The 57671-nt window shown below is 40.9% G+C and carries 58 protein-coding genes and 1 pseudogene (2 of these 59 only partly in view); 38 read left to right on the top strand and 21 right to left on the bottom strand.

Annotation, left to right across the window (positions count from 1 at the left end):
* From NAF01_RS11420 to NAF01_RS11410, 3 genes are all read left to right on the top strand, one after another.
* Positions 1-1400: the 3' portion of a transglycosylase domain-containing protein gene (locus NAF01_RS11420; RefSeq protein ID WP_048010031.1), read on the top strand. Its footprint begins 679 nt before the window's first position; 1400 of the gene's 2079 nt are visible here — the last part of the coding sequence; its start codon lies off the left edge, out of view; its stop codon occupies positions 1398-1400.
* Positions 1401-1578: 178 nt separating this feature from the next.
* Positions 1579-1773: a hypothetical protein gene (locus NAF01_RS11415; RefSeq protein ID WP_048010032.1), complete on the top strand. Its 195-nt coding sequence runs from the start codon at positions 1579-1581 to the stop codon at positions 1771-1773.
* A 22-nt stretch (positions 1774-1795) separates the two neighbouring features.
* Entirely contained in the window at positions 1796-2320 is a 525-nt protein-coding gene (locus tag NAF01_RS11410) for an HD domain-containing protein (RefSeq protein ID WP_163145052.1), read from the top strand.
* A 330-nt stretch (positions 2321-2650) separates the two neighbouring features.
* Here the strand turns inward: NAF01_RS11410 and NAF01_RS11405 are convergent, their stop codons facing one another.
* On the bottom strand, positions 2651-3307 hold the full coding sequence (locus NAF01_RS11405; RefSeq protein WP_048010034.1) for an MtnX-like HAD-IB family phosphatase: 657 nt from the start codon (positions 3305-3307) through the stop codon (positions 2651-2653).
* Positions 3308-3463: 156 nt separating this feature from the next.
* Between NAF01_RS11405 and NAF01_RS11400 the strand changes: the two genes are divergently transcribed.
* From NAF01_RS11400 to NAF01_RS11380, 5 genes are all read left to right on the top strand, one after another.
* The gene (locus NAF01_RS11400) at positions 3464-3901 is read left to right on the top strand and encodes a peptidylprolyl isomerase (RefSeq protein WP_048010035.1); all 438 of its coding nucleotides are present in this window, start codon (positions 3464-3466) and stop codon (positions 3899-3901) included.
* A gap of 97 nt (positions 3902-3998) precedes the next feature.
* Entirely contained in the window at positions 3999-4511 is a 513-nt protein-coding gene (locus tag NAF01_RS11395; protein WP_048010036.1) for a mismatch-specific DNA-glycosylase, read from the top strand.
* A 192-nt stretch (positions 4512-4703) separates the two neighbouring features.
* A complete protein-coding gene (locus tag NAF01_RS11390) occupies positions 4704-5669 on the top strand; it encodes a S8 family peptidase (protein WP_250802313.1) in 966 nt (321 codons plus the stop codon).
* Positions 5666-6475: an endonuclease I family protein gene (locus tag NAF01_RS11385; protein ID WP_048010038.1), complete on the top strand. Its 810-nt coding sequence runs from the start codon at positions 5666-5668 to the stop codon at positions 6473-6475. Before NAF01_RS11390 ends, NAF01_RS11385 begins: the two co-directional genes overlap by 4 nt.
* Before the next feature lie 352 nt (positions 6476-6827).
* Entirely contained in the window at positions 6828-7145 is a 318-nt protein-coding gene (locus tag NAF01_RS11380; protein WP_048010039.1) for an MGMT family protein, read from the top strand.
* Between the two features lie 49 nt (positions 7146-7194).
* Here NAF01_RS11380 and NAF01_RS11375 read toward each other — a convergent pair whose 3' ends face one another.
* Complete coding sequence (locus NAF01_RS11375) at positions 7195-7452, bottom strand: YpbS family protein (protein ID WP_250802312.1); 258 nt, start codon at positions 7450-7452, stop codon at positions 7195-7197.
* Positions 7453-7712: 260 nt separating this feature from the next.
* Between NAF01_RS11375 and dacB the strand changes: the two genes are divergently transcribed.
* Positions 7713-9197: a D-alanyl-D-alanine carboxypeptidase/D-alanyl-D-alanine endopeptidase gene (gene dacB / locus NAF01_RS11370; RefSeq protein ID WP_250802311.1), complete on the top strand. Its 1485-nt coding sequence runs from the start codon at positions 7713-7715 to the stop codon at positions 9195-9197.
* 50 nt (positions 9198-9247) lie between these two features.
* Here dacB and NAF01_RS11365 read toward each other — a convergent pair whose 3' ends face one another.
* Entirely contained in the window at positions 9248-9781 is a 534-nt protein-coding gene (locus tag NAF01_RS11365; RefSeq protein WP_048010042.1) for a YceI family protein, read from the bottom strand.
* A 197-nt stretch (positions 9782-9978) separates the two neighbouring features.
* On the opposite strand from NAF01_RS11365, the gene NAF01_RS11360 reads away from it, so the two are divergent.
* The 3 genes from NAF01_RS11360 to NAF01_RS11350 all read left to right on the top strand — a co-directional run bounded on the left by NAF01_RS11360 (position 9979) and on the right by NAF01_RS11350 (position 14623).
* The gene (locus tag NAF01_RS11360; RefSeq protein WP_250802310.1) at positions 9979-12555 is read left to right on the top strand and encodes a DEAD/DEAH box helicase; all 2577 of its coding nucleotides are present in this window, start codon (positions 9979-9981) and stop codon (positions 12553-12555) included.
* A gap of 192 nt (positions 12556-12747) precedes the next feature.
* Positions 12748-13059, top strand: coding sequence for a TIM barrel protein (locus tag NAF01_RS11355; protein ID WP_250802309.1), 312 nt, complete (start codon positions 12748-12750; stop codon positions 13057-13059).
* 205 nt (positions 13060-13264) lie between these two features.
* Positions 13265-14623, top strand: a complete 1359-nt coding sequence (locus tag NAF01_RS11350) for an IS1182 family transposase (protein ID WP_163140644.1) — start codon at positions 13265-13267, stop codon at positions 14621-14623.
* Positions 14624-14760: 137 nt separating this feature from the next.
* Here NAF01_RS11350 and NAF01_RS11345 read toward each other — a convergent pair whose 3' ends face one another.
* Positions 14761-15894 (bottom strand): zinc-dependent alcohol dehydrogenase, encoded by a 1134-nt coding sequence (locus NAF01_RS11345; RefSeq protein WP_250802308.1) that lies wholly within the window; start codon positions 15892-15894, stop codon positions 14761-14763.
* 190 nt (positions 15895-16084) lie between these two features.
* On the opposite strand from NAF01_RS11345, the gene NAF01_RS11340 reads away from it, so the two are divergent.
* Together NAF01_RS11340 and NAF01_RS11335 are read left to right on the top strand one after the other, a co-directional pair.
* Positions 16085-17077, top strand: coding sequence for an LLM class flavin-dependent oxidoreductase (locus tag NAF01_RS11340; protein WP_250802307.1), 993 nt, complete (start codon positions 16085-16087; stop codon positions 17075-17077).
* Positions 17078-17163: 86 nt separating this feature from the next.
* Positions 17164-17625 (top strand): SRPBCC family protein, encoded by a 462-nt coding sequence (locus tag NAF01_RS11335; RefSeq protein WP_048010180.1) that lies wholly within the window; start codon positions 17164-17166, stop codon positions 17623-17625.
* Between the two features lie 39 nt (positions 17626-17664).
* Here NAF01_RS11335 and NAF01_RS11330 read toward each other — a convergent pair whose 3' ends face one another.
* Entirely contained in the window at positions 17665-18147 is a 483-nt protein-coding gene (locus NAF01_RS11330) for a ribonuclease H-like YkuK family protein (RefSeq protein WP_227887064.1), read from the bottom strand.
* 251 nt (positions 18148-18398) lie between these two features.
* On the opposite strand from NAF01_RS11330, the gene NAF01_RS11325 reads away from it, so the two are divergent.
* The 6 genes from NAF01_RS11325 to NAF01_RS11300 all read left to right on the top strand — a co-directional run bounded on the left by NAF01_RS11325 (position 18399) and on the right by NAF01_RS11300 (position 23995).
* Complete coding sequence (locus NAF01_RS11325; protein ID WP_048010181.1) at positions 18399-18842, top strand: YndM family protein; 444 nt, start codon at positions 18399-18401, stop codon at positions 18840-18842.
* Between the two features lie 170 nt (positions 18843-19012).
* Positions 19013-20368, top strand: coding sequence for a DEAD/DEAH box helicase (locus NAF01_RS11320; RefSeq protein ID WP_250802306.1), 1356 nt, complete (start codon positions 19013-19015; stop codon positions 20366-20368).
* 23 nt (positions 20369-20391) lie between these two features.
* Positions 20392-20979: a branched-chain amino acid aminotransferase gene (locus tag NAF01_RS11315; RefSeq protein ID WP_222501077.1), complete on the top strand. Its 588-nt coding sequence runs from the start codon at positions 20392-20394 to the stop codon at positions 20977-20979.
* Positions 20980-21127: 148 nt separating this feature from the next.
* Positions 21128-22171, top strand: coding sequence for a Delta(5) desaturase DesA (locus NAF01_RS11310; RefSeq protein WP_222501079.1), 1044 nt, complete (start codon positions 21128-21130; stop codon positions 22169-22171).
* Positions 22172-22262: 91 nt separating this feature from the next.
* Entirely contained in the window at positions 22263-23399 is a 1137-nt protein-coding gene (locus NAF01_RS11305; protein WP_163145044.1) for a sensor histidine kinase, read from the top strand.
* Complete coding sequence (locus NAF01_RS11300) at positions 23396-23995, top strand: response regulator transcription factor (protein ID WP_048010051.1); 600 nt, start codon at positions 23396-23398, stop codon at positions 23993-23995. The genes NAF01_RS11305 and NAF01_RS11300 overlap by 4 nt, the downstream gene beginning before the upstream one ends.
* Positions 23996-24031: 36 nt before the next feature.
* Here NAF01_RS11300 and NAF01_RS11295 read toward each other — a convergent pair whose 3' ends face one another.
* A complete protein-coding gene (locus NAF01_RS11295; RefSeq protein WP_048010052.1) occupies positions 24032-24337 on the bottom strand; it encodes a hypothetical protein in 306 nt (101 codons plus the stop codon).
* A 430-nt stretch (positions 24338-24767) separates the two neighbouring features.
* Between NAF01_RS11295 and NAF01_RS11290 the strand changes: the two genes are divergently transcribed.
* From NAF01_RS11290 to NAF01_RS11280, 3 genes are all read left to right on the top strand, one after another.
* The gene (locus tag NAF01_RS11290; protein WP_222501081.1) at positions 24768-25865 is read left to right on the top strand and encodes a branched-chain amino acid aminotransferase; all 1098 of its coding nucleotides are present in this window, start codon (positions 24768-24770) and stop codon (positions 25863-25865) included.
* Positions 25866-25977: 112 nt separating this feature from the next.
* Positions 25978-26247 (top strand): DUF1292 domain-containing protein, encoded by a 270-nt coding sequence (locus tag NAF01_RS11285; protein ID WP_163145041.1) that lies wholly within the window; start codon positions 25978-25980, stop codon positions 26245-26247.
* A gap of 86 nt (positions 26248-26333) precedes the next feature.
* On the top strand, positions 26334-27245 hold the full coding sequence (locus tag NAF01_RS11280; RefSeq protein ID WP_048010055.1) for a CBASS cGAMP-activated phospholipase: 912 nt from the start codon (positions 26334-26336) through the stop codon (positions 27243-27245).
* A 30-nt stretch (positions 27246-27275) separates the two neighbouring features.
* On the opposite strand, the gene NAF01_RS11275 is transcribed toward NAF01_RS11280, so the two are convergent.
* Positions 27276-28439 (bottom strand): glycosyl hydrolase family 18 protein, encoded by a 1164-nt coding sequence (locus NAF01_RS11275; RefSeq protein WP_250802305.1) that lies wholly within the window; start codon positions 28437-28439, stop codon positions 27276-27278.
* Between the two features lie 270 nt (positions 28440-28709).
* Here NAF01_RS11275 and NAF01_RS11270 point away from each other — a divergent pair, with 270 nt between their 5' ends.
* On the top strand, positions 28710-29687 hold the full coding sequence (locus tag NAF01_RS11270; RefSeq protein ID WP_227888059.1) for a DUF438 domain-containing protein: 978 nt from the start codon (positions 28710-28712) through the stop codon (positions 29685-29687).
* 28 nt (positions 29688-29715) lie between these two features.
* On the opposite strand, the gene NAF01_RS11265 is transcribed toward NAF01_RS11270, so the two are convergent.
* A complete protein-coding gene (locus NAF01_RS11265) occupies positions 29716-30534 on the bottom strand; it encodes a hypothetical protein (protein WP_250802304.1) in 819 nt (272 codons plus the stop codon).
* 351 nt (positions 30535-30885) lie between these two features.
* Here NAF01_RS11265 and pepF point away from each other — a divergent pair, with 351 nt between their 5' ends.
* The 9 genes from pepF to htpG all read left to right on the top strand — a co-directional run bounded on the left by pepF (position 30886) and on the right by htpG (position 41136).
* Positions 30886-32673, top strand: coding sequence for an oligoendopeptidase F (gene pepF, locus NAF01_RS11260; RefSeq protein WP_250802303.1), 1788 nt, complete (start codon positions 30886-30888; stop codon positions 32671-32673).
* Positions 32674-32840: 167 nt separating this feature from the next.
* Positions 32841-33854, top strand: a complete 1014-nt coding sequence (locus NAF01_RS11255) for a glycosyltransferase (protein ID WP_250802302.1) — start codon at positions 32841-32843, stop codon at positions 33852-33854.
* Between the two features lie 20 nt (positions 33855-33874).
* The gene (gene selD, locus NAF01_RS11250; protein ID WP_204260566.1) at positions 33875-34924 is read left to right on the top strand and encodes a selenide, water dikinase SelD; all 1050 of its coding nucleotides are present in this window, start codon (positions 33875-33877) and stop codon (positions 34922-34924) included.
* A 63-nt stretch (positions 34925-34987) separates the two neighbouring features.
* A complete protein-coding gene (gene phnD / locus NAF01_RS11245) occupies positions 34988-35896 on the top strand; it encodes a phosphate/phosphite/phosphonate ABC transporter substrate-binding protein (RefSeq protein WP_250802301.1) in 909 nt (302 codons plus the stop codon).
* Positions 35897-35907: 11 nt separating this feature from the next.
* Entirely contained in the window at positions 35908-36663 is a 756-nt protein-coding gene (phnE, locus tag NAF01_RS11240) for a phosphonate ABC transporter, permease protein PhnE (protein WP_250802300.1), read from the top strand.
* A 12-nt stretch (positions 36664-36675) separates the two neighbouring features.
* The gene (gene phnC, locus NAF01_RS11235; RefSeq protein WP_250802299.1) at positions 36676-37449 is read left to right on the top strand and encodes a phosphonate ABC transporter ATP-binding protein; all 774 of its coding nucleotides are present in this window, start codon (positions 36676-36678) and stop codon (positions 37447-37449) included.
* 107 nt (positions 37450-37556) lie between these two features.
* Positions 37557-38099 (top strand): polysaccharide deacetylase family protein, encoded by a 543-nt coding sequence (locus tag NAF01_RS11230; protein WP_250802298.1) that lies wholly within the window; start codon positions 37557-37559, stop codon positions 38097-38099.
* A gap of 105 nt (positions 38100-38204) precedes the next feature.
* Entirely contained in the window at positions 38205-39140 is a 936-nt protein-coding gene (locus NAF01_RS11225; protein WP_250802297.1) for a phosphotransferase family protein, read from the top strand.
* 118 nt (positions 39141-39258) lie between these two features.
* Complete coding sequence (htpG, locus tag NAF01_RS11220; protein ID WP_250802296.1) at positions 39259-41136, top strand: molecular chaperone HtpG; 1878 nt, start codon at positions 39259-39261, stop codon at positions 41134-41136.
* Positions 41137-41174: 38 nt separating this feature from the next.
* Here the strand turns inward: htpG and NAF01_RS11215 are convergent.
* Positions 41175-41533: pseudogene (locus NAF01_RS11215) on the bottom strand (hypothetical protein).
* Between the two features lie 302 nt (positions 41534-41835).
* On the opposite strand from NAF01_RS11215, the gene NAF01_RS11210 reads away from it, so the two are divergent.
* Both NAF01_RS11210 and NAF01_RS11205 read left to right on the top strand, forming a co-directional pair.
* Positions 41836-42177 (top strand): hypothetical protein, encoded by a 342-nt coding sequence (locus tag NAF01_RS11210; protein WP_048010067.1) that lies wholly within the window; start codon positions 41836-41838, stop codon positions 42175-42177.
* A gap of 102 nt (positions 42178-42279) precedes the next feature.
* Positions 42280-43644 (top strand): amino acid permease, encoded by a 1365-nt coding sequence (locus NAF01_RS11205; protein WP_250802295.1) that lies wholly within the window; start codon positions 42280-42282, stop codon positions 43642-43644.
* Between the two features lie 68 nt (positions 43645-43712).
* Here the strand turns inward: NAF01_RS11205 and NAF01_RS11200 are convergent, their stop codons facing one another.
* The 3 genes from NAF01_RS11200 to NAF01_RS11190 all read right to left on the bottom strand — a co-directional run bounded on the left by NAF01_RS11200 (position 43713) and on the right by NAF01_RS11190 (position 45067).
* On the bottom strand, positions 43713-44570 hold the full coding sequence (locus tag NAF01_RS11200) for a DUF421 domain-containing protein (protein ID WP_250802294.1): 858 nt from the start codon (positions 44568-44570) through the stop codon (positions 43713-43715).
* Between the two features lie 20 nt (positions 44571-44590).
* Positions 44591-44797: a DUF1657 domain-containing protein gene (locus NAF01_RS11195; protein ID WP_222501103.1), complete on the bottom strand. Its 207-nt coding sequence runs from the start codon at positions 44795-44797 to the stop codon at positions 44591-44593.
* Between the two features lie 66 nt (positions 44798-44863).
* A complete protein-coding gene (locus NAF01_RS11190) occupies positions 44864-45067 on the bottom strand; it encodes a DUF1657 domain-containing protein (protein ID WP_048010071.1) in 204 nt (67 codons plus the stop codon).
* A 238-nt stretch (positions 45068-45305) separates the two neighbouring features.
* On the opposite strand from NAF01_RS11190, the gene NAF01_RS11185 reads away from it, so the two are divergent.
* Genes NAF01_RS11185 through NAF01_RS11175 form a run of 3 tightly spaced genes read left to right on the top strand, consistent with a single transcriptional unit; the run spans position 45306 to position 46885 of the window.
* Positions 45306-45602 (top strand): hypothetical protein, encoded by a 297-nt coding sequence (locus NAF01_RS11185; RefSeq protein ID WP_053071363.1) that lies wholly within the window; start codon positions 45306-45308, stop codon positions 45600-45602.
* Entirely contained in the window at positions 45603-46487 is an 885-nt protein-coding gene (locus tag NAF01_RS11180; protein WP_222501104.1) for an LAGLIDADG family homing endonuclease, read from the top strand.
* A gap of 26 nt (positions 46488-46513) precedes the next feature.
* On the top strand, positions 46514-46885 hold the full coding sequence (locus NAF01_RS11175) for an rRNA methyltransferase (RefSeq protein ID WP_163145032.1): 372 nt from the start codon (positions 46514-46516) through the stop codon (positions 46883-46885).
* A 376-nt stretch (positions 46886-47261) separates the two neighbouring features.
* Here the strand turns inward: NAF01_RS11175 and NAF01_RS11170 are convergent, their stop codons facing one another.
* The 9 genes from NAF01_RS11170 to NAF01_RS11130 all read right to left on the bottom strand — a co-directional run.
* Positions 47262-47399 (bottom strand): hypothetical protein, encoded by a 138-nt coding sequence (locus NAF01_RS11170; protein WP_200870074.1) that lies wholly within the window; start codon positions 47397-47399, stop codon positions 47262-47264.
* A gap of 93 nt (positions 47400-47492) precedes the next feature.
* On the bottom strand, positions 47493-47966 hold the full coding sequence (locus tag NAF01_RS11165; protein WP_250802293.1) for a staygreen family protein: 474 nt from the start codon (positions 47964-47966) through the stop codon (positions 47493-47495).
* Between the two features lie 75 nt (positions 47967-48041).
* Positions 48042-48803: a hypothetical protein gene (locus tag NAF01_RS11160; protein WP_197245988.1), complete on the bottom strand. Its 762-nt coding sequence runs from the start codon at positions 48801-48803 to the stop codon at positions 48042-48044.
* A 105-nt stretch (positions 48804-48908) separates the two neighbouring features.
* Positions 48909-50339, bottom strand: a complete 1431-nt coding sequence (locus NAF01_RS11155) for an alanine/glycine:cation symporter family protein (protein WP_250802292.1) — start codon at positions 50337-50339, stop codon at positions 48909-48911.
* Between the two features lie 344 nt (positions 50340-50683).
* A complete protein-coding gene (parC, locus tag NAF01_RS11150) occupies positions 50684-53128 on the bottom strand; it encodes a DNA topoisomerase IV subunit A (RefSeq protein WP_048010075.1) in 2445 nt (814 codons plus the stop codon).
* A complete protein-coding gene (gene parE / locus NAF01_RS11145) occupies positions 53125-55107 on the bottom strand; it encodes a DNA topoisomerase IV subunit B (protein ID WP_284709507.1) in 1983 nt (660 codons plus the stop codon). The genes parC and parE overlap by 4 nt, the downstream gene beginning before the upstream one ends.
* Before the next feature lie 314 nt (positions 55108-55421).
* Positions 55422-55835: a CoA-binding protein gene (locus NAF01_RS11140; RefSeq protein WP_048010077.1), complete on the bottom strand. Its 414-nt coding sequence runs from the start codon at positions 55833-55835 to the stop codon at positions 55422-55424.
* A gap of 72 nt (positions 55836-55907) precedes the next feature.
* Positions 55908-56768: a GNAT family N-acetyltransferase gene (locus NAF01_RS11135; protein ID WP_250802290.1), complete on the bottom strand. Its 861-nt coding sequence runs from the start codon at positions 56766-56768 to the stop codon at positions 55908-55910.
* A gap of 70 nt (positions 56769-56838) precedes the next feature.
* On the bottom strand, positions 56839-57671 hold the 3' portion of the coding sequence (locus NAF01_RS11130) for a 5'-deoxyadenosine deaminase (RefSeq protein ID WP_250802289.1). The gene runs 505 nt beyond the window's last position; the window shows 833 of its 1338 coding nt (coding positions 506-1338); its start codon lies off the right edge, out of view; it ends in the stop codon at positions 56839-56841.

Genomic DNA, 57671 nt, shown 5'->3' with positions numbered 1-57671 from the left:
AACGTGCAATCAAAAGAAGAAATGTTGTCCTTGGGAAGATGAAAGAGCATAAGATGATTTCAGCAGAAGAGTATGAGAACGCAATAAATGAAAAGATTCACTTACAGGAAGGAACACGAAGCAAGAAGGAAAGGAAATACCCTTACTATGTTGATGCCGTCCTTGATGAAGCAATAAATACGTACGGATTAACACAGGAAGAGATATTTACAAGAGGATATAAAATATACACAGAAATGGATCAAAATCTGCAATCAAGCCTGGAAAATGTATATCAAAAGGACTCAATCTTCCCGGCTGGCATGAATGGAGAAATCGTTCAAAGCGGAGCTGTCCTTCTTGATCCGGCGACAGGGGGAGTCAGAGGCCTTGTCGGCGGCAGAGGTGAACATGTTTTCAGAGGATTCAACAGGGCCACACACATCAAAGCCCAGCCTGGATCAACACTAAAGCCTCTAGCCGTTTACACACCGGCCCTTGAAGAGGGATACTCACCCACATCGATGCTGAAGGATGAACCCGTAACATACGGAGATTACACACCGGCTAACGCTTCAGGACAATATGCAGGGGAAGTGTCCATGTATAAAGCTTTGGAAGACTCCATCAATGTCCCAGCCGTCTGGCTGCTTAATGAAATTGGACTGGATAAAGGTTTGGATGCTCTTGAAAGGTTCGGCATCCCTCTGGAAAAAGAAGATGAATATCTCGGAATTGCATTAGGCGGGATGAGAAAGGGAATTTCACCTTTAAAGCTCGCCGAAGCATATGCAGCTTTTCCAAATGGCGGCAAGCGTAATGATGCGCATTTAATTACGAAAATCGTGGGCCCGACCGGAAGCATCATTGCGGAACGTGACAAAGAAACCGTTAAAGTTACGACGAAAACCGTTTCTAACCAAATGACTTCCATGCTTTTAAATGTAGTAGAAACCGGCACAGGAAGCGCTACGAAGATAGAAGGAGTTCCAATCGCCGGGAAAACGGGTTCGACCCAGCTCCCATATAAAGACATTAACGGAACAAAGGATCAATGGTTTGTAGGCTATACACCGAATTTGGTTGGTGCTGTCTGGCTCGGGTATGACCAGACCGACAGGGAACATTATCTGTCAAAAAGCAGTTCTGAAACAGCAGTCCCTGTTTTCAGATCAATAATGGAGTCAAGCCTGCCATACATGCAGGAAGGGGAATTTGCTACTAAATCGGTGAATGAAAAGCTCGAGAAAAAGGAATTAACAGAAGAAATTGGACAAACCATTAAAGAACAAGCTGAAAAATTCGAAGGTAAACTGAGAGAGGATCTTCCAATCTGGAAGGAAAAATTGAGAGAAGGAAAGCAGGAGCTTGAAGATTTCGGACGATTCCTGAAGGACAAATGGGATCAATTCAGCAATTGAATAAGCGTTAAAGAGAGAATGGCTTACATAGCTGTTCTCTTTTTTCTCTCAGGAAACTTTATACTGGAATAATTCAGGAAAACAGTGTAATCTAAATATTTATAGCGCCCACTAACAAAACGACAGCGTTTGCTATCAAGTTGATAGCAGAAAGATATTAATAGCCAGGAGGATTACAATGAGTGGAGAAACCCGTATTCAGCTAAATGTCCGCATATCAAAAGAAACTTCAAATAAGCTTGATGAAATTGTTGATTATTATCAGGAAAACACGAAACTCGGCAGGATTTATAAAGGCGATGTGTTAACAGATATTATTGAAAAATCATATGAAGTAATGAATAAGCAAAAAAATCTCAATAAGAAATTTTAATTATTAACTGGAGGAGAATTACATGAGGGATGTTAAACTGACCGATATCTATCAGCATCGGATCGCACAAAAATATATTACACGCTCCGGCATCGCTCATGCTATTGCAGTCGCCTATCACGCATTCCAGATTGCCAAAGAAATGGAAGAAGATGTTGATTCAGCAGCCAAAGCTGGCTTTATGCATGACATTGGCCATTATACCTGGTACAAAAATGGAAAATGGGATTACGACCTATACAGGCAGAATGACATTCATGCCATTAAGGGTGCTGAGCGGGCACATAAACTCCTGATCAGACTTGGCGAGAACCCGATAAAAGCAAAAGAAATTGCCTTGGCCATCCTTTTTCACACGGATTCATTTCTGCCTGGAGGCGAAGTGGTCAGAACACCGCTGCAATCCCTGGTAAAACTGGCAGATGAAAAAGATGAAGAACCTGGTGGAGCCCATCACTATCGTGAACTTGATTTTGAGCGGGCAATGAAAAGCCTTGAAATTCTCGATAATAAGATTGATCAATATCTTGAAAAAAAAGAAGAATAACCTAAATATCTGTCATGTTATGCGCTTCCCCAGGAAATTCAGTTTTTATTTTTGAAGGGAAGCGCATGTTTCATGAAGAATTATAATTCATGAGGATGATCAGATAATCTAATTATTATGTGCAGGGATGGTGTTGCGGCAGTGAGGGCAAGGACTCGAAGACAACAGTCATTAAATGTGGAAGAAATCAAATTTAGATTAACAACTGTATTTCTGCATCTATCATTTTATGCAATGATCATATTTATCTTAATCTTATTTTTGGAGTTATTTGGTTAACGTACATAGAAAAATCCCGCGTAAAGCCAGCTGCTTTACCGGGATCCTGCTCTAGGATTTTGGCAAAATGCCTTTTTCAGTTAAATACTCTTTCACTTCTGTAAATTCTTTTACTGGAACAAACCTTATGCCCCTTTCCCGAAGAAGGTCCTGGAGGCCATTTTTGGCAAAAGTGATATCAGCATGCTCTGCAGGGTGGGAATCCGGTTCACTGTCCCCCATAAAAAACACAGTTTCATATTCCTTCTGCAGGTCCTGAATGACCTTTGATTTATCAATGCCATATTGTTCATGATAATGCTGATGATTTTTATCAATATTCATATGGACATTCTTCTCATGGTAATATCCTTCATTTGAAAAAACCTTAACATCTTTAACACCATACTTTTTTAAGATGTGGTGGATATAATAGTCTGTGCCTGCACTTAAAATATAAAAATCTCCGCCATTCTGCTGAATATTTTCAATAAAATCTGGTACATATTCATCTATTTCAATAGAATAAATATCACTGATAATTTGTTCTTCTTCCTGATTAATGGAAGTGAAGACTTTATTCAAGAAGTCGATATCCTTTATCTCTCCAGCCTTCCATTTGGGCATTAGCTTTCGACCCTCCGGAAAATATTTATCCATCATTATTAGATAAAAGTCTCTTTTTGAAATTGTTCCGTCAAAATCCGAGACAAAAGCCCATTTTTTCATTCTTAAAACCTCCAATAAGACATTTCTGCTTTTAAATCTATCTTATCTTTACCCTTTGTTTTTTATATTCAATCAGTGAAAAAACGTCTTTTGATTTTATTCCTGATGAGATTAATGGTATTATTAATTTGATTTTTACATAAGGAGATGATTAGTATGGCAGAAAAAGGATACATATTAATGAAAAACGGGGAAAAGGTTGAATTTGAACTTTATCCTGAAGCAGCACCAGGGACAGTTGAAAATTTCAAAAAACTTGTTAATGAAGGATTTTATAATGGCTTGAATTTCCATCGTGTAATTCCCGGGTTTGTAAGTCAGGGAGGGTGCCCGAATGGAACAGGGACTGGTGGTCCAGGGTATACAATCAAGTGTGAAACAGAAGGAAACCCTCATAAGCATGTAGAAGGCTCTCTTTCTATGGCTCACGCAGGCCGCGATACAGGCGGAAGCCAGTTCTTTATCGTTCATGAGCCACAGCCTCACTTAAACGGTGTTCACACTGTTTTCGGAAAAGTTACTTCCGGGATGGAAGCAGTTAAAGCAATGAGAAATGGCGATGTTATGGAGAAAGTTGAAATTCTTGAAGGATAATCAGTTTTAAAAGAGCCTTAAGGGGCTCTTTTTGTTTTGTTTACCAGACGTTTTAGGTAAAATTAACATTAGCTTGCAATAGCGAAAGGATGATTATATGGAGCCTATTAAAGACCACTTGATAAAAAATCTTGATTTGCTTTTTGTCGGCTTCAATCCAAGCATTCGATCAGGAGAGACAGGCCACCATTTTGCAAACCCAAACAATCGCTTTTGGAAAATTCTTCATGAATCAGGTATTACTCCCCGTAAATATGCCGCAACGGAAGATTATAAATTACTGGAATTGGGCTATGGAATGACAAATATTGTACCAAGGCCTACTAAAGCAGCAGATGAAATAACGAAGGAAGAATATAAAGAGGGAAGAGCAGAGCTGATAAAGAAAATAGCTGAGCTCAAGCCAAAGGTTATTTGCTTTGTTGGAAAAGGTGTATACCAGGAATACAGCCGCAAAAAAAAACTGCCATGGGGAACTCAGGAAGAGCCTGTAGTTCCCGGTACTATCGACTTCGTTGCTCCTTCATCTTCCGGTCTTGTCAGGATGAAGATCGATGAAATCATTCAAATTTATGCGGAGATTCCCGAGCTTTTAAAAACTCTGAGATAAATCCGTTTCATGTATGCTTTGAAATAGGAATAATGCCACTTTATAGTTCAAATATCACAAATCCTTCCTTTTCACTCTCGTAATTCTATTAATTTTCGCTACCAACGATACTGTTATTAAATATTCAGAATTGTTAAAATGAAGGTATCATCAAGAACCAGCTTCTATTTAATCTCTTAAGGAGGGAAAGAAATGGAGCAATATGTTCGTGTCATTCCTTATAAGGTGATTCAGCAGGAAGAGGATGTAAAGGAAGTTCCAAAGGGCGTAGAATTGATTCAGGCGCCAAAGGTTTGGAGCGAAACAAAAGGAAAAGGAATTAAAATTGCTGTTTTGGATACCGGCTGCGACATTAGCCATCCTGATCTCAAGGACCGCGTTAAGGGCGGGCGGAACTTTACAGACGATGATAACAACGATCCAAATAGTTTCAAGGACTATAATGGCCACGGAACACATGTGGCAGGGACTATTGCTGCACATGAAAATGATGCTGGTGTTATTGGGGTAGCTCCTGAAGCTGATCTCCTTATTGTAAAGGTCTTAAATAAAAATGGGTCCGGACAATACGAATGGATTATTAAGGGCATCCATTATGCCATCGAGCAAAATGCAGATATCATCTCCATGTCGCTTGGCGGGCCAGCTGATGTTCCTGAACTGCATGATGCGATTAAAGCCGCAGTAAATAAGAACATCCTTGTAGTATGCGCAGCAGGAAATGAAGGGGATGGGGACGACTCGACCGATGAGTTTGCTTATCCAGGCTGCTATAATGAGGTGATTAGTGTAGGTGCTATTAACCTTGAAAGGGATTCTTCCGAGTTTACAAACTCTCATAATGAAATAGATTTAGTGGCGCCAGGGGAAGGGATATTATCCACCTTTCTGAACGGAAAGTATGCAACCCTCAGCGGTACTTCAATGGCTGCTCCACATGTTTCCGGAGCTCTGGCCCTGATCAAGGACTTTGCAAACAGGCAATTTGAAAGAAAGCTTTCAGAACCTGAACTTTATGCCCAATTAATCAGAAGAACGGTTCCACTTGGCAATTCTCCCAAACTTGAAGGAAACGGACTCGTTTATTTAACCGTTCCAGATCATTTAGCCGGAATCTTTGACCAGGAGTTTAAATCGACGGTTCTTAATGCCATATGATTAAAGTAACTAGTATAGCAGCGGAATGGGCAGAAGCTCAGTCAAAGTATATTGAAAGTGTTCAGAACGAACCTTATTATAACGCTGAGGAAGATATCTTAAATCAAGAGGATTACTATGGAACCATTGATTTTGGGAAAGAGGATCTCCCGAAACAGGTTCATGATCTGCTGGTTCGTACTCATAACCGGCAATTGGATTACTCACCTCACCGATATGTATATCCATGGGTGGATCTGCAGGAAAACCTCAAGCTTAAAAGTTTATATTCGGGGAAAGGCATTGATCCGCTTAAAGCCATTGACCAGGATCTCAAGCTCCTTCAGACCATTCATGAAGGCGGATTCCACAGCAATGAAAGAGTAATATTTAATACCGAGCATGTAGTCCCGCAATCATGGTTTGAAGGAAGACAGCCAATGAAAGGGGATCTCCATCATCTTTTTGCCTGTGAGCCGGCATGCAATAGTATGAGAAGCAACTTCCCCTACTATGATTTTGAAGCCTATGTCCCGGAAATGGAGGCGGCGGGTGTCAGGAATGGCTGCGGAATGGCAGAACAGGAGAAATTTGAACCGGAATACGGAAAAGGGATTGCCGCAAGAGCTGTATTTTATTTTGCTGTCAGATATAAAAACGTACTTATGATTGACGAGAAGATGGATATGCAGATTTTGCTTAGATGGCATGAAGAAAATCCAGTGACTGTATATGAAAAGCATAGAAACGCTTCCATTCAAACACTCCAGGGGAACCGGAACCCATTTATTGATTTTCCTGAGCATGCAAAGAAAATGCTGGACTAATAAGGGAGCCCGCCTGAAACTCAGGCGGGCATGTTTAATATATAGGCTGATTTTGCAAGGTTTGTTGCTTTTTGTATAATATTTAATGAGTTGATTGTAGCGGAAGGTGCGAGATCCTCGAAAATGCTATCGCATTTTCTTCGTGCGGTGTTTCTCGGGGAGCTTATTCAACGTCCTGCGGGAGTAGCGGGACAGGTGAGACCCCGCAGACGCGCAGCGTCGAGGAGGCTCACCGCCCGCCCCGCGGTTCGCTGAGCATCATGGAGCGGAAATCAACGGACAACATTGAAAGGCGAAAAATAACAATTTATACAAAAAGAGCCTTAATACAAGAAAAAAAGGGAGCAATCACGTGCAGCCATTTACAGAAAAAGTGATAAAAATCATTCAAAAAATCCCAAGAGGAAAAGTCATGACCTACGGACAAATCGCAAGGCTTGCCGGGAGCCCCCGGGGAGCAAGACAGGTGGTCCGGATTCTTCATACCCAAAGTGAAAAGCATCAGCTTCCCTGGCATCGGGTTGTGAATGGGAAAGGGGAAATTGGGTTTAAAGACGGAGATTCGCATGACATTCAAAGAGAACTATTAGAAAATGAAGGGATACAATTTAATATAAATAAAAGAATAGATTTGCAGGAATTTGCTCATGAATCATCACAGCCAATATAAAGAAGCGTACATCCAATCGGAAGTCACGCTTCTTTATAATCATATATACCTATTTTGTCTTTGATGCATATTCCTCAATCATCTCAATTGTTACATACTTTCTTGCAGGTATAATTCCCTGTTTAGAAAGTTCATTGATTTCAGCAGTTACTTCATTTATCTTATCTGCAGAAAATGGAAGTCCCCGCCTGCATAGATCCAATGCTTGTTCAATATAATACTCACGCTGCTGGTCCAAGGCTGCAAACCTCGTGATTATCTTATTCTGCTTACTCACATGTTCTGATATGGCTTTATGTACACTCATTCTTTCCACCCCTTATAAAATTACCTGTTTTTATCATACCATTTTCTAATAGCTTTTTAAGAATAAATCTTCTTATTAGCATAATATTTATTCAGATTATAAATAGGAAATAATAGCCAGTCCTCATAACTTTTTTAGTTGAGAATAAAATAGTTAAGTAAATTAAAAATTGATTCTTTTTCCTCATTATGGAAATAAAGGGAACTCACCTTTCTAAGAAGAAATGGTAATGAAACAAATTGGAAGGTGGCTTAATACATATGAAAAAGAGTGTAAAAATGCATATCAGTTTATTGCTGGTATTTATGCTGGCACTTGTTCCTTTAGCCCAGCCCGAATCTCCTCATGTCAAGGCAACAGAAGAAGGCAATGAGCTCGTCCAGCAGCTGAACCAAATGCTTAATAATGATCCAATCCTAAGGGGAGGACTTGCAGGAGTCAGTATCCGCAATGCAGAAACCGGTGAGCTTGTATATGACCATATCGGGGATGTGCGTTTGCGGCCGGCTTCTAATATGAAGCTCCTTACCGCAGCTGCCGCTCTTGAAACGCTGGGCGAAAATTATCAGTTCACCACAGAACTTCTTCACACAGGCTCAATAAAGGGGAAGACACTGCAGGGTGACTTGATCTTAAAAGGGAAAGGAGATCCAACTCTTTTAAAGGAAGATTTTGATGCATTTGCTGCTAAAGTAAAGGAAGCAGGCATCAAAGTTATTCAGGGCAGCCTGATCGGTGATGACACCTGGTATGATGATGTGCGTTATTCAACCGATCTGTCATGGAGCGACGAGTCCTGGTATTATGGCGGACAAGTCTCAGCACTTACTGCCTCCCCTAATGAGGATTATGATGCGGGTACAGTCATTGTAGAGGTTTATCCCGCCGAAAAAGAAGGGCAGGAACCGATTGTAAAGATGGTGCCGGAAACAGACTACATAAAAATCGTTAATAATGCGAAAACCGTCACTAAAGGTGAGAAGAAGGATATCCATATTGAAAGGGATCACGGCACGAACACCGTTACAATAGAAGGCGAAATTCCAGTTGAAGGAAGCCGTTCAAGGGAATGGATCGCTGTATGGGAGCCGACTGGCTATGCCTTGGATTTATTAAAGCGTTCTCTCGCTGAACAAGGCATTCAATTGAAAGGGACGACAAAAGCAGGCACTTCCCCTCAAGGAGCAAAGCTGTTTGCTGATCATAAATCCATGCCTATTAAAGACCTGCTTATTCCATTTATGAAATTAAGCAATAATGGCCATGCAGAAACGTTAATCAAGGAAATGGGCAAGGTTGTCAAAGGGGAAGGCAGCTGGGAAAAAGGGCTTGAAGTATTAGAAGAACAGGTAAAAGCTTTTGGAATGGATGAAAAAACTCTCGTGCTCCGGGACGGTTCCGGAATTTCACATGTAAACTTAATTCCGGCCAATGAAATCTCTCAACTTCTTTTTGAAGTCCAGGACGAAGAATGGTTCTCTTCTTATTTGAACTCATTGCCGATTGCCGGCGACACAGACAGGATGGTAGGAGGTACTCTAAGAAATCGCATGAAAAACTCCAATGCAGCCGGGAATGTCAAAGCAAAAACAGGTTCAATCTCGACTGTCAGTTCGTTATCAGGTTATGTTAAGACATCCAGCGGGGATGAGCTCATCTTTTCCATTATTTTGAACAACTTGACCGATGGCGGTGAAGGTAAAGTTATTGAAGATAAGATTGCCACTCTGCTAGCCGATCAATAACAAAAAAAAGGCAGGATACCGCTTCGACGGTATACCTGCCTTTTTCTGCTTTACTCTGCTTTTGCTGCCTGTATTTGAAGGTCGATTTTTACTTTATCTCCTACAAGAACTCCGCCAGTTTCAAGTGCTGAATTCCATGTTAAGCCATAATCGCTTCGTTTGATAGCCCCTGCAGCTGTAAAGCCGACTTTTTCATTGCCCCATGGATCTTTGCCTGATCCTTCATATGTGACAGCAAAGGTTTCTGTTTTTGTTACACCATGAATCGTAAGATTGCCTGTAACATCATATTCATCGTCACCCTTGCTTACAATGCCTGTTGAAGTAAATGTCATTTGCGGATGGTTCTCAACATCAAAGAAGTCTGCAGAACGCAAGTGATTATCACGATCTTCATTTCGTGTATCCACACTTGAAAGTGCAATATTGAATGTAATATCAGCTGTTGTTAAATCTGCGGGATCTGCTGTAATTTCAGCATCAAAGCTGTTAAAGCTGCCTTTCACGTTTGCGATCATCATATGTTTGATAGAAAAGTCCACACTGCTGTGTGCTGGATCAACTGCCCATTTAGTTTTTGCCATTTTTTTCTCCTCCAATATTTTATCTTTAATTCAAGATGTTTTAATTCTAAATAAATTATATTCCGGTTCAAGTTTTATGTCAATGATATTTTTTGAAAAGATGGTAAAATGAAGACTACTTAAATTTTCAACATCATACATAACCTAAGTCATAATGATTACATCGCCCATTGGCGATGTTTAAAGGGGAACGGATCATGAATCAGCTTGAACAGATATACAATAATGCTGAAGAGCATACAAAAATAAAAATTCTGGAGGATGCCGACCGTTATCTGGGCGGCCAGGAATCGATGCCCTCCTATAAGGAATATCTTTCTGAAAGATTTCATTATATCGATCAAATCTGGGTAAATGTGTGGCTGAATAAAATCACCGCCAAAATATCCAAGCAGGAAAAAAAGAAGTATTTAAGTGAGAAAGGATACGACACCGAAAATGTTGACAGGAAAATAATCAATCACCTGTTTCGGACTGAAATGAGGGAATATCAGCCTTTTAACAGTTTGGACTGGCTTAATGAACTATTTGAAAGCAATAATGAAGCTTGGGCTGAGCGCTATGAGAAGGCAAGGGCATATTATCTGCAGAAAGCAGAAGAGGAGCAGCTCCAGCGAAGAAAATATCGAATCCGTGAAAATATTGAAAAGAACATAGAGGAAATTATTGAACAAGATTATAGCCTTCTTTATCTCCATGTAAGACATATGGCTTCAAAGCAGCTGGTTTCAGATTTTAAAAATAAGACAAGGTATCAGAAGGTGGATACCTTCGCACTCGAAGAAAAGCTTGAGGAAACAGGCAGTCTCAATGCCAAAGATTATACTGTTATGGGAGAATTCTTCGAGGAGCTGACAGGGAATATTCATAAAGCATTGTATTGGGGAAAAGGCTATTTCGAATATGAAACGTATTACTATGTATATAAAAACCATATATCAGGATTTCTTTCCGATACTCTGCAAACACTCATCCTGCAGAACCTTCCGCAGCACCTATTCGAGGAATATGAAGATGCATATGATAAACCGCTGACCGGAAAGTCTGTTAAGAAGCTTATTTCCCATACTCTTCAAAACCTTTACGAAAGCTTTTTTGAAACCATTCAGGAGGAATATGTTGAAGATTTGGTCAAGCTTGCGGATATCCCATTTGACCCTGAAGCCCATCAAGAACAACTGGAGAAGGACATTGAAGACAGGGAAAGAAAAATAGCAGAAGAACTGGCTGAGCAGCAGCGGAAGAAAGAGGAAGAAGAACGAATGCTCGAATATATTTTCGGGCAGGAATACAGTCCTTCAGTGGAACGGGCTAAAAAATATGTACTTCATATTGGAGAAACCAATACCGGGAAAACCCATCATGCGCTTGAAGGTATGAAATCAGCAAACAGCGGTATGTATCTGGCGCCATTGAGGCTTTTGGCACTCGAGGTATATGATAAATTGAACCGAGATGGGGTACCATGCTCTTTGAAAACCGGTGAAGAAGAGAAGACAGTTGCCGGTTCCCAGCATCTATCCAGCACGGTAGAGATGTTCTATGAAAAGGATTTTTATGACGTCATTGTGATCGATGAATCTCAGATGATTACGGATAAAGACAGAGGCTTTTCCTGGTATAAAGCCATTACCAAGGCAAATGCCAATGAAGTCCATATTATTGGAAGCCGCAGTGCTAAAAGCATGATGCTGCAGCTGCTTGGCGAGGCAGATATTGAACTGAATGAATACAGCCGGGATATTCCCCTTGAAGTGGAAGCTAAAGAATTTAAATTCAGTCATGTCCGAAAAGGAGATGCACTAATCTGTTTTTCAAGAAAGAGAGTGCTTGAAACGGCCTCAAGACTTCAGCAGGAAGGGCACTCAGTAAGCATGATTTATGGAGCGATGCCTCCAGAAACCAGAAAAAAACAAGTCCAGCGTTTTATAAATGGTGAAACTTCTGTCATGGTATCCACCGATGCCATTGGGATGGGACTTAATCTGCCTATCCGGAGAATTGTATTCCTCGAAAATGATAAATTTGACGGAACGAAAAGAAGAACCCTTACTTCCCAGGAAGTGAAGCAAATTGCCGGAAGAGCAGGCCGAAAAGGACTTTACAATATTGGGAAGGTTGCTTTTACAAAAGATATCAAAAGAATGAAAGCTTTGCTTGAAATGGAAGATGCACCGGTACACAGCTTTGCCATCGCCCCGACCAATACAGTATTTGAAAGGTTTCAAAGGTATTACCGCGATCTCGGGTCATTCTTTGAGCTTTGGGATAAGTTTGAAAGCCCAAGAGGAACCAAAAAAGCGGCATTAACAGAGGAGAGAGACCTATATGAAAGGATTCGCGGCTCAGAAATTGAAGCAAAGCTCGGCCTGATGGATCTATATGGTTTTCTCCATCTTCCTTTTTCAAAAAAAGAAGCCGATCTTGTCCGTCAATGGGAAGAAACCATGTATGCGATCATTGATGGCGAGGAACTTCCTGAGCCCCGCATCAAGAACCGCAATTTGGAAGAGCTGGAGCTGACTTATAAAGCAATCGGCCTGCATTTGCTGTTCCTGTATCGACTTGAGCAGAGAACCGAGGCGTTATACTGGGAAAGATTAAGGGAAGAAATCAGTGACCATGTTCATGAAAGACTGAAAACGGACATTAAGGAGCTCTCAAGAAAGTGCAGAAAATGCGGCAAAAAACTGCCTTGGGAACACGAATATCAAATCTGTGATGAATGTCATTCTTCTCGTTCAAGAAGAAGATATAATTATTATAGAAGGTAATGAATGGATGGGATCAGGATGTTATTCGGCTGCCACGTAAGCATAAGGGAAGGATATTTAGGAGCTGCAAAAGCAGCAAGGATCCGCTTGCAGGATATCAGTTAATGATTGGGATGCTTAATAAAATCCTCTCCCGCAGTAAAGAACATTGCTTAATCCTCCTAGAACAACACTGCTGGGTATCCTGGGTCAATGGGTACAACAATGGAGGAGCTTGTTCAGGTTCGGAGCCTGTGTGAACACCGGGATCAGATTGGTTTTTGCCTGGATACTTGCCATGCCTTTGCCAGCAATCTCTGGAATGGAGAAAATCTAAATGAATTTCGAAAAAAAGGGGAAGAGCTGGGCTATTTCAATCATCTTAAAGCGATTCACTTTAATAACTCCAAATATCCGGCGGCTCAGGCAAGGATAGACACGCCAATATATTTAACAAAGGTCACATTACTGAGAATCAATTTGATCAGCTTGTCAAAGCCGATCCATTTCGAAGATTGCCATTAATTCTGGAAACACCTTCTGATGAAGGAATTGAACATCATGAAGAAGTTAAACTTCTAATTAAAAGATGGGGAAATATAGCCATAAATTAAAAAGCCTGCTGTTTAACAGCAGGCTTCAGACTGTCGACAAACTCGGTGAAAATCGTGCTTGTCTGCAGTCTTTTTTGTTTTAAAATAGAAGTAATACAATGCTTGAGGTGATTTAAATGCTTTCAAAACATAATCCAATTCAACGGGATCAAATTGAAATGGTTGCTTTAGACGAACTTGTACCAGCGGACCATTTGGTTCGCAAAATTGAAGCAGCGATTAATTTCTCATTCATCTATGACTTGGTAAAAGATAAGTATTCAGAAAAAGGGCGCCCAAGTATTGACCCTGTAATATTAATTAAACTCACATTCATTCAGTATACCTTCGGTATTCGCTCCATGCGTCAAACCATTGAAGAATTGAAAACGAATATGGCTTATCGATGGTTTTTAGGTTATGGCTTTCACGATAAAGTTCCTCACTTCTCAACTTTCGGTAAAAATTATGAGCGTCGATTTAAAGACACCGATCTCTTTGAACAAATATTTTATCGAATCTTAAAAACCGCAGCTGAAAAGAATTTAATTAGTGTCGAACACGTTTTTGTAGATTCTACGCATGTAAAAGCGAGTGCAAATAAACGCAAATTTGAAAAGAAAGTGGTTCGAAAAGAAACCCGTGCCTATCAAGAACGCCTTCAAGAGGAGATTAACCAAGACCGTGAGGATCATGGAAAAAAGCCGTTTCCACCAGATAAGTTTGATAAGGAAGAATACAAAGAAATCAAGGAAAGTACAACGGACCCAGAGAGTGGTTACTATGTAAAAGATGAGCGTACCAAACAGTTCGCCTATTCTTTCCATGCGGCCGCAGACCGCAACGGCTTTGTTCTTGGGACAATTGTAACTCCTGGTAACACGCATGATAGTCATATTCTAGAGCCATTAGTAGAACAGGTCATTGATAAAGTTAGTAAACCAAAAGCTGTTGCGGCAGATGCAGCCTATAAAACACCTGCCATCACGAGCTACTTATTGAAAAACGACATCACTCCTGCCTTACCTTACACACGACCTCGCACAAAAGAGGGTTTCTTCAGAAAACATGAGTATGTTTATGATGAGCATTTTGACTGTTACATTTGCCCGGATGGTGAGATATTAAAATATACAACAACTACAAAGGAAGGGTATCGCCAATATAAATCAGATCCTCGAATTTGTGCTGGATGCTCTTTCTTGTCTCAATGCACACAGAGTCAAGCACATCAAAAACTGATTCAACGTCATGTGTGGGAGGAGCATGTGGAAGAAGCAGATCATCTTCGCCATCATCGAGACGTCAAATCGATCTATGAAAAACGCAAAGAAACAATTGAACGAGTATTCGCAGATGCAAAAGAAAAGCATGGCATGCGTTGGACAACCCTCAGGGGACTTAAAAAATTGTCGATGCAGGCGATGCTTACTTTCGCTGCCATGAATTTGAAGAAAATGGCCAACTGGACTTGGCAAGGTCCAGAAATGGCCTAAATGATAACCTCGGAGAGGTCTGTAATTGCTTAAAAAACCATAAAAAATCAAAAAAGGGTTCGGAATGAGACTAATCCGAACCCTTTTTGTCTACAAACTGAAGCCTGCTGTTTAACAGCAGGCTTTACTGAAGTCCATTAAGGCTTTAATACTACCTTGATGCAATCATCTTCATGTCCATTGAAAATTTTATAGCCATGGCTTGCCTCTTCCAGTTTAATCTGATGGGTAATAATGTCTTTCGGATCAAATTCTTTATTAACAATTTTCTCATAGAGCATTGGCATAAATGGGATGACAGGTGCCTGTCCCATCTTAAGTGTAATGTTTCTGGAGAAGAAGGCACCGAGAGGGAACATATTATAGTTTGCTCCATAGACACCGGTTAATTGAACTGTTCCTGTTTTTCTTACAGCCTTTGTCGCAATCTGAATGGGCCCCAGGGTGCCGCCTTGCAGTTTTAATTTTTGCTCAATAAACTCAAGGGGCGACTTTTTCCCGTCCATCCCTACACAATCGATTACAACGTCAGCGCCTCCATGAGTAATTTCCTTTAAATGCTCTCCCATATCTGGATATTTCGTGAACTCACAGACTTCCACTTTGTTTGCTGCTTTTGCATGATTGATCCGATAATCCAGGTAATCAACTGCAATGACACGCTCTGCGCCTTCCATCCATGCAAATTTCTGCGCCATTAATCCAACCGGGCCACAGCCAAGAACAATTACTGTATCACCCTTTTTAACACCGGCATTCACAACACTCCAATAGGCAGTCGGTAGTACATCTGACAAAAATAATAGTGACTCATCTTCCAATTCACAGGATTCCGCAACCAGAAACGGCGTATAATTGCCAAAAGGGACTTTTAAGTATTCAGCCTGTCCGCCAGGATGATTTCCGAATTTTTCTGTGTATCCAAAGTATCCCCCTGAATCATAATGCGGATTGGAATTATCACATTGGCTGGTTTGATCCTGCTGGCAATAAACGCACTGGCCGCAGGATACATTGAAAGGAATTACAACTCTATCCCCTTTTTTTACTTTTGTTACATCTGGACCTGTTTCTTCCACAATGCCCATTGGCTCATGACCAATAATATACCCCTCTGGAAGAGGCATGTTTCCCTGATATAAGTGCAAGTCAGAACCACAGATCGCTGTGGAGGTAATTTTAACGATAATATCATCTTTCTTTTCTAGCTTGGGATCATCCACATCTGTAACCTCTACACGATTAGGCCCCTGATAGGTTACCGCCTTCATATTCAACACTCCACAAAATTAGATTTTTAGCAGTAAAAATATCATTTAAACGAAAAACAACATTTGATTTGATATACTTTTTAAAGACCAAGATTCATTATAAACAAAGAGGCAATAATATAAGTTTCGCTTCTCAGCATTATATTATTCGCTTCGCTTTAGGATTAAGTTTTGAAAGAGGAGATACACCTTGAAAATAAGCATTTTAGATCAGGCACCCATTTCATCGGGATATTCACCCAAAGAAGCACTGGAAGCTTCTGTACAGCTGGCACTGTCAGCAGAGAGGCTGGGCTTCACAAGATATTGGATTGCAGAACATCATGATTTATCCGGCTTTGCCTGTTCAGCTCCTGAAATCATGTTGAGTTATATCGGTGCAAAAACAAAAAAAATACGGATTGGTGCAGGTGCCATATTGCTGCCGTATTACAAGCCATACAAAATTGCGGAATCGTTCAATACGCTTGCTACATTATTTCCTGGCAGGGTGGACCTCGGAATCGGAAGGGCACCAGGAGGATCAGCAGAAGCGTCCATGGCGCTCTCAGATAATTTTTTGGAAGGTGTCCGCCAAATGCCTGAAAAGGTGATGGAGCTTCTTCACTTTTTACATAATGACTTTTCTCAGGATCACATGTTTGCAAAACTATCAGCTTCACCTCTGCCGGAAACTAGCCCGGAACCCTGGTTATTAGGAACAAGCAGAAAAAGTGCTTTAATGGCTGCTGAATCTGGATCTGCTTATGCATTTGGTCAATTTATGAGTGAACAAGATGGGAAAGACATCATAAAACAATATAGGAAGAATTTCATTGCAAGGGGAACTTTACAGAAACCAAAAGTTATATTAACAGTCTCGGCAATATGTGCTGAGACAACACAGAAAGCTGAAGAACTGGCACTCAGCAGCATGCTTTGGAAGATAAAAGCAGAAAACAATGAAGGCACTGATGGGATTCCTTCAATTGAGGAGGCAAAACACTATTTTCGCAGGCTGAATGTGGAGCCATTTAACAATAGAAACCGCGAAATTATAGGAAGCCCTAAAGAAGTTGCCGAGCAGCTGATGGACATGAAGCACCAGTACCAAGCAGATGAGATCATGATTGTTACCCTTGTTCACCAATTTGAGGATCGTTTACGTTCATATGAGCTGATCTCCAATGAATTGATCAAATAAAATAAAAATTTATGAATCTCGCCCTGTTAGTTTGAATACATATTCATGGAAACCAACTTATGAAATATTTAAAAGGGGCGGTAAAAATGGCAAGCTGCACACATCAGGCTGAAGTAAACATTCCAATAGGGGCAATATGGAGCTTTGTCAGTGATATTGGGAACTGGGCACCATTAGTGCCCGGATATATTGCACATGAGGTACTGAGTGACAAAGAGTCAACCTGGAGCTTCAAAAGCGATATGGGGATTATTAAGAAAAAAATCGAATTAAAAGTGGATATAACGAGCTGGCAGGAGCCAACAAAGGTTACGTTTCATTTAACAGGACTTAATGAGAAGTTTACTGGACATGGATACTTTCTTGCGGAGAAAGGAAAGAATAAGAAAAATATCATGACAGGATCACTTGACATTTCAGCAGAGGGAATGATGGCTAAAGTAGCGAATTCCTTGCTTAATACAGCTCTTCCTGAAATTACTGCAGAACTGACCGAGGCTGTGGCATTAAAGGCAGAACAGGAATACAGGGAGCATGCAGGTGTATAATTTGCTCCAATGAAAAGAACTCATATACCCTGAGTTCTTTTATTTCGTATATCGATTAGCGTAGCTGGAGGCCACGAATGCTTCCGGCTTTATTTTTGGCTCAAGGCCGATTGATTCGATCCTGGTCACCATTTCTTTCACAAATTCTCTGGTTTTATTTCTTTTGCCTGATCCGATGTCCATATGCCCTTCCATTGAGAATGATCCGCCTTTATAAAGGAATGGCAGAACGATTTCAAACATTTTGTCTTTGTAATCCTCTGTAAACAAAGAGACCACTTCTTCAGTCAGCGAGGTTTCATAGGAGATTCGCTCATGAAGATGCAGCATTTTCCTAGGTATAACAGTTTTCCGAATACATGCCCAGGCGCCTTTTCGCTCATTTTGAATCACAATCCCGGTTATAAACACAGTGCGATTGCAATGAACCTGTGAATCTGTTCCAATCATCAGCCTAAAGTTCCCATCAGGATTTCGCTTTATAAAAAGTAAGATCCGGTTGAATACCTGCTCAAAAGTCATATTCCTCTCCTGAAGATTTTGAAATTTATATTCAGCATTCACCTATTATCACCACATTAAGTATTTTGTCTCGGAGTATCACTCTTCCACAACCTTTAACTTAAAATGTAATCCCTATTACTGCCATTATATTGAGGGACACTGAACAAGTTGTTTATTTTTTTGAAAAAATTGCTTGTGAGGCAGAGGAACACAAAATGAATGGGAATCTTCATATTGATAAAAGCTATGGTAAAAGAGGAGGTATTCTTTTGAACAAAACACTTATCTTAATACTTAAATTAGCATCAGCTATGATTGCTTTTGCCTTTGCGCTTGATTTATTCTTTGATGCGACATTCGCAGATATTCTTTCTTTCAGTATTCTGGTAACAGCCATGTCTTATCTGCTCGGAGACCGCATCATCCTTCCGCGGCTTGGAAACCGGAATGCCCTTATTGCTGACTTTTTCTTAGTTTATGCATCTGTTTGGGTGTTTGGAAGTGTGCTGCTTAACAGTTATCTGCAAATCGCTTGGGGAAGTGTCATTGCGGCAGGAATTATCACTCTATCCGAAGTCTTTGTCCACAGATTCCTTGTAAATACCAGGGAATCCAGCCAAGAGAAGGAGAGCAGCCAATCTGCTCTGAATCCGCGGCTTGCCTATGGGATGGAAATGGCTGAAGAAAGAGAGCCAACAAAGGATTGGGAATAAATTTATCTATTGTGTTAGAAGCCCATTGAAGGCCATTTGGTCTAAACCTGGGCTTTTTATTTTGAACCAACCATTTTTTTCACGTTTTTATCCAATAGAATGCTTGCTATTTTGCCGCTAAACACACAATATAAATAAGGACATATTGAATAAAGAAAGTAGGGTTTTATTTGCAGGAATTTTTAAAACTTGGCATTTCGGAAGAGCTATCTGAAATTCTGCTGCAGCATGGCATCGCTAAGCCAACACCTATTCAGGCGCAGGCAATTCCAGCTGTTATGGAAGGAAAAGATGTCATAGCACAGGCGCAGACAGGAACCGGAAAAACATTGGCCTTTATTTTGCCGATTCTGGAGAAAATGGACCCGGATGCCGTTCAGATCCAGGCTCTGATTGTAACGCCGACAAGGGAACTGGCATTACAGATAACAGACGAAGTACTGAAGCTTACGAAAGACAGTGATATAGATGTCTTAGCTGTATATGGAGGGCAGGATGTGGACAAGCAGCTCAAAAAGCTGAAAAAGAATGTCCAGATGGTAGTGGGGACACCTGGCCGGCTGCTGGACCACATCAGACGAAATACCATTGATTTATCAAAAGTGGATTTTTTAGTATTGGATGAAGCCGATCAAATGCTGCATATTGGCTTTCTTGATGAGGTTGAGAGAATTATTAAAGAAACGCCTGCCAAAAGGCAGACGATGCTTTTTTCTGCAACTATGCCGGCAGAAATAAGAAAACTGGCAAACAAACACATGAAAGAGCCGCAGTATATCCAGGTTGAAAAAACACAGGGACCAGCCCATTCAGTTAAACAAATAGCAATACATACCGTCGACCGTGCCAAGCAGGGTACGCTGATAGAGCTGATTCAAACCCATAGACCATTTTTGGCCGTGATCTTCTGCCGTACAAAACGCAGAGTAACCAAATTATATGAAGTACTGAGATCGAACGGTTTTGATTGCGATCAGCTTCATGGGGATTTATCACAATCGAAACGTGAACAAGTAATGAAGAGATTCAGGGACGCAGAGATACAGCTGTTAGTTGCGACGGATGTAGCCGCTAGAGGGCTTGATGTCGAAGGGGTAACACATGTTTTTAATTATGATATCCCACTCGATCCCGAAAGCTATGTGCACCGCATCGGGAGAACCGGCCGGGCGGGCATGAAAGGACTGGCCATTACGTTTTATTCGTCTGCAGACAAGCCGCTCCTTGAAGCAATTGAAAAAGGGCTGAAAATTACTATTCCTAAGCAAAACCTTGGCAATAGCGATATCAAGCCTGAAGCAGCATCTGAAAAAAAGAGGCCGGATTCCAAGCGCCAAACCTCCGCTGGAAAGAAAAATGACAGCAGAAAAGGAGGCCAGCCAAAATCAAAAGAAGACAGGTTTTCCCATGAAAAAGGCAGAAAAGGCAAAAGCAGTTCACCTCGAACAGGCCGCGCCAAAACTCAAGGGAAAAAGAAGCCTTCTCCCACAGCTTCAAGAAATTCATCCAAAAGACGGGGAAGGTAAAGATTTTTGAGGAGGAAAGTAACTTGTTAAAAGAACGGATGGAAAAGCACTTGAAAGAACAGCCCGCTGAACTTTATGAAAAAGAAAAGGAATATGCCCTTAAGCACGGACTCTTGAATGATGGTCATGAAGCTGGAATCAAGAATCCCGAAGACCGATATAATGATGCTTATATAGAAAGAGGAGATAAGGAAACAGAGGAAGTTCTCGGACAGGAGCCTGCCGGTTTTTTAAATCAGCCAATAGAATACTTCAAAAATCATAAAAATGAATTTATGTATCTGGAGTCGAAATGGTTTGATCTGATTGGAGCGGATGCCGTTTCCTTTGAAACAGATGATGTTTTTGGCAACTATGAAGTAATGCTTGGACTGAAGCTGCCAAAAAAAGCAGAATCAGCTATAAGAGCATTTATAGACGAAAATACTCTTACAGGCACACCAAAATACAGCCTGATGTTCAGCCAGCAGGATGGGCTTTGGGATTTTAATTTTTCATTGAACGACCTTGAAGGCTTTAAAGAGGAACTTTCAATAAAAGATGCATATCAGTTAGTGTACAAATTTCTTTTTAACCTTGTGTCAGAAGTGGAAGAAACCCGTAATAAGTAAATATTTATAGCCAGATATTAGGATGAACTCTTAATTTTTTGTTCAAACCATGATAAATGTCATGGTTTGGACATGACACCTATGTCTACAAAGCAGTTTGCAAACCCTTTATTATTAAAATTAACGTCATGATGAAGGGAATTAACAAATGACTTCTAAACAAAAACAACTCAACTTAAAAAAACAAATGGCACCTTATGAAAAATCAGATTTAACAAAAAGCATTATGCAGCTTGTCAATACGCTGGGACCTTTTTTCCTGCTGTGGTTCCTTGCTTATAAGAGCCTGAGCATTTCTTACTTGCTGACGCTTGGCATATCTGTCGTTGCAGCAGGCTTTCTTGTCAGGATCTTCATTATTTTCCATGATTGCTGCCACCATTCCTTTTTCAAAAACCGCAAAGCAAACAAAATCATTGGCACAATCACAGGGATCCTGACCGTCTTTCCTTATCACCAATGGCAGCATGACCACAATGTGCACCATGCAACCAGCGGGAATCTGGACAAGCGCGGTACAGGAGATATCTGGACACTGACAGTGAAAGAATATCAGGATGCGTCATGGTCCACTCGTGCAGCATACCGCATCTACCGCAATCCGTTCGTTATGTTAGGTTTAGGCCCTATTTATGTATTTTTGTTAAAAAACCGTTTTAACAGAAAAGGGGCAAGAAAGAATGAACGCATCAATACGTATCTTATAAATGCGGCCATCGCCGGTTTGTATGCGTTCATTTGCTGGACTATCGGGTGGGAAGCGTTCCTGATGGTGCAGGGGCCGATCTTTATGATTTCAGGAGCAGCCGGGATTTGGCTTTTCTATGTACAGCATACATTTGAAGACTCGTATTTTGAAGAGGATGATAAGTGGGAGTATGTAAAAGCTGCTGTAGAAGGAAGCTCCTTTTACAAGCTGCCGAAAGTGCTTCAGTGGCTTACAGGGAACATCGGGTTCCATCATATTCATCACTTAAGCCCGCGCGTTCCTAACTACAACCTTGAAAGCGCTCATTATAATACAGCTGAACTTCAGAACGTGCCGACGATTACTCTTTCTACCAGCCTGAAGTCACTCAAATTCCGTTTATGGGATGAAGAAGCCCAGGACTTCACCGGTTATGGAGCAGCAAAGAAATCTGCCGTCAGCCAAAAACAGAGCAGAACTAAAACGGCATCTGTGAAGCCGTAAACTGAATGTATAAGCTGAAGAACAGCTCCTTTGTGATATGATAGCAAAGGAGCTGTTTCATTATTTCATGAATAAAAAGAGGGTACCTCATATGTTTAAAAAATATTTAACTGCATTGAAAAGTTCGGGCATTTCTCCATATATATGGAGTGTATTCAGCATTCTGCCGTTTTATTTCATCTTCAGATCCACATCTAAAATCACCATAGCCGTCGGAATTATCCTGACTATACTCTTTTTTATATCGCTGCGTTTTGCCTTTATATCACGGAAATGGCCTGTCTATTTATGGACTGGCATCTTAATCAGCATATCGATCACAATGACCATTCTCTTTTCATTTATTTATTTTGCATTTTATATTGCTTATTACAATGGCCATATCAAAAACAGGATTGCCTTTTTAACGCTGTATGTCATCCACCTGATCGCAACCACCATCTCCATTAACATTAATTTTGTCACCCAGAAGCCATTATTTCTCGAGCAGATCCCTTTTATTATTATCATTTGGATCAGTGTGATTTTGCTTCCTTTTAACATTCACAATAAGAAAAAGCAGGAAAAGCTTGAGGAACAGCTCGAGGATGCCAACAAAAGGATTGCGGACCTTGTCAAACAGGAAGAAAGACAGCGGATTGCCCGAGATCTTCATGATACTCTCGGACAAAAATTGTCTCTTATCGGGTTAAAAAGCGATCTGGCCAGGAAGCTCATCAGCAAAGATCCGGACCAGGCAAAGGAAGAGCTTATAGACGTTCAGCAAACCGCCAGAACAGCATTAAACGAAGTAAGAAAAATGGTTTCCCAGATGAGGGGAATCAGGCTGAAGGAAGAAATTATCCTAGTTAAGCAAATTTTAAAGGCGGCTTCTATCGAATTCATTGGGGATGAAGATATCAAATTAAAAAATGTGTCACTCTTCCTTGAGAATATTCTAAGCATGTGCATGAAAGAGGCTGTAACTAACGTAGTAAAACACAGTAAGGCGACAGAATGCCGCATCCGCATAGAACAAACCTGGAATGAAGTCAGCATTACTGTCCGGGATAACGGTGTCGGCATGAATCCCTCAACAGATGTCGGCAAGGGATCCGGACTGCTTGGCTTAGGGGAGCGGCTCGACTTTGTCAACGGAAGTCTTGAAATTGTATCTGAGAATGGAACAACGATTATAATGAAAGTACCAACTGTCGTGAAGGAACCAAACAAGGAGGAGAGGGCATGATAAAAATCGTCATAGCTGAAGATCAGCGGATGGTGCTTGGTGCGTTAGGATCTCTGCTAAATCTTGAAGACGATATGGAGGTCATTGGGAAAGCTTCGAATGGAAAAGAAGCCATATCCCTTGTCAAAACTCTTAAACCGGATGTATGCATCATGGATATTGAGATGCCTGAAAAAAGCGGGCTGGAAGCGGCGGAAGAATTAAAAGACAGCGGCTGCAAAGTTATTATTCTGACAACCTTCGCGAGGTCAGGCTATTTCCAGCGTGCCCTTAAGGCCGGTGTAAGAGGGTACCTATTAAAAGACAGCCCAAGTGAGGAGCTGGCAAGCTCTATCAGAAACGTCCTGGAAGGAAGGCGCATCTATGCACCTGAATTAATGGATGATGTCTATGGCGAAGAAAACCCGCTGACAGACCGGGAAAAAGAGGTGCTGGAACTGATAGCGGACGGCAAGAACACGAAAGAAATTGCCGACCAGCTCAGCATTAAGACAGGAACCGTACGCAACTATATTTCGGCTATTCTTGACAAGCTCGAAGTTACGAACAGGATTGAAGCCATTACCCAATCCAAAGAGAAGGGCTGGTTTAAATAGAATCTTCAATGAAAAAGGACAGCGGCCTATTAAGGCTTAGCTGTCCTTTTTCATTTTCTTTATTTCTTCCATCACGATGAAGGCAAGATCATCATTTCCGAACAAGGATAGAACACCAAGCAGAGTCTGATCAGGTACATCGCCTGCTTCTTCTTTTGGAACGGTCAGCTCCAGCGCTTCCTTTAGTGAACTGTTTTCCCCCTGATCCGGATATGCCTTTAAATAGATTTCCTCCGGATTTAAATCGTGATTGATGCACCACTGGGCAAATACGAGGATCATCATTTTCTCTTCGCCCTGATAGTTTTGAATAATTTTTTCTTCAAGCTCTTTACTGTTCATTATCATAAATCCCCTTTTGTATTTATATATTGATTATAAATTTAAAAACATGATTTTTCACCTTTATTTCTTTTTCTTTTGCATATGGAATTTTCAGTAATCCAAATTAATTCTAAATTTATTGTCAATTCGTATTGACAATTAAATAGTAGAATATCATAATATTAGAAAAACTTATAAAAACTTTAACAAATAACTGCACTACTGCCTTGATGTAGAAAAGAGCGAAAGGCAACCCTTTCAAAAACAGCATACGAGTCTTTTTCTATGACTTCAGCTGTTGAGCATCCATATTGGTTGTTGCCGGGAAGCAAGCCCTTTCGTCCACGCTCGGAGGATGACTGGGCGTTTTTATTTACACTCTTTTAAGAGCAGCACGAAGAGCAGGCATTAGGTTTTTAAATCATCTACAGATAGGGAGTTTTGACAAATGACAGAATTTAAAATTGAAATCAACCACACACCTGAGAAAAAACAAAAACCTGCATTTGATAACCTGGTGTTTGGCAAGAATTTTACGGATCATATGTTTGAAATGGATTATACTGCCGGACGGGGCTGGCATGACCCAAGAATTGTACCTTACCAGCCGCTTTCTCTTGATCCCGCTGCAATGATTTTCCATTATGGCCAGAGTGTTTTCGAAGGGTTAAAAGCCTACCTGACCATTGATAATGAGGTGTTGCTCTTCCGTCCCGAAAAAAATATGGAGAGACTGAATAAATCCAACTCCAGGTTATGTATTCCTGAAATTGATGAAGAGCTTGCTCTTTATGCCTTAAAAGAATTAATTTCAGTTGACCGGGACTGGATTCCGAATATTGAAGGAACTTCACTTTACATCCGGCCGTTTGTCATTTCAACTGAGCCATATCTGGGAGTGGCTCCATCAACGAGATACAAATTTATCATTATTCTTTCGCCGGTAGGCGCTTACTATAAGGAAGGCATCAATCCTGTTAAAATTGCTGTTCAAAACGAATACGTGCGGGCAGTAAAAGGGGGAACAGGCACAGCTAAAACCGGAGGGAACTATGCAGCAAGTCTGAAAGCTCAGGAGCTTGCAAGCTTAACAGGATACTCACAGGTCCTATGGCTTGACGGAAAAGAAAATAAATATATTGAAGAAGTGGGAAGCATGAACATTTTCTTCAAAATTAACGGAGAAGTTGTAACACCAGAACTTAATGGCAGCATCCTGGAAGGAATCACTCGAAATTCTGTACTGGAGTTACTGAAATACTGGAATGTTCCGGTGTCCGAAAGAAGAATCTCCATTGAAGAAATCTATCAGGCACATGCCGATGGCCAGCTTGAAGAAGCATTTGGAACAGGCACGGCTGCTGTTATTTCTCCAATTGGCAAATTCTTCTGGGACAACAAGATTATTGAAATCAATGAAGGGAAAACCGGCGATTTGTCCAAGAAAATCTATGATACACTGACTGGCATCCAAAAAGGAACCGAACCGGATCCATTTGGATGGAGTGTAAAAGTGGAAAAGAAAGAGACAGCAGGAGTTAAATAATTCTTGATGATTGGATCGGCACCTAAAGCCGATCCTTTTTCTATTTTAGGCATGAAATCCCTCTAAAACGGGAAAATATAGTAAGAACCTATTAAGGAGAGGAGATTAAAAAATGGACAAGATAGAAGTCGGAGAAGTTTTTACAATCAGTGATGAAAATGATCAGGAAATGGAAGTGGAGGTCCTCGCATCTGCGGAGCTTGATGGCAGCCAATATGCTGCTGTCAGCTTTGTCGAAGATCTTGAGGAGGATACAGAAGAAGATATTGATGTGTTCTTCTTAAAACTGGATGAAGATGGCGACTTTACACCCATTGAAAGCGATGAGGAATTTAATAAAGTCTCTGCTGTATTCGAAGAAATGATAAACAAAGAGGAATAGAAGAGAAGGAATCTTCCTTCTCTTTTTTTACATAGGAAAATGCTTCGATCTTCTGGAGAACGATTACGGAAACAGCAGGTGATCCAATGAAAATATTATGCATCGATGGCGGCGGAATACGCGGTGTTTTTGCCGTAAGCATCCTGAAAGCTCTCGAAGAGGAACTGAAACAGCCTGCAGGCGACTATTTTGATATAATCGCAGGCACAAGCACCGGGTCGATCATTGCCTCTTCACTGATCCTGAAAAAAGGTATGAGCGAGGTCCTGAATGGATACGAATCATTCGGGAAAAAAATTTTTGTCAAACAGGCTAAGGTCGGCCTTTTTAAAAGTGTATACAGTGATAAGTATATGCGGCGCTTTTTCCGGAAAGCCTTTGGCGAAACGGAGCTGTCCGATATAAAAAAACCGCTTTTGATTCCAGCTGTCGATGTGACACATGGCAAACCGTTCGTCCACCGTTCAAATTACGGAAGTCCCGGAAACGATAGCCTATCCATGAAGCTTTGGGATGCAGTGCTTTCCTCCTGTTCTGCACCTGTCTATTTCCCGCCGAACAACATCAGCAACAGTTATTTATCCATAGACGGAGGGCTGTGGGCGAATAACCCATCTCTCGTTTGTATTACGGAGGCTATGCATCACTTCAAGATGGAGCTGCAAAACATAAAAATCCTTTCACTTGGAACCGGTCTTCAAAAAATTGATTTTACGATTGATCATGATAAATATTGGGGTGTAAAGCATTGGCTGCCATTCCAGCTCCCGTCGATGAAAGTGACGCCCAAGCTATTGGACCTGGCTCTTCATTTATCCTCCGAGTCGGTTACCTACCATTGCAAACATCTTCTCGGAGAAAATTACCTGCGCATTAATGAAGAGCTGGGAGAAGAAATGCCTTTTGACGAAATAAAGTTTGTGGAAGAATTGATTATGCTTGGGGAGAAGGTCTATAAGGACCGGCGGGAGGAAATTAAGAAGTTTTTACTTTCTTGAAAAAGAGCAGGGAATTTTCCTGCTCTTCTCTCATTTTGTATGAATCACAGAATAATACTTTACAGGCTCTGCTGTGTTTTGAAGAACTTCAGCAATCGTTCCAGTGAGGCTGTAGGCCCCCTTTGCGTCATGGCCAGCTTCCCAGATCATCATTCCGCCGAATCCGTGGTTTAGAGCCAGGATGGTTTTCTTTTTCATGGTGGCGGACCCATTATAGTAATAGCTGATGCCATTCATGCTGGTTCTATCTTTTGCTGCATTTTCAGGATTGTTGTTTATGACGGCCTGAAAGGATACCGGCTTAACGGCAGGATCCTCCGGCTGAGCATAAAGAGGAACACCCAGAACCAGTTTATTTTTGGAAATCCCTTCTGAATCAAAGAGATTGCCCCAATAATTGACGATATTCTCTGTAAAGGAATAGGGAGAAAGATTTGCGGCATTGTATCCCCCATCCCACTGGCCGTCATATGCCATGATATTCACATAATCAACCTTCCTGAACATGTCGGGCTCATACACAATATATCCGCTCTCTGTACCTGTTACACTATGAACCTTGGCATGAACCGCAACAGACAGCTCCTTGCCGTCTGCATGGAGCACTCCGCTCAAATGATTGATAAAAACAGCCAGGAATCTTGCATCCTCCTTTGAACGCGGATGCTCAAAATCAATATCAATTCCGTCAAGGTTTTCCTTTTTAACCAGCCCCGAGAGTTCTGTTACCAGCCTGTTTCTCGAGGAGTCTTCCGCTATTGCCTGTTTAAAATAATCATAGGATTCCCCGCCATTGATATGAAACCATCCCCCCACAGCTAGGAATGCCTTCACATCTTGCTTGTGAGCATTCGACACCACTCTCTGCAGATTACTCCGCGCAGTCTCACCATTAAAAGAAATGCTTCCGTCTTTCTCAGGATGAGCAAAAGAAAAAATGACATGAGACAGATTTGAATAATCGATCGAAGCGGGATCGCGATAATCCTGGACATAACTCATCAGCACTTTTTCCGGGATCTTTGAAAACTCCGGAACCTTTTTTGGAACAGGAAGTTTGTCCGATTGGGAAGCAGGGGCAGGCTGTTTAATAGACTGGAGCCCGCTTGTGTTTTTTGTATAGTAAATGCCGGCAGCGAATCCGCCTGAAAAAATAATAGCAATCATGATCAAAACTTGATATTTTCTCTTCACTGCTAGAAAACCTCCATCTTTCAATCCTTTAAAAGTGTAACAAAAAAGGGAAGAAGAAGGGGGTGGTAATTTATTGCTGACATTCCATTCCGGCATAAAAACAATAAACTTTTATTTTTATATGATCCTCATCACAATAAGAACTTTTTCTACATGGTACATTCCTTATAAGCACTAATAACAGCCTTGAAAAAGGATTGATATAGGAGGAATTGTACAGTGAGCGAACTAATTAATAACCGTGAGCATCCGGATCATCACAGCCATTCTATTCATAGCAATGAAACAGCTGCTCATCCTAAACCGGAAGAACAGCCCGGGCATCCCATCCATACTTTCACCCGGGAGAACAAGGCAATTGATAAGCATCTGAGAGAAAATGTTAAGGTCCATCTCGAGTCGTTCATCCAGGAAGATCATGAGGACAATGTTTATGCACTATTAGAAGACTGCATTCTGCTCCTTGATCTTGATAAGCATTACAGCCGAAAGGAAAATCTGCTTTTTCCTTACCTGGAGAGGTACGGAATTTATGGTCCAACAAATAATATGTGGAGCATAGATGACTTTATCAGGGATGGCATCAAGGAAGCCAGGAACCTCCTCACCCATTACGAGGGGGACAAGCAAAAGGTCATCAATGCAGTCCGTTTCGTTTTCAATGAAGTCAGTGCCATGATTTACAGGGAGGAAAATATCCTTTTCCCAATGGCTTTAAAAAACCTTACAGAAGATGAGTGGGTAAAGATCGCCCATGAAAGCGATGAGATTGGGTTCTGTCTGACCGGCCCTGAAAAGGAATGGGAGCCCGAACGGAAAGGGATTGACGGGAATGCCATATCAGAAGGCTACATCAAAATGGAAACGGGCATTTTGTCCTTAAAGCAGCTGGAGCTGTTATTCAATCACTTGCCTGTCGATATCACCTTTATTGATCATGATGACGTTGTCCGCTATTTCTCTCATGGCAAGGAAAGAATCTTTGCCAGAACGAAAGCCGTGATTGGACGAACCGTTCAGAATTGCCATCCGCCCCGCAGTGTACATGTAGTGGAGGAATTGCTGAAGGATTTCAAGGAAGGACGAAAAGACTCTGAAGATTTCTGGATTAAATTCAGGGATAAATATGTTTATATCCGTTATTTTGCTGTACGGGATGATAACGGGCTTTATATGGGAACCCTTGAATTCACACAAAACATCAGTCCCATACAGGAAATCAAGGGAGAGAAAAGGATTCTTTCTTAATCAAAAAAAGCTAAGAGCTTAATGCTCTTTAGCTTTTTTTGATTTTTGATGGATTATTAATTTTGTATAAAACAGATTCTTCGATAATGAATTCTTCGTCACAGTCTTTCCCTTTAGGCAATTTCTTTTTAACTATTTTCCCATCGAATTCGAGTCTTTCACCCGGCTGAAGTTCAAATTTCTTTAACGTTTTCGAATGGGAACACCAGCCAAGCCCAACTTCAATCGGTTCGTCCTCCTGAATGATAAGATCTTCAAGTATGATGACTTCATCATTGGCTTCATTGAAATGGTTCCAGCTAAGGGCAAGCTGCTTAACTTTAGCTGTAAAGTGAACCTTATCTGCCGGAAGCTCAAACGCAGGCTGTTTTTCCTTTTTGGCTTTTTTGGCAGCCGGTTTATCACTTTTGCTGTTATCAGCAGATTTTTTTGTTTCATCAACAGACTTCTCTGCGGCTTTTTTTGGTGCTTCTTTTTCAGAAGGAGCTGAGGAGATATCCCCAAAATCAGCAGCCAGGGCTTTCCCAAAGCTAGGGGACTGCATCTCCTTAAGATAAGCCGGATGTATGCAGCTCAGATTTCCATCCTGAAACTCGATTATAATCGTATAATAATCTCCAGACTCGCCGTACGTCTGATACCCTTCAACCGTTACAAGACGCTGCTGTGTTTTTTCTTTATACCAGAATTCCTTTTTAACTTCTCTAGTAGTTGATAATCCCCATTCCCTGACTTTCTCTTCATAATGCGCATCGTCCTGAAACGTTTCAAAATGACCCGCCGGAGGAAAATACACAGTATTGTTTTTGTCTTCTATATGAGGCAGAGTAATCGCCAAACCGTCCACATCCTTTCAACATTATTTTAATAGCCATTAGTGATAAAATCAAAAATGTGGAAGGGTTTTTGCGATAACTTTTGAATATAGTTAATTAATAGTGGCTGTTTTTCGAAGATTGTTGTTTGCTTATGGATTACGCCCGTTGATTTCCGCTGCAGGCACTTGCTTTCCGCGGGGCGGGCGCTGAGCCTCCTCGACGCTACGCGTCAGCGGGGTCTCACCTGTCCCGCTACTCCCGCAGGAGTCAAGTGCCCTCCGCTCTAATCAACTCAGCAAATTATACTCAGTTATGTACAAGCAACAAATTTTACGAAAACAGCCTAATAAAACAACAGTTTGCTGCAAAGGAGTAATAACATGAAAACATACAAAGACAGAAATGATGTTCCGCTGGATGAAAAATGGAATCTGGAAGACATATACCCAAGCATGGAGACATGGGAAGAAGATTACAAACATATTGAACAACTGGCCGATAAGCTGAAAACCTTCGACGGACAGATTCACGATGGCAACTCCCTTTATCAATACCTTGAAAAAAAAGAAAAACTCTCTTACATATTTAATAAGCTGTATGCTTATGCGATGCTGAAAACCGATGAAGACACACGTGTGACATATTCTCAGGCCTATGTAGACAGGGCAAAGCAATTAAGCGTTAATGTCAGTTCTTCCACTTCTTTTTTTATGCCTTTTCTCTTAAGCCTTGATGAGGAAACACTGAAGGGCTATATTGCTGAAGAAAAGGGCTTGAAATACTTTGAGGAGGACCTGCTTGAATCCTTCCGCTATAAGCCGCATGTCCTTAATAAGGACAAGGAGGAAGTCCTGTCCCATCTTGGCGAAGCACTTTCGGTTCCCAGCCATACTTTCGGAATGATGAATAATGCAGATATAAAATTTGGCGATGTAACAACTGAGGATGGCGAGAAGGTTGAACTGACACGGGGCATGTATGCGAAAATCATGGAAGAAGAAGACCGGGAAAAGAGGAAAGAAGCCTATAAGGCCTATTACCAGCCATATGTGCAGCTGAAGAACTCCATTGCTTCCACGCTTTCTGCTGCGATAAAAAACAATGTTACTATGGCTAAAATCCGCAATTATCCTTCAGCACTTGAAAAAGGATTGTTCGGTGATCAGGTGCCAAAGGAGGTGTATGTCAATCTAATTGAGACGACTAAAAAGAATATCGGGGCAATGCATCAGTATACTGCGATCCGCAAGGAAAAGTTAGGCGTTGACGAGCTGAGGCAATATGATCTAAGTGTTCCTTTAGTAAAGGGAGTTAAACCTGAAATATCCTATGAAGAAGCTTATGACACAATGTGTAAAGCGCTCGAGCCTCTTGGGGATGATTATATTTCTATTCTGAAGGAGTTTAAGTCAGGCCGCTATATTGATGTGCGTGAAACTCCAGGGAAGCGGTCAGGCGCCTATAATCTGGGCATTTATGGTGTTCATCCTTATATCCTTCTGAATCACCGTGATGATCTGGACAGCCTTTTTACACTTGCTCATGAATGCGGGCATGGTGTCCACAGCAAACTGAGCTCACAGCACCAGCCGCAGATCACCGCCCGCTACAGCATCTTTGTGGCGGAAGTCGCTTCCACAGTGAACGAAGTACTCCTGATTCATTATCTGCTGAACATGGAGAAGGATAAAGATGTCCGCAGGCATCTCCTTAATCATTTTATTGATCAGTTTAAAGGAACCTTCTTCACTCAAGTAATGTTTGCTGAGTTTGAGATGAAAACCCATGAATTAGCGGAAAGGGGAGCGCCGCTTAACGCTGAGGTTTTCAGCGGAATTTATGAACGTTTATTCCGCGAATATAACGGGGATGAAATTGTTTTTGATGAAGAAGTGAAATTCGGCTGGGCCAGGATCCCTCATTTTTACCGTCCATTTTATGTGTATAAGTACGCAACCGGATTTGCGTCTGCCATTCATTTGGCAGCGAAAATTCTTGAAGGGGACAATGAAACGCTGCAAAACTATCTGGAGTTCTTAAAAAGCGGAAGCGCCGATTATCCGCTGGTGCTGCTAAAGAAAACCGGAGTGGATCTGACTTCCCCATACCCGATTGAAAACTCCCTTCAGAAATTCAAAGATCTTGTAGAAGAATTCGGAAACCAATAGAAGGATGGCCTGTTTCTTGATATAGAAACAGGCTTTTTTACAGTCATAATTAAAAGAACAGCCTGCTGAAATACAATTAATGGACAGGATGAAATATTCCTGCAATAATTGATGCAAACTTTAATTAAAACGAAGATAGAGCAAATACAATTGTGAAGGATGACAGGATGAAAGTACTTCTGGCAAGCCCGAATTTTCATCAGGCAAGAGGAAATACAGTTACCGTTCAGCGTATTTCTGATAGCCTCAATAATCTGGGCATTGAGACTGAAATAATCAATATCACAGACCGCTGCAAATTATCCAGCCTGCCAAAAGTCGATATTGTGCATGGCTTTAACGCATATCGGTTTGGCCAATTTATTAAGAAGCTTGGTGAAATTCCTGAAAGATACGTCGTAACGATGACCGGCACTGATTTGAATATCGACCTTCATGACCCATTGAAGAAAACCGAAGTCATACAAACCATTATCAATGCCGAAGCTATACATGTATTTGATGAAGAAGCTAAGCTTGTATTGGCAGGTGAAGTTCCTGAAGCAAAAGATAAAATCAGCGTTATCCATCAGGGCACTGTAATATTTTCTAGAGCTTGTGCCGACTATAAAAAAGAACACGGCACTTTTTTATTTTTGCTGCCGGCAGGAATCCGCAAGGTGAAGAATATTCCTTTTGCCATAGAAAAACTTAAAGTGTTATATGAAAAGAATCCCCGCATCCGTCTTTGGCTGGCGGGCCCTGTTATTGAAGAAGAAGAGGGAAATATCGTAAAGACCCTCACTGAAAAAAATAAAGAATGGGTTCAATATCTTGGCCAGATCCCGCATCACCATATGGGAGAGCTGTACAGGCAAGCGGATGCCGTATTGAACACATCCCATTCTGAAGGCCAGCCTGCTGCCATTTTAGAAGCAATGGAGTATAGCCTTCCAGTTCTTGCAGCCAATAACCTGGGCAACAGAAATATCATTTCACATGAGGAAACCGGTTTAATCTACACTAATCCGGTCGAATTCCTTGATTATGCAGACAAACTAGTGAATAATAACGAATTGAGGATCAAATTGGGGCATGCTGCCAAACTCTACGTTGAGGGCAGTCATTCTTCGGAATATGAAGCCAAAACACTTCAAAACATTTACGAAAACATCTTAGAAAAGTCCCCAAGCAAACAATGATTGAGTAAGGAGAGAGTACTATGTCAAGAGAAGAAATCGTAAAACTGACTTCTTTATCAACAAAAGGCGGCTGAGGATGCAAAATTGGTCCTGAAGACCTGGCGCAGGTTCTGCGTCATTTGCCTAAGTCTGTACCTGACCCCAACCTCCTCGTAGGATTGGATACATCGGATGATGCAGGCGTATATAAAATAAATGATGAAACTGCCCTTGTGCAGACACTGGATTTCTTCACTCCTATCGTTGATGATCCATATATGTTCGGCCAAATCGCCGCAGCCAATTCGCTGAGTGATATTTACGCAATGGGCGGCAAGCCTATAACCGTCATGAATATTGTAGGTTTCCCTATCAGCAAACTGGATAAAAGCATACTTGCAGACATTCTGGCTGGTGCATCCGATAAAGTGAAAGAATCCGGTGCTGTGTTAGTTGGTGGGCACTCCATTGACGACCAGGAGCCAAAATTCGGCTTATCTGTGACTGGAACCGTACATCCTGAGCGGGTAAGAACAAATGCTGGAGCCAAGCCAGGCGACAAATTGATCTTAACCAAGCCGATTGGCGTTGGCATTCTTACTCAAGCAATTAAAAGGGATATGCTGGATCAGGAAGGCATTGACCGTGTGATGGAAGTTATGGCTGCTTTGAATAAAGAAGCAGCTGAAGCAATGGATAACTACCAGGTTAATGCCTGCACAGACATTACTGGTTTTGGCCTTCTGGGCCATGCCATGGAGATCGCAGAAGGAAGCGGCACAGGAATAACCATTGAAAGCACAGCCGTGCCTGTTCTTCCAAAAACCAGGGAGCTTGCCGAGCAGAACATTATTCCCGGCGGCTCTAAAAAGAATCATAAATGGCTGTCCGGCCGGATTCAATATGAAAATATTGATGACGTAGACCAAGTGATTCTTTGTGATGCTATAACATCAGGAGGACTTTTAATAACCGTTCCTGAATCAGAAGCTGAACCCCTCCTAAATGACCTAAAGGAAAAAGGGGTAGAATGGGCTTCCATCATCGGGACAGTCACAGATCAGAATCCCGGAAGGATTACTGTTATCTAAAAAAGGACTCGAAAAGAGTCCTTTTTTACCTTTACTACAAAACATAAACAAGGAAGTGCAAAAATGAAAAAATTCTTAATGCTCCTGACCATCTTTTCACTGATGCTTCTGTCTGCATGCAGCGGAAACGACTCAGACTCAAAAAATACAGACGAGAATGGAAAAGAAAAGTCAAAAGAAACCTTCACCATTGGGGTCATCCCTGTTCAAACAGAGGGATCCATGGAAGCAGCCATGGAAAAATTGCAGTCAACCTTATCTGAAAAACTCGATCGGGAGGTAGCTGTCGAAGTTTATCCGGATTATAACGGGGTAGTGGAAGCCATGAACTACGATAAAATTGATATGGCCTATTTCGGTCCGTTAACATATGTTGTTGCCCATGAGAAGAGCGGCGCAAAAGCCATCATTACACAGCTGATTGATGGAGAGCCATTCTATTATTCATATATCATCACCCACAAAGACAATCCATGGAATTCACTTGAAGAATTACTGAAAAACAGCAGTGAAGCTGACTTTGCCTTCGGTGATATCAATTCAACTTCAGGATCTCTTATCCCATCCATTGAATTGAAGGACCGCGAAGTATATAAATCCGAGGATGACCACAGCTTTAAATCCGTCCGATTCACGGGCTCACATGATGCTACTGCATTGGCAGTTCAAAATAAACAGGTGGATGCCGGTGCGATCGACAGTGCCATTTACAATCAATTAGTAGATTCAGGAAAAGTAGATGGAGAGCAGATTAAAACGATCTGGAAATCAGAAAAGCTTTTCCAGTACCCTTGGGCTGTACATGAAAACACCGATGAAGAAACAATTAAAGCATTGAAGGAAGCATTTCTGGCAATTGAAGATCCCGAAATTCTGGATGCATTCGGTGCAAGCGGATTTACTGAAGCAAGCAACGAAGATTATGAAAGCATCCGTCAGGCTGCCCTAAAAGAGGGACTTATTAAAGAATAGGGCTGATAAGATTGTGGTTTAAAAAACGCAGCATATTAACATATACCGTGTTGGCTTTATTTATTTTTCTAAGCATGAAGCTGACAGAATTCGACTTATCGAAATTCAAAGACTTCCGCAACATGATTGATTTCCTGTCCCATTGGTTCCCGATGGATTTTTCACTCCTTCCAAGGATACTCGAAGACAGTCTGGAAACATTGGCGATGGCTTTTCTGGGAAGCTTCTTCGGGCTTATTATCGGGCTTCCCTTAAGCTTTATTGCCGCCAAAAACACATCCGGCTCAAAATTTGTCTACCATATAACCAGAGTAGGCCTCAGCTTTGTCCGTTCCATCCCTGAAATTGTTTTTGGTTTGATTCTTTTGACGGCTCTTGGGCTAGGTCCTTTTCCGGCTGTCCTGGCCATTATGTTTCATAACATTGGGGTTCTGGGAAAATTGATCTCAGAACTCATTGAAGCATCCGATCCAGGTCCGCAGGAGGCTATGAAAGCTGTTGGGGCAAAGAGCTGGTTTGCTTCTCTATTCAGCATCCTGCCTCAAATATGGCCAAATGTATTGTCAAATTACTTCTACCGGTTTGAGGTTGCCATAAGGACTTCCCTTATCTTAGGCTTCATTGGCGGGGGAGGAATTGGCCAAAGACTTTTTAATGATTTTAAAACCTTCCAATACAATTCAGTTTCGCTCGATGTCCTGGTGATTATGATTATCGTTATTCTAGTGGACCTTTTTGGAAGCTATGTCAGGAACCGAGTGATATAAAGGAGGCAGGAAATGCTTGAGATTCGAAATATAACTGTCCGTTATCCCGGCATGAAGCATCATGCGCTTAATTCAATAAATCTGACGATACACCCTGGAGACTTTGTTTGCGTGCTAGGTAAAAGCGGTGCCGGAAAATCCACGCTGATCCGCTGTCTAAATGGCCTGCAGACCCCTTCATCAGGGGAAATCATCTGGGATGGCCAATCCTTTTCTGCACTTAATGATGAAAAGCTTCGGAGAATCCGCAGGGAGATGGGCATGATCTTTCAGCATTTTAATTTAGTTCCGCGATTGACTGTCCTGCAAAATGTTCTGACAGGCATGTTCGGCTACAGGAGCAGTTTTAAAAACCTCATTGGCTGGTTTACAGAGGAAGAAAAGGCTCAGGCTAAACAAGTCATTGCAGAGGTGGGCTTAACCGACTTTGCCGACCGCAGAGTTGAACATCTTAGCGGAGGGCAGAAACAGAGAGTCGGCATTGCAAGGGCTCTCCTTCAAAGGCCAAGGTTCCTGCTGGGAGACGAGCCTGTTGCCAGCCTGGATCCTGGAACTTCAGACCGAATCTTCAGCCTGCTGCAGGAGATGCATAACCGGCATGGTCTGCAAACCATAATTAATGTCCATGATGTTCAATTGGCTAAACGCTATGCAACCCGGATTATTGCTTTAAAAGATGGGGAAGTTGTTTTTGATGGAAAACCGGAACAGTTCACAGATGATATGTATGTATTTACATATGATGCAGAAAGTTATAGCGAAAAATCATATATCCGATCAACTTAAGAACAGGAGGAAGAAGAATGGCCAATTGTCCATGAGTTGTGGATAGCTCGAACGTCGTGTACGTTTCGAACGACCCTGACATCAAGTTATTTAATGCCGGTTATCCATTGAAGAAAACAGTAACACTGACTTTTGACGATGGGCCGGCAAGAGTTCTTCCGGAACTATTGGATATATTGAAGAAAGAAAAGGTTCCAGCTGTTTTCTTCTGGCAATCAAGGCTTTTATACCCCGGGCGTCCGTGGAAAAGAGTTCTTGAAGAAGGCCATCAGTTAGGAACGCACTCTTCAAAGCATTCCAATTATGTAAAATTAACTCCAAATGAACAAATCCAGGATCTAAGGAGAAGCAAATTAAAGATTGAATCCATCACGGGCCAAGATGTGAAGCTATTCAGGCCCCCATTTGGACAGTATAATGAACATACCATTGCTGCAGCCAAAGAGCTCGGGCTCTCCACCATATTGTGGAGAATCTCGTCCATGGACTGGGAGCTCAAAAAAGACCCTGAACAAATTATCACAAATGTTCTAGAGAACCTGGAAGACGGAGCAATCATTCTTTTGCATGAATTAAGCCAGACTGTAGAAGCCCTGCCTGAGTTAATTGCTGAGATTAGGGGAAATGGCTACGAATTCAGTTTGCTGTAAATAGTATCCTCTCTGAGGGTACTTTTTTTGTGTAAAGAAGTATTATTTTTAAAAGCCGTTTTATATATATTGTTAGGCAGGATTCCTATAAGGGGGAACGAAAGCTTGTTTACTAATATTGTGACTGCAAACGGGACACTAAATGACCGTTACATTTTAAGAAGAGAGAATTTATATCAGGGCTCAAACGGCCGGTTTGTCGAGCGCTTTTTTATTGATGAGACCAAAAGCTATATTTTCAAGCCCCTGACAAACAATACACAGCTGGGAAAAGAAGTGTGGATTTTCGAAAATATACTGGCAGAACTCCCGCTAAAGTATCCAAAAATCCTTTCGTCCTCCGTTCAAGATAAACTAAGCAATAATTGGATTATTTTAGAGGATCTTGGCAACATCACTCATACTTTTGATTCTACTATTGCACTGGAACTAACTGCTCTAATGGCCAAATGGCACTCTTTGCCCGCTGAGCGGTTTTCCAATACAGAGCTGATTGGTCCTAAAACGGCTATTGAGGAAATGGCAAACCATATTCTGCAGAACAAAGAGAAGGTTTTTACTATTTTCAGGTTACATAACATTTCTGAACGATTAGAAAGCATCCTTTTCAGCGCATGTACCTCTAAATCCTTTTCCGCTGCGAAGGTTCTTTGCCATGGGGATTTGCACCAGGGGAATTTTGGGTATGCGGGCGGTAAGACGGTGGTTCTGGACTGGGAACATTGCCACTTAAACATACCTAATTGGGATTTATTTCATTTAATCGATATGTCACATCCGGGCTTCCCTAAGCCTGATGACCATACTTTACGAAATAAGATTCTGGACTGTTATTGCGAAGAAACCCAAATCTCTGTTCCTGACAGGGTAAAATTCAAACAGGAATATTACTTATTTTCAGCTGTTTTTTCAGTTTGGATGATGCTGTTAATACAATCAGATTTGGACAATCAGAGTGCGAAATGGACTACAGAACAGCTGTCGAGGCAATTAAAAGAGACAATACGCAATCTTGTTGAATGTGCGGAAGAAATCATTTAGAAAGAAAGTAGGTTCAAGCTAATTGACACAAATTAGCTAATATGATATTTAAATATTGTTTAGCACTCTTAAGGTTTAAGTGCTAATGCAATAAAGAATGGTAAGGGGAGAGACTAACATGGAAACAAAACAGTTTCAGGCAGAATCCAAGAGATTATTGGAAATGATGATTAACTCCATTTACTCTCAAAGAGAGGTGTTCCTGAGGGAGCTTATTTCCAACAGCAGTGATGCCATCGATAAGATCTACTACAAAGCACTTACAGACGATTCTTTAACGTTTGACAAAGACAGTTACTACATAAAAGTCGTTCCTGATAAAGAGAACAGGACATTAACAATCAAAGATACCGGCATTGGAATGACTAAAGAAGAACTGGAAAACAACCTGGGTGTCATCGCCAAAAGCGGATCTCTCGCATTTAAGAAAGAAAATGAGATTAAAGATGGGCATGATATTATTGGCCAATTCGGAGTAGGGTTTTATGCTGCTTTCATGGTCGCAGATGTTGTAACAGTGATCAGTAAAGCACTTGGCAGTGATCTAGCATACAAATGGGAATCCCATGGTGCTGATGGTTATACGATTGCACCATTTGAAAAAGACGCGGTCGGTACTGAAATTATATTAAAAATTAAAGAAAACACGGAAGATGAAAGCTATGATGAATACCTCGAGGAGTACCGTTTAAAGTCGATCATAAAAAAATACTCTGATTTCATCCGCTATCCTATTAAAATGGATGTTAAGGTAAGTAAGCCTAAAAGTGATGCCGAAAACGAGTATGAGGAAAATATTGAAGAGCAGACCATTAATAGCATGGTCCCAATCTGGCGGAAAAATAAAAGTGAACTGTCAGACGAGGATTACGAAAAATTCTATCAGGAAAAGCATTATGGCTTTGACAAGCCGGTAAAGCATATCCATATTAATGTGGATGGAACAATCCGCTATAATGCGATTTTATATATACCTGAAAATATTCCATTTGATTATTACTCAAAGGAATACGAAAAAGGCCTGGAGCTTTATTCGAATGGCGTTTTAATCATGAATAAGTGTGGAGACCTTTTGCCTGATTATTTCAGTTTTGTCAAAGGGATGGTGGACTCTGAAGATTTATCCCTTAACATCTCAAGGGAAATGCTCCAGCATGATCGCCAGCTGAAGCTTATTGCGAAAAACATCAGCAAAAAAATTAAAAATGAGCTCCAAAGTCTCATGAAAAATGAGCGGGAAAAATATGAACAATTTTACAAGTCATTTGGAAGACAATTAAAATACGGTGTTTACAGTGATTTCGGAACCCATAAAGAAACACTCCAGCATTTATTGATGTTCTATTCTTCACAAGAGAAGAAATTGGTATCACTTGATGAATATGTATCCCGAATGAAGGAAGACCAGAAATATATTTATTATGCTGCTGGTGAGTCATACGAAAGAATCGAAAAGCTTCCACAAGCCGAACTGGTGGCGGATAAGGGTTATGAAATTCTGTACTTTACAGAGGATATTGATGAGTTCGCCATTAAAATGCTGATGTCCTATAAAGAGAAGGAATTTAAGTCAGTCTCAAGCGGCGATCTCGGCATAGAGAATGAGGAAGAAAAGATATCCGAATCAGAAGAAAAAGAACATAAGGAATTGTTCAGCACCATGAAGGAGATTTTATCAGGAAAAGTGACAGATGTCCGGATTTCCAAAAGACTTAAAAGCTATCCGGTTTGCCTTAGTGCAGATGGGGAAGTCACCATTGAAATGGAAAAGGTCCTCAGCAGCATGCCTGACAATCAAAATGTAAAAGCGAACAAGGTACTGGAAATCAATTCAAGCCATGAAGTGTTCCAGGCCTTAAAAAATGCTATGGAAAATGATAAGGAAAAGTTAAGTCTCTATACAAACCTCCTATATAATCAGGCTTTGCTGATTGAAGGCCTGCCAATCAGCGACCCTGTGGAATTTACGAATGATATCTGCAAAGTTATGGTGTAAAGTTGTAACAGCCCGAATTAATCGGGCTGTTTTTTCATTTATTGCTGGCGAAAAGTGCCTGCATAATTATATTGGGATCCAGTCTGAAACTGATTATTAAAAGGCTGCTGGAGAGTGGTCATTTCAGGCCCGGTGAGCTGCCCTTGCATTTGATTGCAGATATTTACAACTTCCTGGCATCGCTGAATTGCCAGCTCGTGACTATGCAGACTTTGTTCAATTAATTGAGCAGCCTGCTTCTCACGCTGCAGAATCTGTTCAAGCATTTGGATATTCTGCTGTTCCTGCTGAAGCATCATAGGTATTGCTTGCTTCCCTGCTGTGTCTGCTGAATGAGCTGCTGTGCAAGCTGACGCGCTTGACCTGCCTGCTGTACACCATGTTGAACTGTATGCATATAATCAGCCTCCTAATAATTTTTCACGGGACATTTGCCCCTTCGATATTCTTAGCACTCCTCCGAATAAAAAATCAGAAAAAAAAATCAATAAAAGGGAACTTTTTCATAAAGAAAGCTTCCGAAAAACAGCAAAGAATATTTTCTGAAAAACATAACAAACTATACAGGAAGGAAATCAAACTGAACTCCTCCAGGGAGTGCCACTCCAATATATTTCATTAAGCTACCTGGAATTTAAATCTGTAAAATAGCATTGAATTCAACTAAAACGCTCTTAAACTCTTGGGAAGGGGATTATCATGTCAGTTTTTGTTTATCAGTCTTTTCAATTAAAACAGGATAACTTTGTTGAAGCTCTGAAAAATCTCAGAATGATACAAAATTACCGTAACGAAAATTACCAGCATAAAGTCGAATTATTATCACCCATATCAGGCGATGATCATACATATGCTTTTCTTTCCACATATGAGGGTCTGGCAGAGATGGAGCTGCAAAACAAAAAGATGTTCGAAGATGAGGAATACAAAAAACTGATCGAGCAATTTTTCCTTGAGGATATCGTCCAGGGAAGCATGCACACTCAACTGTTCAGAACTGTAACAGGATTAAAGAGCGACAGTTCCGAGAAAAAGAAATAAGGTTTTTTGGCAATTTTCCATGTGGCATCGAAACGGAAGCCGATCAGCAGCTGAATCGGCTTATTTTTCTGCCAGTATGCGACGCAATGAGGGAGGTACATCATGGATTTTTTTCTTCCAAGCGGCAATTCCTCGAAAGGTAGTGAATCAGGTGATTTAAAATGGTGGCAATTATCACTGATTGGTGTGGGCTGCACCATCGGGACCGGATTTTTTCTTGGGTCTGCCATTGGAATCAAGATTACAGGACCAGCCATTGTATTTTCATTTATATTAGCGGCTATCGGAACTTATATAGTCTATAATCTTTTAGCTAAAATGACAGCAGAAGACCCGCAGGAAGGATCTTTCTGCTATTATGCCAATAAAGCGTATGGGAAGTGGGCAGGATTTAGCTGCGGCTGGAATTACTGGTGCTCAAATATATTAATTATGGGGAGCCAGTTAACCGCTCTATCCATCTTAACAAGATTTTGGCTGCCGCATGTCCCGCTTTGGATTTTTGCAGCGTGCTATGCTATTCTTTCGATTATTGTCGTCCTAACAGGAAGCAAAGGCTTTGATAAGGCAGAAAACCTCTTTGCAGTTATTAAGACTGCAGCCATCATCATGTTCATCATCCTGGCTTTTGCAGCTTTAACCGGTGTAATGGACGGAGATGTTACTCATCCGGGATTCCCAGGTTCTGCAGGGGACTGGTTTCCTGAGGGCTTTAAAGGATTTTGGTCATCTTTAATTTATGCTTTCTATGCATACGGAGGAATTGAAGTCATCGGGCTGATGGCTACCAGGTTGAAAAAGAAAGAAGATGCTCCCAAAGCCGGCATTATCATGCTGATCGTGCTGGTCATCATTTATGTCATTTCACTTGGCTTAGCCGTATACATGGCTTCACATGGGGAATTTAATGAAAAAGAAAGTCCGTTTGTGACTGCCATGGAACATTATAACCTGGACTTTTTCCCGCACGTTTTTAATGCAGCCATCATCATTGCCGGCTTCTCTACCATGACAGCTTCACTGTTTGGAGTAACATCATTGCTGGTTACCCTAGCAAATGATGGCGATGCACCAAATCTTTTTTCAAAAAAGATAAAAAAGTGGAAGGACCTGCCGCTGCCATCGCTGGCACTTGCTACAGCGGGTTTAATAGCGTCCATTATAACTGCGCTGCTTTTGCCGGGAAAAATCTATGAATACATTACCACTGCAGCAGGGATCATGATTTTATTTAATTGGTCTTTCATCATTATTTCGGCGCTGCGGATTTTAGAGAATAAATTATTTGGCAAGCTCCTTGCCATTTTTGGACTGATCCTGATCCTTGCTGCGGTCAGCGGGACATTACTTGAAAAATCAATTAGGTTTGGTTTTTTCGTAAGCTTACTTTTCGTTGCAATAATAGCGATTGCAGCTCTAATTATGCAAAAGGCAGTATGGAAGAACGAAGGAAAAGGAACCTGTTAAAAACAAACACCAAATGTCTGGTGTTTGTTTTTTGATGGTTGGAAGAACGAAGGAGGGAAGGCGATGGATTACTTTAGGTACGGAGCCAGTTTCTGAATAATTTGATTCAGCTTTTCAGTATTTCTTTCATACATTTTCTGTGCACTTTTTGAATCAGTCTGCAATGAAAATATCTCCAGATCCGCTGCACACTTCTTAATCATGGCCAGAAGCAGAGGACGCTGTTGGGGTGCAGAAACCTTAATTGAATCATCATATACATCCACAGTTAAGTCACCCAAAGAATCAATTTGTCCTAAAAAAATATTTTCCTGAGTGAGGCCTAATTTCTCTATCTCAGCTTTCAGCCATTTTTTGTTTTTTCCTGATCCGGCCAATGGATCGTTTAGAATGTTACCATCCATAATAACCGTTTGCGGTTCTTTTTCCTGAGGCAAGTTCAATTGAAGATCTTTTGGAGTGAGCGGCTGGTTTTCCTTCTTCAGCATAATGCTAAGGTCGCCGCGAGGCTCCAGAACTGCGAACTCCACATCGGCTGCCTTAAAGACATTTTTTTGTCGGAGCAAAGAGGATAAGTCATCTATGGAGTATCGTTCCTTTTTTAAGTTGTCTTCTAATATTTTCCCATCTTTAATAAATATTGTTCCTTTTCCTTCAAAAAAATCACGGAAGCTTTTGCTTTTCAGAGCGAGCATATCAGCAAATAATGTTACAAGACCAAAAATCATAATGGATAGTATTCCGCTGGCCCAGTGGTTATCTAATCCCATAATAATCTCACCGGCTATACTCCCGATGGTAATGCCTGATACATATTCAAAAAATGAAAGCTCAGAAATTTGTTTTTTCCCAATCAGTTTAGTAATAACGAATAGAACACCTACGAACAATATAGAACGAGCACCAATCAGCAGCCACTCTGGCATAATTTCATCTCCATATTTGATTAATTTGGTTTATATTGAGGCTCCTCTAACTCAATAACCTTTTTTCTGTTTTCCAGATCACTTTTTATTGTGCTTATCTCCAGCATAGATTCATGAAAAAGACGTTTAGCTTCTTCGTCCATTGAAGTTAATGCAAGGCTGGATAATTGCGCTTCAATAGAACGTATTGCTGCAAGACATTGACTGACATCAGAAGCAATGGTCATCGGGAAAATCACACCATTCATAAGAGTTTTTATTTAAACGCGGCTGGCAAAAGCGAGCCATTTGCTTTATTGATTATATTGAGGTTCTTCTTTCTGAATCTCCTGAAGCCTTGGTTCAAGGCTATCAATGATGGATTGCGTCTGCTGGGCAGCGCTTTGGTACAGCTGCTTAGCATTTTGATTATCGGTTGCAAGAGCAAAGGTTTCAAGGCTTGCCTGTGCACTTTTTAACCCTGCAATAGCTTGTTTTACTTGAGTTCCAACTGTCATTGTCTTACCTGCTTTCTATATTATTAATAAATCACACGTGTATTTTGGCTTTTTTCAACTTTTATATGTGATTAGTCTGCTGATTTTTGCTGGGTATTCAAGAAGTATTTGTTTAACTGGAGCTGAGTGGACCATCAAAAAAATTGCCAGCATATTTGCATTCCACTAAGTGAAAATTAAGAACCGGAAGAGAAAACGTCTCTTTCAAAATCGGTTATAAATAAGGGAGTGCTTGCAGTTGAATAACTGGATTTCAGCGCTTTTCAATAATATGGGGAATATGCGCAGGCCAATGATGAATATGTTTGGCGTAAAAAGAAAGAGCAACTGGGGATGGCTGTGGGGATCGCTGATCAGTGTAGTGCTGAGCACAGCAGCGGTAGCTTTTACACGAAACCGAAACCACAACGCCAATATGCATCCTATGCAGCAAATCATGAGCAAATCAAATATGAACAATGCTTTTAAGAACCAAAACCTGTCAGCACTCACTGAAATGGCAGATGAGCTTGGTTTTGAGAAGAAGAAGCAATAGATGGAAATGCCCACAATTTTGTGGGCGTTTTTTATTTTTTTCAACCAACAAGAACATATGTTTGTTATAATGGGAGATAATAAGGAGGGGTTTAAAATTCGAAATCCTGATATTGATGATGAACAGATCATAAATATGTACAAAAGCGGAATGAGTTTTAAGGAAATGACAAAAACCATAGGTTTAAGCGACAGAGCCATTCGCAATGTACTATATAAACATAACATAGAAATGAATCGAAGCCGTTCATCTGGACAGCCCAGAAAGAATAGGGTTAACGAGGGTTTCTTTAAGACATGGTCTCATGAAATGGCTTGGGTCCTGGGATTAATAATTACAGACGGGTGTATAAATAAAACTATAAACACAATAACTCTAACTCAAAAAAATGAAGATACATTAAGATTAGCAGCAAAGTATATGGAAGCAGACTATATCCTGGCACCTGCAGGAAAAAATAAAGCAACTCCGACATTAGTCATTAATTCAAAAAAAATAAAAAATGATTTGTTAGCGTTAGGTATTACATCAAATAAATCATTGATTGTTCCATTTCCCAAAGTTCCAGAAGAATATATGCCTTCTTTTATAAGAGGCGTAATAGATGGAGATGGCTGGGTGCAGAAAAAAGGGTATGTGATGAATATTACAACAGCTAGCCAAACATTTGCCAAAGGCTTACTAACTGTTTTTCAAAATTGGAAATTAAGAAGCGAAATAACTATTGAGGTGAGCAGCTCGGGAAACCTCATATATCGAGTATGGGTAAAAGGAAAAACCTATCTTCCTTTGCTTGCAAATATTCTATATAATGATGCTGTTGAGCACTTGGAATCACAAAAGAAGGCAAATATGCTGATACATTCGACTTTAAATAAAAAGTAGCCATTTAACAGGAGGCGGGCTTAATAATGTGGGAATTAGTAAATGGCAAGTTAATTCAAAAAACTGATGAGTCAAGAGTAAAATTCCGGACAAATATCAGTAAAACTATACTGAATCAATTAGAAACTCTATCAGCAGACCATGACACTCATATTAACTATTTGCTTGAAAACGGACTTCAGGAAGTCTTGAATCAGGATTTTATTTCATATGATAAAAAAACTCGGCCGAAGGATCGAGTTCAATACAAGACAACCTACGATAAGGTCTTATTAGAAAAAGTTAAAGATTTCGCTAACAACCATGGACTCTTTATTAATGATGTTATTGAATACAGTGTACGTTTTATCAATCTGGAGAAAATAAAAAACAGCAGCTATAAGAACAGGGTAGAGTAGCAGATGCTGCTTTATTCTTATATTTTCTTAAAACGCCCCGAACATAATATATATTATAGGAAGTAATAAAATGGAATAAAAACACTGTCTCATTATCAAAGTATACTTAAGATAGTGAGACAGCATTAAATTTTTCATCAAATTAATTCTGCTTGTTTAATTTACATTTGTAGAATTTTGAAATGAATTTTAGCTGAATTTATTTAAAGCCAGTTTCATTTACACTAAAATTCCTGGTTTTATGTTCTGATGCTCCAGCTGATATTAGTTTAATCCTTATTTAAGGGATATTTTTGAAGATTTATAAACCCCTCTTATATTTTATATTTAACTTATCTAGTTTACATAATATTTTTATGCCAACCTTTATCTGAACTTATTCACTATCCTGTGTACTATTAAAGAATATTTCTGCCTGATCTTTATTTTCCTTTCCATTGTTATTTTCTTTTTCACCCATTTTCCCATCAGATTCATAACTTAATTCAAATGTATTCTCTGGTTCCTTTTTCATTTCGATCGCTCCATTGTTTTGATATTTAGTACAGTGTTTTATATTAATAAATGCGTTTTGACGCCATTAGAACATATGTTTCCTAAATACTTTTCACACTGGCAGCAGTGCGGCAGTTAAATACTTTCTGGGTGTCCCATAATAAATCAGCTTGCTGAATTCCGGATAAACAGATTCAAAGTATATAAAGATTGGCGAATCAAGCAGCCATGGATAGTTGGAATAAAATGACCGGTCACCATAGACCATGGCTGTCAGCGCCAGATCTAATTCTTTCTGGAAAATGAGAAACCTTATTTTTGAGTATTGATGATCAAATTCCCCGCTGCTGATATACACCCTCCCACTCAGAACATACTGCCCCATTTGCGGTATCCATTCAGCAAAAACTTCATCACGGAATTTAGGATTAATGGCACTAAAATCATAGCATCCGCCTATTGCCAAAAATAACTCCCCGGTTGCATCTGAGTGTGTAAGTGTATATTTCCTGCTGTCTACGGGTCTGAATTCCGTCGCAGGAGGCAAATATTTTACCAACAGCTTAGATGGATTAAATTTGCTCACATGAAGGCCCCCTATACAAATTTCCTTATGCCCAGTATATGGGAGCCATATAGAAACGTGACAAATGCCCAGTCACTAACGCTTACGGGAATTCATTTTCATCACTTTGGTGTCTTTTAAATTCCATATCCCATCTTCATACAGCCAAAAGGACTCTACAAAGGCAATGGTATCTGCATTATATGCCCCGCTTATTCTCTGAATTCCCATTAATCCCTTTTTCCCTTCAACAGGGATGATCTTCAAAGTGCTATATGGATTTACCATAAGCTCCGTTGGCTCGCTAAGCTTGCCGTTAACATACAGACCGAGCCGTTCATACTCTTCACTCCTGTCCCGTAAATCGAACGTATACGATTGTTTTGTATCCTGGATGCTGATATTCGCTTTGTAGCCATTTTCAAATTGACTATTGATAACTAAAGGATCTGGAACAGAGAGGTCAACCATCTTAAAGTCCTTTAAGGTATATAAATAAAAATTTGACAGCCCTCCGCTTCCGCCAGTTGGAATACTAATATACATATCTTTGATGGAATCACGGTTTAAATCTTCAAACTGTATTTGAGGTTCATATCCACCTTCAAGCTCCGCATTATACGTATTACCGTCTGAGGCCTTAACTTCAAGTGAAATCTCCTTTAAAAATGAAGCGCCCTCCTCATAATAGACACCTTTAATATAGATAGTGTCTGCCTTATTATCACCGGTAACATCCACTTTATCTTTCGACAGCGTTACAGTCTTTTGTTCTTGTTCACCTGCATATACACCGGTTATAGCGGATAAAGACATAAAAAAGAAAGCCGCAAACGCAAAAAGCAATTCCTTCTTCATTTACGTATCCTCCCTATTTTTTTATTATCTTACCCAGTTTTGGAAATAACATGTAAAATCACAAAAAACCTCCTATCCTAAGGATAAGAGGCTGTGAGTTCTAAATTATTTAGCTGCTTTTTTTAAAGCACTTTCTTTTGTTTCCCAGGATTCAATCCCTTTTAGACCTGGGATAGAATCAGCATAAAACACAGGGTCTTTTCCTTCTTTCCTCTGTGCCTTATAATCATTCAAAGCGGCATAAGCAACTTTAGCAAGCAATATAATCGCTATAAAGTTAATAATCGCCATTAAGCCCATGAATAAATCAGCAAGGCTCCAAACGATGGCAAGATCAACTACAGATCCGAAGATGACCATACCGATTACAGCAATGCGATAAGTAAACAAGGCAGTGCGGCTCTCTTTAATAAATTCAATATTGGTTTCTCCGTAATAATAATTTCCAATAACCGAAGTAAAGGCAAATAGGAAAATAGCAATTGCAATAAAAATAGGTGCCCATGATCCAACATGTGTGCTAAGAGCTGCCTGAGTCAATTCTATGCCAGTAAGATCTGAATTCGCATAATCACCTGATAACAGGATAATAAACGCGGTAGCAGAACAGATTAAGATCGTATCCACAAATACTCCAAGGGTTTGGATCAGTCCTTGTTTTACAGGATGGGAAACGGCTGCTGTTGCCGCGGCATTTGGTACACTACCCATACCTGCTTCATTTGAAAATAAACCTCTTTTAATACCCATCATCACAGCTGCACCCATTGCTCCTCCTGCAGCCTGATCAATTCCGAATGCCCCTTTCACTATGCTGCTTACCAGATTTGGAATTTCAGTAATATTCATGATGACAATCACAATAGCAACAACTAAATATATAACTGCCATGATTGGCACAACGACTTGAGATACATACGCAATCCGTTTAACACCACCGAAAATGATAGCCGCCGTTAATACCGCCAGTACAATTCCGATGGTTAGACGGCTTGTGCCAAACGCTTCATTAAACGCTAAAGAGATGGTGTTCGATTGGACAGAGTTAAAAACCAATCCGAAACAGAAAGTAATGATGATTGCAAAGATTATTCCCATCCAGCGTTTATTAAGTCCTTTTTCCATATAGTAGGCAGGTCCACCGCGGAAACCATCTTTATCTTTGACTTTGTAAATCTGCGCAAGAGTACTTTCAATGAAGCTTGAAGCTCCCCCAATAAATGCGATAAGCCACATCCAGAAGACAGCGCCAGGTCCACCTGCAGCAATCGCAGTTGCTACGCCGGCAATATTACCTGTACCAACACGGGAGGCTGCACTTATAGTGAAGGCTTGAAAAGATGATATTCCTCTTTTGCCTTCAGCAGATATCATTGCTTTATCGCCCAATATTCTGAACATTTCACTAAAATATCTTAATTGGACAAACTTGCTTTTAAAACTAAAATATAGACCTAGAATAATTAATGCGGCAATCAAAATGTACGTCCATAAAAGATCATTTAGAAAGCCTACGATTGTTTCCAATAAAGCCATGCTATTCCCCCTAAATATTTTATTATCTTGCAAAAACAACACACTCCTTATAATCTATCAAAAGAATTTTTAATAGACAAGTCGAATATTCATTCGCAGGAGAGAAAATTCAATAAAAACATTGATATTAAGCGAATTAAAATGGATTTCTGCACAAGCCAATTAAATATTTTTAATCGCTTTCATTTAAACTAGTATTAATTTTTTATACAAATAAACTTTCATAAGAATAACATTATTCAAACTATTTTGGATTCAGTTTTAATTTAAAAAGATGATATACACACCGGAAATTATTAATTTAGCAGACAAATAAACCCCTGTATTCACAGGGGCTAGTAATTCTATTCAGTTGCATTGACAGTATTTTCTGCCTCAGCTTTCCAGATGCATTTTGCTTTGCCGCTTTCGGAATCGTCAAGGATGAACGATCCATTTGAATAGCGGTCATTATAACGGATTGCCGAAGCATTAACTGCTTCTATATGGCCTTTTTCTGTTTCAATGTATAAATCATCTTTGCTGCGGACAATTACACACCCAATAATGCGATGAGGGTTTGATTTCAATTCACGAAGCATCACTACGCCTCTCTTGGCACGTGAGGTGCGTTCAAATTCAGTCAGCTTCATTTTTTTAATGGAGCCCCGCTGTGTAACAATCACAACAGCCTGTTCTTTCGGGTCCTCTATAAGCTGAGCGCCTGTAACAAAGTCGCCGTCTTTGAGATTGATGCCTTTAACTCCGGCAGCCCTTGCCCCTACAATGCTGACCTCTTCCTCGTGGAACCAGAGGCCATATCCCTGGTGGGTCGCAAGGAAAATTTCCTTCGTGCCATCAGTTAAATAAACGTCAAGAACTTCATCATCGCGCTTAACATTGACAGCAACCAGCGGTTTAGAATATCGCTGTGCCTTATATGATTTCAGCTCGGTTTTCTTTACCATGCCGTTCTTGGTCATGAACAAAAGATATTCTTCCGTTTCAAAATCTTTTACAGGAATGGCACGGACAATCGATTCATTCCGGTCAATCGGAATGATATTGGCAATATGCTGACCAAGATCTTTCCAGCGGATATCCGGCAGCTGGTGAACAGGGCAGTACAGATAGTTGCCTTTATTCGTAAATACAAGGAGAACATCAGTTGTATTCATATCAAGCTGGGCAATAATTCTGTCTGAATCCTTCATGCCGAAATCCTGTCCGTTAGAGGCGGCAAACGATCTCTGGCTGGTACGCTTGACATAGCCTTCCTTCGTTACCGTAACAATAACATCTTCACTTGCTACCAGAACCTCAAGATTGATCTTGATTTCCTCGATTTCCGCTTCAATTCTGGTACGTCGTTCATCCGCAAAGCGCTTTTTAACATCCCTTAACTCTTTTTTAATAACCGAGAGCAGCTTCTTCTCGCTTTCGAGAATAGCTTTAAGCTCGCCGATTAGCTTAGCAAGTTCCTCGGCCTCTGCTCTTAAGGCGGTTATATCGGTATTTGTTAAGCGATATAGCTGCAGGGAAACAATTGCTTCTGCCTGAGGTTCAGTGAACTCAAACTTTGCAATCAGATTATCTTTCGCATCCCGTTTGTCTTTAGAAGCGCGGATCGCTGCAATCACTTCGTCCAGGATAGAAAGAGCCTTCATGAGTCCCTCAACGATATGCTGGCGCGCCTCAGCTTTTTGCAGCTCATACTGGGATCTCCGTGTTACGACTTCTTTACGATGGCCTATATAAGCATCCAGCAGCTCTCGTAATCCCATTAATTTCGGATGGCGATTGTGAATGGCAACCATATTGAAGTTATATGGGATCTGCAGGTCACTGTTTTTGTACAGGTAGTGAAGGACACCTTCAGGATCTGCATCCTTTTTTAACTCGATTACAATTCGGAGGCCGGTCCGGTCTGTTTCATCACGGACTTCGGCAATGCCTTCAACTTTCCGGTCAAGGCGGAATTCATCAATCTTCTTAACCAGGTTCGCTTTATTCACTTCATAAGGAATCTCAGTGATAACGATCTGCTTTTTCCCTCCGCGCAAATCCTCAAATTCAGCCTTTCCGCGGACAATGATTTTGCCTCTTCCTGTTTCATAAGCTTTTTTTATTCCATCGACTCCCTGGATAATGCCCCCCGTAGGGAAGTCCGGGCCTTTAATATGCTCCATCAGATCATCTATGGAACAATCAGGCTTATCCATCCGTAAAATAACGCCATCAATTATCTCATTTAGATGATGGGGCGGAATATCAGTTGCATACCCTGCAGAAATGCCTGTTGAGCCATTGACAAGCAAATTCGGATAAACTGCCGGCAAAACGGTTGGCTCATTGGACGTGTCATCAAAGTTAGGGATGAATTCAACGGTTCTTTTCTCAATATCTCTCAGCAATTCGGAAGAAAGGGGAGATAAACGGGCTTCTGTATAACGCATGGCTGCTGGGGGATCTCCATCGATGCTCCCATTATTGCCGTGCATTTCCACAAGAAGGTTACGGACCTTCCAATCCTGGCTCATCCGCACCATCGCGTCATAAACTGAAGTATCGCCATGCGGATGATAATTGCCGATTACATTCCCGACTGTTTTTGCGGACTTTCTAAAGCCCTTTTCATGTGTGTTTCCTTCTACGTGCATGGCATAAAGTATCCGTCTTTGAACGGGCTTTAGCCCATCACGTGCATCTGGAAGGGCACGATCCTGAATAATATATTTACTATAACGCCCAAAGCGGTCGCCTAATACATCTTCAAGAGGAAGGTCCCGGAATTTTTCAGCAGAACTCATGAGTCAACACCCTCCTCCTCTAGTACTGAAATATTTTCATTTTCAAGTATGCTTCCATCTTCTTCAAGGCCGAATGCCACATTCGATTCGATCCATTTGCGGCGGGGTTCAACTTTATCGCCCATCAAGGTGGTTACACGGCGTTCAGCTCTGGCTGCATCATCAATTTTAACGCGGATCAATGTGCGCGACTCCGGATCCATAGTTGTCTCCCACAACTGGTCGGCGTTCATTTCTCCAAGCCCTTTATAGCGCTGAAGCATATAGCCTTTACCCACTTTTTTAATGGTATCCTGAAGATCATCATCACTCCATGCATACTCAATCACTTCTTTTTTGCCTGACCCCCTGCTGACTTTATATAAAGGAGGCAGCGCAATGAATACCTTTCCCGCTTCAAGCAGCGGTTTCATATACCTGTAAAAGAACGTGAGCAGGAGCACCTGGATATGCGCTCCATCAGTGTCGGCATCTGTCATGATGATTACCTTATCATAGTTGACATCATCCAGATTAAAATCCGCGCCTACACCTGCCCCAACGGCATGGATAATGGTATTGATTTCTTCATTTTTAAAGATATCCGCAAGCTTTGCTTTTTCTGTATTGATTACTTTACCTCTAAGCGGAAGCACAGCCTGAAAACGCCTGTCCCGTCCCTGTTTGGCAGACCCACCGGCGGAATCACCCTCAACCAGATATAATTCGTTTCTTTGAGGGTTCCGCGATTGGGCCGGAGTCAGTTTTCCCGAAAGCATCGCTTCCGATTTTTTCCTCTTTTTCCCGCTTCTTGCTTCCTCACGTGCTTTGCGGGCCGCTTCTCTCGCCTGGAAAGCTTTTATCGCCTTTTTAATTAACAGAGAGCTTGTCTCAGGGTTTTCTTCAAGGAAATAAGATAAATGCTCGGAAACAACTGAATCAACAGCAGAACGTGCTTCACTGGTCCCCAGCTTGCCTTTCGTCTGACCCTCAAACTGCAGAAGCTCCTCAGGAACACGAACAGATATGATCGCCGTGAATCCTTCACGCAGATCCGCTCCATCCAGGTTTTTATCTTTTTCCTTCAGAAGATTCACTTTGCGGGCATATTCATTAAAAGCCCTTGTCATCGCAGTTTTGCTTCCAGCCTCATGCGTACCGCCGTCCTTTGTGCGGACGTTGTTGACGAATGAAAGAACATTTTCTGAGTAGCCATCATTGAATTGAAAAGCAAAATCCACTTCAATTGCATTGCTTTCGCCTTCAAAGCTTACGACAGGGTGCAGAACATCCTTTTCTTCATTTAAATATTCTACAAATGCTTCTATGCCGTTTTCATAGTGAAAAACGTCATGAAAATCACTACGCTCATCTATGATTTCTATTTTCATTCCTTTAAGAAGGAAAGCAGATTCACGAAGACGCTCACAGAGCGTTTCGTAATTATATGTGGTTGTCGAGAAAATCGACGGATCCGGCTTAAAATGAATGGTAGTCCCTGATTGATTTGTTTTGCCGGTCTTTTCCAATGTGGTCACCGGCTTGCCGCCCAGCTCGAAACGCTGTTCATATACAAAGCCGTCACGTTTAATTTTAACCACAAGCCATTCGGAAAGGGCGTTGACGACAGATGCACCAACACCATGAAGCCCGCCGCTCGTCTTATAGCCTCCCTGGCCAAACTTTCCCCCTGCATGAAGGACAGTTAATATGACTTCTGGAGTCGGCTTGCCCATTCTATGCATACCTGTAGGCATTCCGCGTCCTTTATCTTGTACACTAATAGAATTATCTTTATGTATTCTGACAATGATATGATCCCCGTAACCTGCCAGTGCTTCATCGACAGCATTATCGACAATCTCATATACAAGATGGTGCAAACCCCTTGCATCCGTACTTCCAATGTACATCCCAGGGCGTTTTCTAACCGCTTCCAGCCCTTCGAGTACCTGTATGGCATCATCATTGTAGTCAAAAGCTTCCTGATTTCTTGCCACGAACATACCCCTTTCATTTCCTGCAAAACACTTGCCGCCGAAAACACGGCATTGGAACACCCCTATAAGAATTCGGCTATACAGCCAATTTTCATCTTGAAAAACAATGTTCGAACAGATGTTCTATATTTATATTTTACCATATAAATTAGGATGGTCTATGCTTTATTTTATCTATTTATTTGGTTTTGGCAAATAAGATCTTGGGATTTAAGAGATTTATCATGATTATTTCCGTTACACGAACCCTTTATTTACAGGGATTCTACAAAAAATAAAAAACATGAGATCTTATATAGACCTCATGCTTTAGTTTACTTTGTCAGAGCATGCTCAACTTTAATGCAGCGGTCCATGATGACAGTGTACCGTTTTTCTTTAAGAAAATCGTATGCTTCCTGGTTTGCCACTCCGAGCTGAGCCCAGAAGATATCAGCATCTATTTCAGCAAATTCCCGTGCAATTTCCGGAAGAAACTCAGATCGCCTGAAAATATTAACGATATCTACATGCCCCTCGATGTCTTTAAGGCTGGGCACTGCCTTTACACCAAGTACTTCATCAACCGACGGATTAACCGGAATGATTTCATAGCCGGCTTTTTGCATCGCCTCTGATACCATATAGGATGTACGATCAGGATTTCCGCTTAATCCTACAACAGCAATCCGCTTCGACTTTTTTAAAAGGACACCGATTTCGTCCCTGCTCGGGTTTTCAATAGCCATTTTGTTCCCTCCAATTTTATCTGGTTATTTATATTTTACCTAAAATCGCAAAAGCACACTAACTTATTGCTCTTATTCCCGGATATCGAATTTATAAAAATTCAATGACCTCTCAATTGTAAACCCTGCTTTTTTATAAATAGACAGCGCTTTCTCGTTTGCTGTCCCTGCACAAAGCTTAATGCTATTGGCTCCACTATTCACAAAAAGATCATGAACCGCCATTTCCAGCAGATTCCGTCCAATTCCATTCTTGCGCTTACAGGGGTACACACCAATAAATTCAATGCTTCCTTCTTTTTCTTCACGATTGTATTCTGCATATAAATAGCCATTTAATCCGTCAGCATCAAGAGATGTATAGACTTTGTAATTATCATTCATTCTTTCGATAATCTCTTTTCCTGAATAATATGTTTGAGGAAATAAGGCATCATGCAAATGAATAAATGCACTATGACAGTGAATCGGCAATAAACTAACCTTTCTTAAACCATTGAATGAATTATCTATCAGTTCCATGTATGTTTGAGCCGATTGCAGCATGAATCCGTTTTTTGATGCAAATTCTGCAGCATCATGGTTGGCTGTATCAGCAAATAAAAAATATGTATGCAGCTTTCCTTCAAAAAAATGGAGTGCTTTTTCCCATAGTAGTCCCATAAGCTCATTTTCCTGTCCAAAAGGTCCCCATAACTCAGCTGTCCCTTTATTAAGATCGGCATCTGCACCCAGAAAACCAGCAAGAGCATCACCCTCCCGGACAATGAACGCAGCTGACTCGGCATCACGATTCATTTCTTCCAGACTTTGAAAAATATCGTTTTGACTGGTCCCCAAATAACCTATATGACACTCTGGCAAGATGTTCATTTTTGCAATAAACTCAGCTGCCTGCATAAGATTTGCATGATCTAAAACTTCCACTTTCACAACACCACACCCCTTTACTATATTTTACCATAAAAAAAACGGCTGATTTGCTTTCAGCCGAATTAGAAGATTAATAAACTGCTGTCTCTAATCTTTTGAGCAGCCTCTTTATGCTGGTGTTCGCTTCATTTAAAACCATTTCTTTATCGACTGTGTTCAGCTTCCGATTTTCCATCACCATTTTGCCGTTCACAATGGTGGATTCAACATCTGCACGAGTGGCTGAATAGACTATCCTTGAGATAGTATCGATATCAAATGACGGATATATATGAAAATCATTCAGATTAAGGATAGCAAGGTCTGCTTTCTTTCCGGGCTCCAGACTTCCGATTTCCTGTTCCATTCCAACTGCCTTCGCTCCGCCGATTGTCGCCATTCGGAAGACGGTTCTTGCATTCATTGCAGTTGGGCCGTGCACAGGCTTCTGAATGATTGCAGCCAATCTCATTTCATTAAACATATCCAGGTTGTTATTGCAGGGAGCCCCATCAGCACCAAGGCTGACAAATGCCTGCTGATCCAGTAATGATGGAATCTCTGCCACACCTGATGCCAGTTTTAGATTGGATCCCGGACAATGGCTGACCTTTACGCCCCGTTCTTTAATGATTCTTTTTTCTTCTTCATTAAGCCAAACACAATGGGCAAGTATCAGCCTTTCATTGGCAAGGCCAATGCTGTCCAGATAGACTACATTCCGCATGCCAAGCTCTCTTTCAACAAGGAGAATTTCACTGGCATTTTCGGATGCATGAGTATGGACCCTTACGTTGTACTGTGCTGAGAGATCCCTGACATTTGTCAGCAATTCCTCTGTGCAGGAAACGACAAATCGGGGACAGAAGGCATATTGTATGCGACCGTTTTCACGATTATGCCATCTTTCAAGGAGATCCACGC

Source organism: Cytobacillus firmus (assembly GCF_023657595.1).
In the GTDB taxonomy this organism is placed as follows: Bacteria; Bacillota; Bacilli; order Bacillales; family Cytobacillaceae; genus Cytobacillus; species Cytobacillus firmus_B.
This window is presented reverse-complemented; position numbering and strand designations above follow the sequence as displayed.

Coding starts and splice junctions, on each gene's coding strand:
- NAF01_RS11415 (WP_048010032.1), top strand. CDS start 1,579: ATGAGTGGAGAAACCCGTATTCAGCTAAATGTCCGCATATCAAAAGAA.
- NAF01_RS11410 (WP_163145052.1), top strand. CDS start 1,796: ATGAGGGATGTTAAACTGACCGATATCTATCAGCATCGGATCGCACAA.
- NAF01_RS11405 (WP_048010034.1), bottom strand. CDS start 3,307: ATGAAAAAATGGGCTTTTGTCTCGGATTTTGACGGAACAATTTCAAAA.
- NAF01_RS11400 (WP_048010035.1), top strand. CDS start 3,464: ATGGCAGAAAAAGGATACATATTAATGAAAAACGGGGAAAAGGTTGAA.
- NAF01_RS11395 (WP_048010036.1), top strand. CDS start 3,999: ATGGAGCCTATTAAAGACCACTTGATAAAAAATCTTGATTTGCTTTTT.
- NAF01_RS11390 (WP_250802313.1), top strand. CDS start 4,704: ATGGAGCAATATGTTCGTGTCATTCCTTATAAGGTGATTCAGCAGGAA.
- NAF01_RS11385 (WP_048010038.1), top strand. CDS start 5,666: ATGATTAAAGTAACTAGTATAGCAGCGGAATGGGCAGAAGCTCAGTCA.
- NAF01_RS11375 (WP_250802312.1), bottom strand. CDS start 7,452: ATGAGTGTACATAAAGCCATATCAGAACATGTGAGTAAGCAGAATAAG.
- dacB (WP_250802311.1), top strand. CDS start 7,713: ATGAAAAAGAGTGTAAAAATGCATATCAGTTTATTGCTGGTATTTATG.
- NAF01_RS11365 (WP_048010042.1), bottom strand. CDS start 9,781: ATGGCAAAAACTAAATGGGCAGTTGATCCAGCACACAGCAGTGTGGAC.
- NAF01_RS11360 (WP_250802310.1), top strand. CDS start 9,979: ATGAATCAGCTTGAACAGATATACAATAATGCTGAAGAGCATACAAAA.
- NAF01_RS11355 (WP_250802309.1), top strand. CDS start 12,748: ATGGGTACAACAATGGAGGAGCTTGTTCAGGTTCGGAGCCTGTGTGAA.
- NAF01_RS11350 (WP_163140644.1), top strand. CDS start 13,265: ATGCTTTCAAAACATAATCCAATTCAACGGGATCAAATTGAAATGGTT.
- NAF01_RS11345 (WP_250802308.1), bottom strand. CDS start 15,894: ATGAAGGCGGTAACCTATCAGGGGCCTAATCGTGTAGAGGTTACAGAT.
- NAF01_RS11335 (WP_048010180.1), top strand. CDS start 17,164: ATGGCAAGCTGCACACATCAGGCTGAAGTAAACATTCCAATAGGGGCA.
- NAF01_RS11330 (WP_227887064.1), bottom strand. CDS start 18,147: ATGACTTTTGAGCAGGTATTCAACCGGATCTTACTTTTTATAAAGCGA.
- NAF01_RS11310 (WP_222501079.1), top strand. CDS start 21,128: ATGACTTCTAAACAAAAACAACTCAACTTAAAAAAACAAATGGCACCT.
- NAF01_RS11305 (WP_163145044.1), top strand. CDS start 22,263: ATGTTTAAAAAATATTTAACTGCATTGAAAAGTTCGGGCATTTCTCCA.
- NAF01_RS11300 (WP_048010051.1), top strand. CDS start 23,396: ATGATAAAAATCGTCATAGCTGAAGATCAGCGGATGGTGCTTGGTGCG.
- NAF01_RS11295 (WP_048010052.1), bottom strand. CDS start 24,337: ATGAACAGTAAAGAGCTTGAAGAAAAAATTATTCAAAACTATCAGGGC.
- NAF01_RS11290 (WP_222501081.1), top strand. CDS start 24,768: ATGACAGAATTTAAAATTGAAATCAACCACACACCTGAGAAAAAACAA.
- NAF01_RS11285 (WP_163145041.1), top strand. CDS start 25,978: ATGGACAAGATAGAAGTCGGAGAAGTTTTTACAATCAGTGATGAAAAT.
- NAF01_RS11280 (WP_048010055.1), top strand. CDS start 26,334: ATGAAAATATTATGCATCGATGGCGGCGGAATACGCGGTGTTTTTGCC.
- pepF (WP_250802303.1), top strand. CDS start 30,886: ATGAAAACATACAAAGACAGAAATGATGTTCCGCTGGATGAAAAATGG.
- NAF01_RS11255 (WP_250802302.1), top strand. CDS start 32,841: ATGAAAGTACTTCTGGCAAGCCCGAATTTTCATCAGGCAAGAGGAAAT.
- phnD (WP_250802301.1), top strand. CDS start 34,988: ATGAAAAAATTCTTAATGCTCCTGACCATCTTTTCACTGATGCTTCTG.
- phnC (WP_250802299.1), top strand. CDS start 36,676: ATGCTTGAGATTCGAAATATAACTGTCCGTTATCCCGGCATGAAGCAT.
- htpG (WP_250802296.1), top strand. CDS start 39,259: ATGGAAACAAAACAGTTTCAGGCAGAATCCAAGAGATTATTGGAAATG.
- NAF01_RS11210 (WP_048010067.1), top strand. CDS start 41,836: ATGTCAGTTTTTGTTTATCAGTCTTTTCAATTAAAACAGGATAACTTT.
- NAF01_RS11205 (WP_250802295.1), top strand. CDS start 42,280: ATGGATTTTTTTCTTCCAAGCGGCAATTCCTCGAAAGGTAGTGAATCA.
- NAF01_RS11200 (WP_250802294.1), bottom strand. CDS start 44,570: ATGCCAGAGTGGCTGCTGATTGGTGCTCGTTCTATATTGTTCGTAGGT.
- NAF01_RS11195 (WP_222501103.1), bottom strand. CDS start 44,797: ATGACCATTGCTTCTGATGTCAGTCAATGTCTTGCAGCAATACGTTCT.
- NAF01_RS11190 (WP_048010071.1), bottom strand. CDS start 45,067: ATGACAGTTGGAACTCAAGTAAAACAAGCTATTGCAGGGTTAAAAAGT.
- NAF01_RS11180 (WP_222501104.1), top strand. CDS start 45,603: ATGGAAATGCCCACAATTTTGTGGGCGTTTTTTATTTTTTTCAACCAA.
- NAF01_RS11175 (WP_163145032.1), top strand. CDS start 46,514: ATGTGGGAATTAGTAAATGGCAAGTTAATTCAAAAAACTGATGAGTCA.
- NAF01_RS11170 (WP_200870074.1), bottom strand. CDS start 47,399: ATGAAAAAGGAACCAGAGAATACATTTGAATTAAGTTATGAATCTGAT.
- NAF01_RS11160 (WP_197245988.1), bottom strand. CDS start 48,803: ATGAAGAAGGAATTGCTTTTTGCGTTTGCGGCTTTCTTTTTTATGTCT.
- NAF01_RS11155 (WP_250802292.1), bottom strand. CDS start 50,339: ATGGCTTTATTGGAAACAATCGTAGGCTTTCTAAATGATCTTTTATGG.
- parC (WP_048010075.1), bottom strand. CDS start 53,128: ATGAGTTCTGCTGAAAAATTCCGGGACCTTCCTCTTGAAGATGTATTA.
- NAF01_RS11140 (WP_048010077.1), bottom strand. CDS start 55,835: ATGGCTATTGAAAACCCGAGCAGGGACGAAATCGGTGTCCTTTTAAAA.